This window comes from Kiloniella sp., from assembly GCF_048270245.1.
In the GTDB taxonomy this organism is placed as follows: domain Bacteria; phylum Pseudomonadota; class Alphaproteobacteria; order Kiloniellales; family Kiloniellaceae; genus Kiloniella.
On record NZ_JBLWTH010000003.1, the window covers coordinates 288357 to 346027 of the forward strand.

Sequence of the window (57671 nt, forward strand, 5' to 3'; positions counted from 1 at the left end):
CGGCGGGTATAGTCGTGCAATTGCCCAACAAGCCGATTGTAAAGTCTTCGGCATAGATCGGGATCCTACGGCGCACGAAAATGCGAAAAAGCTTCCCGAAGTGATTGCCGGCAAAGTTTCAACACTTGCGGGCTGTTTTGGCGACATGCAACCCTTATTAAAACAGGCCGGTATCAACAAAGTTGATGGCATAGCACTGGATCTCGGTGTTTCTTCCATGCAGTTGGATCAAGCAGAGCGCGGCTTTTCTTTTCAGGAAGACGGTCCGCTTGATATGCGCATGGACGGCCCTAACTCTGATCGACGTCCGCCTGCGTCTCATATCGTAAACACATACGACGAAAAAGAGATCGCGGACATTCTGTATAAATACGGCGAAGAGAAAAAATCACGCCTGATTGCACGGGCAATTGTGACAGATCGAGTTGAGAAACCTTTTGAAACGACACTACAGCTCGCAGACCTCATTCGTCGCATCATCAGACAAAAACCCAGAAAAGATGGCAAAAACATCCATCCCGCAACCCGCTCTTTTCAAGCCTTGCGCATTTTTGTTAATGACGAATTGGGTGAACTGGAACGTGGGCTAGAAGCCGCAGAACAGCTACTAAATCCCGGCGGCCGATTGGCAATCGTATCTTTTCATTCTCTCGAAGATCGTATCGTAAAAAAATTTTTACGCGAACGCAGTGGGGGGACGCCGCAGGGCTCCCGTCATTCTCCGACGGTTGAGCCCGCGGCGCTGCGTAAGGCCCCCTTCACCCTGCCGACAAAAAAAGCCATCGCACCCAGCGATAAAGAATGTAACGAAAACCCTCGTTCTCGTTCAGCCAAACTCCGCGTAGCAATTCGTACGGATGCCCCTTGCACACAAGGAGAAGCCGCATGAAAAACCTCGGCCTTACAATCTGGATTGTCGTTGGTACTGCCTGTGCAATCGTGCTTTTTCAAATCAAAGAAGAAGTAAATGCCCTTGAAGGACAATTGGCACAGGTAGAATCCCAGATCGAAAGAGATAAAGAAGCTATTCGTATTCTGCAGGCAGAGTGGAGCTATTTGAACCGTCCAGAGCGATTGGCCCGTCTGTCTTCTCAATATCTAGAACTCAAACCGCTTGATCCGGCGCAGATCGTTACATTGTCCGATATTCCTTATAAAGATCAGGAAGAGACACCTGGTACCAGCATCAAATTACCAAGCTCAGCAACCCCCGCCAGTGCAGAGGTGACAGAATGAGCGATTGGCGAGAAGATAACAAACAAGGTCGCCTGACCAATCTGAACAATCCCAAAACGCCCAAGGCAGTTATTACACTGGATGGTCGTTTACGTCAGGCCCTTGAAACCGGACGTACCAGATTGATTGTTGCTGGCGCCTTGATGGCGATGGCCTTTATGGTCATCTCTATCCGATTAGTCGATTTGACCCTTTTACAAGGCACAAAAACGAACACTAAAACAGCACAGGAAATTGACGAAGCACCCCCTGTTCAAACGACCCGCGCAGATATTGTTGATCGTAACGGCATTGTTTTGGCAACAACGCTTCCAACGGCATCACTGTATGCTGAGCCAAGAAAAATTCCAAACCCGGAAGCCGCGACAAGAGTTCTTGCAGATATACTCCCAGAACTTTCCCAAGATAAACTGCTGAAAAAACTATCATCAAATCGTGGCTTTATCTGGATCAAACGAAATCTCACGCCACGTCAACAATATGCCATTAACAACCTTGGCATTCCCGGACTAGAGTTCGAACAGGAACAACGCCGTTTTTATCCCCATGGCAGCCTTGGCGCTCATGTTATTGGCTTTACTAATGTCGACAACAAAGGCCTCGCTGGCATCGAACGCTCATTTGACCGAGTGTTACGCGAACACCCAGAGCCAATTCAGTTGAGCCTGGATCTACGCGTTCAACATATACTGCGCGAAGAAATGGCCCGCTCTATGAAAGAGTTCAGTGCCATTGGTGCCGCGGGCATTGTCATGGATGCAAACACTGGGGAAATAGTTTCTTCTGTATCACTCCCCAGCTTTGACCCCAGTAATCCGGGAACGGCGTCAGATGACGCACGTTTTAACCGCGCCACTTTGGGTATCTATGAAATGGGGTCAACGTTTAAACTACTGACCTCTGCAATGGCTCTGGATGAAGGCGTTGCCTCTGTCTATGACGGCTATGACGTTAGCAAACCCATCCGCGTATCTCGTTTTACCATTAACGATTACAAGCCCTTGAAACGTTGGTTGTCGGTACCCGAAATTCTTATCTATTCCAGTAACATCGGCACAGTCCAAATGGCGATGGAAGTTGGAACAGAGGGACAACGTAAATATCTGTCGAACTTTGGCCTTTTGCGTCCAGCATCCGTCGAAATCAGCGAAGTTGGTACACCATTGGTTCCGTCACCTTGGCGTGAAATCAACACCATGACTATCTCTTATGGGCACGGCATTGCTGTAAGCCCACTACAACTAAGCTCAGCAATTTCCAGTCTGGTAAATGGTGGCACATTAAAGCCCGCAACCTTCATCAAGCGCGCCAAGGATGATGCTCCCCTCGGGCGTCGTATCCTGAGTGAAAAAACGTCAGATTATATGCGTGATTTAATGCGGCTTGTTGTTTTACATGGTTCAGGTAAAAACGCCAACGCCAAGGGATACCTTGTCGGCGGAAAAACAGGTACCGCAGACAAACTAAGAGGTGGGCGTTACGTAAAAAATTCACGTGTATCCTCTTTTGTTGCAGCATTCCCGATGAACAATCCCCGCTATGTTGTTTATGTCATGGTGGATGAGCCCAAAGGCACAAAAAAAACATATGGATTTGCAACGGGTGGCTGGGTCGCAGCACCTGTTGTTAAACGCGTTATTGAAAGAATGGCTCCCCTTATGGGTATAGAGCCAGCGTATATTGAAGACGCAGATAACGTAGGTAATACAATTTTGAAAAAGGCCAAGGCCCGCATGGAAGGACGTAAGATTGCGGCTAGATGAACTGTTGTCGAAAATACCGGAAGAATTTCGTCCCTCATGCAGTGATGACAACAGGGAAATAACAGGACTTTGTCTCGATAGTCGAAAAATAAAAGAGAGTTCTCTTTTTGCAGCTCTTCCTTCTTCTGTAGAGAACGGCCCCGACGGTTTTGATTTCATCCCTCAGGCTATAGCGTCTGGGGCAACAGCAATTCTTGTTTCTGTTGAAAAAGATACTGCTGCTTATGAAACAAAAATAGCCGTACTGAAAAGCAAAAATCCACGACAAGCAATTTCATTGTTGGCCGCTGCATTTAGTGAAAAACAGCCTGAAACCCTGGTTGCAATTACCGGCACCAATGGCAAGACATCCATTGCCACTTTTACTCGCCAGATTTGGGAAGCACTTGACAAAAAGGCAGCCAGCCTTGGCACCCTTGGTATTTACCCCCCTATTCCAAACGCGCCAGCAGCCTTAACAACACCTGACTCTATTGGTCTTTTCAATAGCCTCAAAGATCTTTGCGATCTTGGCTACAACCATCTGGCTTTGGAAGCATCCAGCCACGGCTTGGACCAATACCGTCTTGATGGTCTGCGTTTGAAGGCAGCAGCTTTTAGCAACCTCTCACAGGATCATCTGGATTATCATCCCAACATGGCCAGCTATCTGGATGCAAAACTAAGGCTGTTCAGCGATCTATTGCCGAACGGGGCAACTGCTGTTCTCAACAAAGACATGCCGGAATACGAACGTATTGCAAAAGTTTGTGCCGCCAGAAATCATACGATTATCAGCTATGGACATAAAGCTAGTGACCTGCAAGTCGTAAAACAAAGCCCAACAGCAGACGGTCAGGATCTAACCCTGTCTCTCTTTGGTGAAATTCACCAGATCACCTTGCCTTTAACGGGTAGCTTTCAGGCAGCTAACATCATGGCCGCGGTTGGCCTAACCCTTGCCTGTGGCGCGGACCTGCAACAGGTACTGAAAATCTTACCAAATCTAAAGGGTGTTCCCGGCCGCGCGGAAAAAATTGGCAAAACAGCCAAGGGCGGAACGGTTTATGTGGATTTTGCCCACACACCAGATGCTGTTGCAACTATCATTCAAGCACTGCGCCCACACACAACTGGCAAGCTTTCCATAATTGTTGGCTGTGGCGGTGATCGCGATCCCGGAAAACGTCCCCTTATGGGCGGGATTGCAGATAAGCTAGCTGATCAAGCTTACATTACAGACGACAACCCTAGAACAGAAGATCCCGCAACCATTCGTGCACAAGCAATGGCTGCGGCCCCCAATGCCATTGAAGTAGATGATCGCAAAAAAGCCATTTTCAAGGCTGTTTCAGCTCTTAATAACGGCGATCTCCTTATTATTGCCGGAAAGGGTCATGAAAGCGGCCAAATTATCGGCGATAAAGTTCTTCCCTTTGATGATCGCATTGTTGCTAAAGAAGCAATAAATCATACGTTAGAAACCCGGAATACAGGAGGTCCTGATTATGCGTGAAGTATTGTGGACAGCCGCAGATGCAGCAAGTGCAACGGGTGGAGAAAACTCACATGACTGGCAGGCAACAGGTTTATCCCTAAACACCAGAAGTCTGGAAAAAGGCGATCTGTTTTTTGCCCTGCAAGGTCCGAACTTTGACGGACATGATTATGTCGCCAAGGCTTTTGAAGAAGGTGCTTCTGCCGCGGTTGTACAGCGCCGTCCCGAACGCCTGTCAGATAATGCACCTCTTTTAATCGTTGACGATACGCTTGGCGCCCTCAATAGATTTGGGGCTGCGGCTCGGGCAAACAGCACTGCTAAATTCATTGGCGTCACAGGATCGGTTGGTAAAACTACCATCAAAGAAATCCTGCGACATTGCCTAAGCCAACAAGCAGAAACCGCCGCCAGCGCCGCAAGCTTCAACAATCATTGGGGCGTACCGCTCAGCTTGGCCAGGATGCAGCGAAATGCAGTCTATGCAGTCAACGAAATGGGCATGAACAGCACAGGTGAAATTCGGGAATTAACCAAATTGGTTCGCCCCGATGTTGCGATTATCAGTACAATCGAAGCTGCACACTTTGAGTTCTTTAAATCTCTCGAAGAAATTGCTGAAGCAAAGTGCGAAATATTCGAAGCAATGACTTCTGATGGTGTTGCAATACTAAACCGTGACCATGCGCTTTTTGATCTTATGGCCGAACGAGCACAGGCAAACGGCATCACAAATATTATCAGTTTCGGCGAACACCCCAAAGCACAGGCAAGATTGATCGGATATGAACTATTCGCTGAATACAGTCGGGTTCAAGCAGATATTTGCGGTACTATTATCGACTATACAATTTCCAATCCCGGCTTTCACTGGATACTAAACAGCTTGGCAGCCCTAGCCGCAATTGACGCTGTTGGTGCCGATGTTCAGAAAGCAGCTGCCGATCTAAGCACGGTTCATGGGTTGCCCGGAAGAGGCGAAAAGTCTGTACAGCAACTTGCAAACGGCAAACATTTCGAACTTATCGACGACAGCTATAACGCCAACCCAGCATCAGTAAGAGCCAGCTTAAATGTTCTTGCAAATGCCGCTCCTGATAAGAAGGGGCGGAGGGTCGCTGTTCTCGGTGATATGTTGGAACTTGGTAAAAATGCAAAGAAAATACACGCGGACCTGGCAGGACCCATTAATGATTCAGGTATAGATCTCGTATTTACTTGCGGAGAGTACATGAAAGCCTTACACGAGGCCCTGCCCTCGGAATTACGCGGTGCTCACACAAAAAATTCACAAGAATTAGCCGTCGTTCTGGCCACGGAACTTCAGGCCGATGACGTTGTATCAGTCAAAGGATCATTGGGAAGTAAGATGTCCGTGATTATAGAAGCTCTGAAGTCTTTATCTAAGCAAAACGATGGAGGTGAAGAGTAATGTTGTATGAAATATTCCTGCCATTGGCTGACGACTATTCATTATTTAATGTTTTTCGCTACATTACCTTCAGAAGTGGCGGGGCTGTTCTGACTGCCCTTCTTATTTCTTTTATCTTTGGTCCCAAAATCATTCGTTGGCTTAAAGTCAAACAAGGTGAAGGCCAACCTATCAGGGATGATGGGCCTGAAAGCCATCTGTTGACAAAAAAGGGAACCCCGACAATGGGGGGCGCACTCATACTGCTGGCGCTATCTGTTTCTACCCTGCTTTGGGCAAACCTAAGTAATCCGTTTATTTGGATCATTCTGCTCGTGACCATCGGCTTCGGTCTTATTGGCTTTGGTGATGACTACCTTAAACTAACCAAACGCAATACCAAAGGACTTCCCGGTAAAGCCAAATTACTTGCACAAGTCCTGATCTCTGTGCTTGCAGCAACAGGTACCATGGCTGTCAGTCCGCCGGAGATGGGAACCCATCTTGCGATCCCGTTTTTCAAAGAACTGATGGTAAACCTTGGCCTTTTCTATGTTCCTTTTGCTGTTTTTGTCATGGTCGGCGCATCGAATGCAGTGAACCTCACCGATGGCCTTGATGGTTTGGCAACTGTGCCAGTGATGATCGCAGGGGCCTGTTTTGGTCTGATATCGTACCTTGTCGGCAATACTATTTTTGCTGAATACCTACAGATTTCCTATGTGCCCGGCACAGGCGAATTGACCGTTTTCTGTGGGGCGCTAGTTGGTGCATGTCTTGGCTTCCTCTGGTTTAATGCGCCCCCAGCTATGGTCTTTATGGGCGATACCGGCTCTCTAAGTATGGGCGGCGCACTGGGAACCATTGCTGTTATCACCAAACACGAAATCGTTCTGTCCATTATTGGCGGCCTTTTTGTCTTGGAAACCATTTCAGTGATTGTCCAAGTCGCTTCGTACAAAACGACGGGTAAACGTGTTTTTCGAATGGCGCCCCTGCACCATCACTTTGAAAAGAAGGGCTGGGCGGAACCAACCGTGGTTATCCGTTTCTGGATTATCTCTATGATCCTTGCCCTCATCGGCCTAGCCACATTGAAACTTAGATAAGAAAAGATGATCGACCTAAGCACATATATCAGTTCAACCAATGGAAAAGCCTTTGCCGTTTTAGGTCTAGGGCGTTCCGGGTTGACTGCCGCATGTGCTCTTGCGCAATCGGGCGCTAAAGTCTGGGCATGGGATGATAATCCCGCGGGTAGAGAGAAAGCTGAAGAAGCAGGCCTAAAGCTTGTCGATCTAAATAACTGTGATTGGGAAGCTGTGCAAACCTTGGTGATGTCACCAGGCATTCCCCTGACACACCCAACACCGCACCCTGTTGCTACAGATGCAAAAAAGAATGGCATTGAAATCATCTGCGAAGTCGAGCTTCTTTACCGAGCAGCACCTGAAGCGATTTTCATTGGCATTACTGGCACCAACGGGAAATCAACAACAACAAGCCTTATCGCACACATTTTGACATCCGCCGGGCGTAATGTTGCCGTCGGGGGAAATCTTGGCACCCCGGCGTTAGAATTACCACAACTTGACGCTACGGGTGTTTACGTTCTGGAAATGTCGTCCTATCAGCTTGATCTGTTATCCCAGCTCGCTTTTAATATTGCGCTTTTCATGAATATCAGCCCCGACCATTTGGATCGCCATGGCGATATAGATGGCTATATCAAAGCAAAAAAACATATTTTTGAGCGCCAGACAAAAAACGATACAGCCATCATTGGCATGGACGATGACTATTCTCGCGCGGTGTTTGACAAGATAAACCAAACCGGAACAGTTAAAACGATTCCGATTTCCGGATCGACCCGACTGGCTGAGGGTGTTTTTGTCGTTGCAGGCCAATTGATTGACGATGCCTTTGCCGCCGAAAACGAGATTGCAGATTTAAACGCTATCGAACGTTTACCGGGCAATCATAATCATCAAAATGCTGCAGCCGCCTTTACTGCCTGCCGATCTGTCGGGCTGATGGATGACGAAATTATCGTCGGAATGAAGTCATTTCCTGGCTTGGCACACCGCCAAGAACTTGTAACAACAGACAACCATATTCGTTATATCAACGATTCAAAGGCGACAAACGCAGACGCTGCCGCACGTGCACTTGGCAGTTATGACAACATTTATTGGATCGCAGGCGGCCGGGCAAAAGAAGGTGGCATAGAAAGTCTGTCTTCTTATTATCCTCGTATTCGCAAAGCTTATCTGATTGGCGAAAGCGCGGATGCCTTTGCAAAACAAATTGGTAGCTCTCTGCCCTATGAAATGTGCGGGACACTAGATGTCGCCGTCACAAAAGCGGCGAATGATGCCACCCATTCAAACGAAAAAAATTCCGTCGTGCTCCTGTCCCCGGCTTGCGCTTCTTGGGACCAATACCGCAGCTTTGAGCTAAGGGGCGATCACTTTAAAGAGTGTGTGAGCCAGATTAAACGTCAGCCTGTAAAGGAAATTGCCTCATGAGCACATTTTCTCGTACAGACACATCTGTTCTAGGTCGTTGGTGGTGGACGGTAGATCGTTGGAATCTTGCTGCATTATTGGCCCTTATGGGCTTTGGGGCTCTACTGGTTCTTGCCGCCTCTCCCGCCGCTGCTGATCGGATCAGTGGCGTTGGTACATTCCAGCTCGCAAAACGCCATTTCCTGTTACTCCCTGCTGCTGCTGCTTTCATGATCGGCATTTCCCTAATGCCTGTAAAAAAAGTGCGCCGTTTTGCTGTTATCGGCATGGGACTGACGGTTCTTGCATTATTAGCAACACTCCTATTAGGGGTTGAAATTAAAGGCGCGACCCGCTGGATCAACATCCTAGGCTTCTCTCTACAACCGTCTGAATTTGTAAAACCTTTTTTTGCCGTCACTGTCGCCTGGATGCTTGCCAGCGCAAAAAGTGACGAAGGCATACCCGGTACATGGATAGCGATCGGTATCTGGCTTGTGGTTATCAGCCTCTTGTTAATGCAGCCTGATTTAGGGCAAACCGTTGTTGTAACAGCCATCGGTGGCGTTCAGTTGTTTTTAGCAGGACTTCCGATGATTTTGGTCGGTGGCCTTATTCTTTTTGCGGCCCTAGGCTTGATTACCGCCTATTTCACTTTGCCTCATGTCACCGCACGTATCGACGGTTTCCTCGACCCTGCCGCAGGAAGTCGTTATCAAGTCAACCGTTCTATGGAAGCCTTCAAGAATGGTGGGCTTCTTGGACAGGGGCCTGGCGAAGGTACTGTAAAGTCACAGTTGCCTGACGCGCATTCCGATTTTATCTTTTCAGTCGCAGGTGAAGAACTTGGACTGATTGCTTGCCTGATTATTGTTAGCCTATTCGCGTTCGTTGTTTTGCGTGGTTTTAGCCGTCTATTACAAGAAAACAACCTGTTTGTCCTGTTGGCTTGCACTGGTTTGCTCGTTCAATTTGGCCTTCAGGCCATTATTAACATGGCATCCGCCATTCATCTCATCCCGACAAAAGGTATGACCCTCCCCTTTATTAGCTATGGCGGCTCTTCTTTACTCGCCCTAGCTGTCGGCATGGGTATGGTACTGGCCTTTACCAGACGCCGCCCCCATGGCGATTATGACGGGGGTATATAATGATGGCGAAGAAACCAATGCACATAGTACTGACAGCGGGCGGAACCGGCGGGCATATGTTCCCGGCACGTGCCCTTGCCGAAGAATTACTCGCACGTGGCAATAAAGTCAGCCTTGTGACAGATCTTAGAGGGGCTGGTTTTGGCGAAGACCTGAAAGACGTTACAGTTTATCGTGTCTCTGCTGGTGGCGTTGCGGGCGGTGGCATCGTACGTAAAGTCCTTAGTCTCGGTAAAATCTTCATCGGCACCCTGAAAGCCAGAAAACTTCTAAAATCTATCAAAGCCGATGTTGTGGTCGCTTTTGGCGGCTATGCCTCTGTTCCTGCCGGATTAGCTGCGGGACAATTTGGAATACCTCTTTACCTGCACGAACAAAACGCAGTCCTTGGTCGTGCCAACCGTTTGATGGCAGGCAAAGCCCGTGGCATTTGCACTTCTTTCAAAAACGTTAGCCATATACCACAAGGCCTAGAGAAAAAAGTCACCCTGACAGGAAACCCGGTACGCCCTGAAATTTTAGCCCTGCGGGAAGTGGATTATCAAACACCAACTGATCAATCTGCATTGAACATTCTTGTCACGGGTGGCAGCCAAGGCGCAACAGTATTTAATACTGTCGTTCCAGAAGCCCTAGCCCTTTTACCCGAAGAGATTCGGACACGTCTTCATGTTTCGCAACAGGTACGTGGCGAAGGAGCAGAGGCAATCGAGGCTCTGTATAATGCCAAAGGCATCAAAGCGGACCTCAGAGCCTTTTTTGATGACATGCCCGCGAGGCTTGCAGCCGCACATATCGCTATTTGTCGTTCAGGTGCTTCAACAGTAACAGAACTGGCCGCAGCCGGACGCCCTGCCATTCTTGTTCCCTACCCCCATGCGACGGACGACCACCAGACTGAAAATGCTAGTGATTTCACAGACGCAGGGGCTGGATGGCTTATGGCGCAAGGCTGTCTAGAGCCGCAAAAACTGGCTGATAGATTAATTTCACTTTTTTCACACACACAACTGCTGGAAAGATCAGCATCTTGTGCCCGCAACAGTGCCATTACTGGCGCCGCGAGTAATCTCGCAGATGTTGTGTGCGGCATAAAAGAAAGTAACGGAGACGAAAAATTAATAAGCGAGAACGTTTCAACGGGTGCGGTAGCATGAAAGGCATGCCGCTAGACATAGGTCCTCTGCATTTTGTCGGCATTGGCGGTATCGGGATGAGCGGCATTGCCGAAATCCTCCACAATCTTGGGTATCAAATTCAAGGTAGTGATATCGCTGAATCAGCCAACGTTCTCCGTCTGCGCGACATGGGTATCAAAGTTATGATCGGCCATAAGGCCGAGAATGTGAAAGACGCCCGTGTTGTTGTGGTATCATCTGCGATCAAACTTGATAACCCAGAGATAGAAGAAGCACGCAATAATCTGACCCCGATTGTTCGACGTGCCGAAATGCTTGCTGAGCTGATGCGTTTCAAATCCTGCGTTGCTGTAGGCGGTACCCATGGTAAAACAACAACAACTTCTATGATTGCGGCACTTCTTGATGGCGGACGGTTTGATCCGACAGTTATCAATGGCGGCATTATCAATGCCTATGGCACCAACGCACGCTTGGGCGATGGTGACTGGATGGTTGTTGAAGCCGACGAAAGTGACGGCACCTTTATCAAGCTACCCGCGACAATCTCGGTCATTACAAATATTGACCCGGAACACATGGAGTTTTACGGCTCAATAGAAGCACTCCACGATGCTTTCGCGACCTTTGTGAAAAACATTCCCTTCTATGGATTTTCCGTTCTCTGTATTGATCACCCCGTCGTTCAATCACTGATTGGCCGTATCGAAGATCGCAGAATTGTCACATATGGCTTTAGCCCACAGGCAAAATTCCGTGCCGTTAATGTGCGCACTGAAATAACGGGTAATGTTTTTGATGTGGTTATTTCTAAAAGAAACGAAGCAGACAGCAGAACGATTACTGACTGCCGTTTACCAATGCTGGGGAACCACAACATCCTCAACGCACTTGCGGCGATTTCTGTCGCCAGTGAACTGGGCATGAATGACGACGAAATCCGGGCATCACTTTTAGATTTCAAGGGCGTAAAACGTCGCTTCACGAAAACAGGCGAAGTCAATGGCATAACCATTATCGATGACTACGGCCACCATCCAGTCGAAATTGCTGCCGTTTTACAAGCAGCCAGACAGGCCATCGACGAAAGCTCCAAAGTGATTGCCGTCGTACAACCCCATCGCTATTCCCGCCTTTCAGATCACTTCGAAGGCTTCTGTTCCTGCTTTAACGATGCGGATCAAGTTATCGTTTCCGACGTCTACACCGCTGGGGAAGAACCGATAGAAGGCGCAGACCGTGATAGCCTCGTAAAAGGGCTTATTACCCGTGGGCACAGAAATGCGGTTGCTCTATCAGGACCTGAAAACCTAGCTGAATTAATCGCAAAAACGGCAAACACAGGTGACGTTGTGGTTTGCCTTGGGGCCGGATCTATTTCAGCCTGGGCCCACGCCTTACCAGATCAGCTAGAAACAGCACTTTCCGGAGGCCGTAAATAAGCATGTCTCAACAAGCCCCCTCAGAAAACCATCTTATACATAGTCTGCCCCAAGTCAGGGGCAGCTATAAGACTGATGCGCAATTAGCAAAGGTCACCTGGTTTAAGGTCGGGGGGCCAACAGATGTGCTCTATACACCAGCAGATCAGGACGATCTGATTCACTTTCTAAAGAACAAACCCGCAGAAACACCAGTACTTGTCATCGGGGTCGGGTCGAATCTATTGATCCGCGACGGCGGCATTCCCGGTGTTGTTATTCGTCTAGGACCAGCTTTTGCCAAGGTAGAAACATCAGACGAAACAGAAAATAAGATTATTGCAGGTGCCGCAGCCTTAGACGTAAAGGTCGCAAAAACAGCAATGAAAGCTGCCATTACCGGACTGGAGTTTCTCTGTGGCGTTCCCGGCACAATTGGCGGTGCGTTACGCATGAATGCCGGGGCTTATGGCCGTGAGACCAAAGACATTCTGGTTTGGGCCGAAGCAATCGACCTTTCAGGAAACTTAAAACGCTTTACCCCCGATCAACTGGACTATGCGTACCGTCATTGCGGCTTGGGACAAGAATGGATTTTTGTTCGCGCTTGTTTTGCTGGAACAGCAGGCAATCAAGATGAGGTTGCCGCCAGAATGAAGGAAATTCAGGATGCACGGGGCAGCACGCAACCCATCAAGTCTCGCACAGGTGGAAGTACGTTTAAAAATCCTGATGACAACAAAGCATGGCAGTTAATCGACAAAGCAGGATGCCGAGGCCTTATGATTGGTGATGCTCAGGTATCCGAACAGCATTGTAATTTTCTAATTAACAATGACAAAGCATCCGCGAGTGATCTTGAAAATCTCGGCGAAGAAGTCAGAAAACGAGTTAAGGAAACTTCTGGTATTGAACTGCACTGGGAAATTAAGCGCCTTGGGCACAAAGCACCAAATAATAAAACTGGCAAACACTAAAAAGATATAAAGGAAGAAACATTTATGACGTGTCATGTCGCATTACTAAAAGGTGGTTTTTCAGCTGAGCGAGACGTATCTCTTGCCAGTGGTGCTGCCTGTGCTGAGGCATTACGCGCGGCTGGCTACACAGTAACCGAGATAGATGTTTCCCAAGACATCCCGGCATTGATCGCCCAACTACAAGAAAGCAACGCGGCTGTCGTTTTCAACGCACTCCACGGGCAATGGGGCGAAGACGGCTGTGTTCAGGGCCTTCTGGAGCTTTTATCTATTCCCTATACTCATTCCAAAGTTTTAAGTTCTGCCCTTGCCATGCATAAAGAACGCGCTAAGGCTATGGTCGAACAAGTTGGCGTGCGCGTCCCCGAGAGCAAAAGCATTCAAGCAAAAGATCTGGTAACGGGCGATCCTCTGCCTCGTCCCTATGTGATCAAACCTTTGAGCGAAGGCTCGTCCGTCGGTGTTCACATTGTCTTTGAAGGCGACAATCATATTGCAACAACGCGCGAAGATCTCGGGTTTTCCGGCGACATAATGGTTGAACGTTATATTCCCGGACGCGAATTGACTGTTGCTGTAATGGGTAACAAGCCCCTTGCAGTTACAGAGCTTTCCCCCAAAGAAGGCTTTTATGATTACGAAGCCAAATATACCGAGGGAAAAACGGATCATATAGTTCCCGCACCTATTCCCGAGACAATTTATCAAGAAGCAATGGATGCTGCACTCAAATCGCACCAAATTCTTGGCTGTGCCGGAGTAAGCCGGAGTGATTTCCGCTACGACGACACGGCCAATGGTGATGGCAAACTCTATTATCTGGAAACCAACACTCAGCCCGGAATGACAGATCTCAGTCTGGTTCCTGAACAGGCCAAACATATCGGTATTTCTTTCTCTGAACTCTGTTCCTGGATGGTCCAAGAAGCCTTGGGGAACAAGGAGGAGCTATGAGTAGTAATAAAAAAACCACCCGCAGACGTAAAAGACCTCAAAAAAGGAGTAAAATTCCTTTTCGTGATACCAACTGGCGTAAAGTATTTTGGGGTACTGCAGCCGGAAGCATTGTCGCAACCATTGGCCTCGTCACGGTTCTGTGGACCAATGGATGGATACCGGAAAAGATTACCCAAGGTGTTGAAGATTTTCACGGCATGACAGCAGACGCCGGGTTATCTGTTGAAGATGTCCTCGTCGAAGGTCGCAAAAGAAGCAACGCTGCGGCTATTCTCAGTAAGCTGGACGTCGAGCGCGGCACCCCTATTTTATCCTTTTCTCCCGAACAGGCAAAAGCGGATCTTGAGGAATTACCTTGGGTGAAGAGGGCTATCGTTGAACGTCGCCTTCCCGATGTTATTTACGTTAGCCTAGAGGAAAGAGAACCTCTTGCACTATGGCAAGAAGAAGGTGTTCTTCACGTCATCGATCAAAGTGGCGAAGTGATCACATCTGCCAAGGCCAATAAATTTGCAAAGCTCCCCCTTATCGTTGGACCGGACGCACCTGATCACGCCCGCGAAGTTCTCGCCCTCATAGAAAGTGAGCCCGAACTCGGCAACCGTGTGAAAGCTGCCGTTCGTGTTAGCGGGCGCCGTTGGAACATCCGCCTTAACAATGGTGTTGATGTCCAACTTCCCGAAGAAGACGCAAGTGACGCCTGGTCATTCTTTGCCCGCATCGAACGGGACGAAGGCGTTTTGGAACGCGACGTTATCGTCGTTGATTTACGCCTGAGAGACCGTCTGATCGTCAGAACATCTGGCGGGTCAGAGAAAAACAAAACCAAGAAAGTAAAAGGAAAGAAAACTTAATGGCACTGTCCCCTCGTTTTCGGACAAACATAACGACGACGCCTTCTATCCAAGGAAACCGCCAATCATGAAGCGGAACCCCGGGGCCATCAAACATGGAACAATTGCGGCCATTGATGTTGGCAGTAGCAAGATATGCTGCTTCATAGCCCAAATGGATGGCGATAATCCGCCAAAGGTAATCGGTATAGGGCAACAGGCCAGCCATGGCATGAAAAGCGGCAACATTGTTGATATGGAAGCTTTGGAAGATTCCATACTCAATGCAGTACATTCTGCTGAACAAATGGCAAGTGAAACGGTCAATACTGTACTCGTAAATCTTTCTGGCGGGTCGCCAACATCCCACAACATCAATCTGGAAGTTGCTATTAATGGTCATGAAGTTACCGAGACAGATTTAAAGCAGGCCCTTGACCATGCCAGTAAAATTCAAGGCCCGGAAGGTAACCCGGAACAAGGACGTCAGCTCATTCATTCCCTGCCAACAGGCTTTACCCTCGACGGGAACCGAGGTGTCAAAGACCCACGGGGAATGCACGGCGAGATGCTGGGCGTGACAATGCACCTTATTACGGCAGCGGCAAATTCTTTGCGAAACCTGACCACCTGTGTCAAACGCTGTCACCTTGACCCCTTGAGTTTTGTGCTCACGCCTTATGCTTCTGGTCTCGCCTGTCTGGTTGACGATGAAATGGAACTCGGCGTCACCTTGGTTGATATGGGGGGCACCACAACATCCATCGCTGTCTTCAGCGAAGGAAAGCTGGTCTTCAGCGATGTTATTCCAGTTGGCGGTCACCATGTAACAAATGATGTTGCACGCGGGCTTTCCACACCTGTTGCCGAAGCTGAACGCATGAAGACCTTGTACGGTCATGCTGTTGCGACAGTGACAGACGAACGAGAAATGATTGATGTTCCACAGGTTGGTGAAGAAGCTGGTAGCCAACCACAGCAAGTACCAAGATCTCTTCTGGTCGGCATCATACAGCCAAGACTAGAAGAAACCTTTGAAATCGTCCGCTCAAAACTTGAGATGAGTGGTTTTGACAAAATCGGCGGACGACGTGTTGTTTTAACCGGGGGCGCCAGCCAGCTTCCAGGCCTTCCAGATCTCGCCAGCTTAATTCTCGACAAACAGGTTCGGATCGGCAGACCAATACGCATAAACGGTTTGGCCGACGCTACTGGCGGCCCAAGCTTCTCTACCTGCGCAGGTCTTTTAACCTACGCAACCATTGCCCACAATGATGTTCAGACCGAGAAAACCCCCGAGGAGACTCAGCCTCAGAACTTCATAAACAAGTTTGGGAAGTGGTTTAGTGAAAATTTTTAATAAAAAGTTAGGAATTAGCTCGACTGATTCCACTACTTTATAGTACAACTTGACAAACGAATGCGCCGAGTCGGCGTGCAACGGAGGTTAGTGATGGCTTTAAATTTAGATGTACCACCAGTTGATTCCGAACTGACCCCTCAGATTACGGTTATAGGGGTCGGTGGTGCAGGCGGTAATGCTGTAAACAACATGATCCAGAGTAATCTGGAGGGTGTCGAGTTTTTGATAGCAAATACCGACGCGCAAGCAATCGCGCAGTCATCATGTGAGCGCACGATCCAGCTCGGCAGAAACATTACCCAGGGCCTTGGCGCCGGGTCACGTCCGGACATCGGGCAAGCTGCAGCAGAGGAAGCCATGGATGAAATCCTTGGTCACCTCGAAGGCTCGAACATGGTCTTCATCACCGCTGGTATGGGCGGCGGCACCGGAACAGGTGCAGCACCAGTAATTGCAAAATCAGCCCGTGATGCGGGTATTTTAACAGTCGGCGTTGTGACCAAGCCTTTCCATTTCGAAGGCGTACACCGCATGCGTCTTGCAGAAAAAGGCATCGAAGAACTGGCGCAATATGTTGATACGCTGATCATCATTCCAAACCAGAACCTGTTTAGAATTGCCAACGAAAAAACGACTTTCGCTGATGCCTTTAAAATGGCGGATGATGTTTTGCGCTCTGGCGTAAGTGGCGTCACCGACCTTATGGTTATGCCAGGCTTGATCAACCTCGACTTTGCTGATATTCGCGCTGTGATGACCGAAATGGGCAAAGCCATGATGGGAACGGGTGAAGCCGATGGCGAAAGCCGTGCAATGGATGCTGCAGAAGCTGCTATTTCCAACCCCCTTCTCGACGAAGTGTCCATGAAAGGCGCACGTGGCGTTCTGATCAACATCACTGGTGGACCCGACCTCACATTGTTTGAGGTGGATGAAGCTGCAAATCGTATCCGTGACGAAGTTGATCCAGAAGCCAACATCATCTTTGGCTCTACCTACGATCCGAATATGGAAGGCACGATGCGGGTATCCGTCGTTGCAACAGGTATTGATGCTGAATCAATGAAAAACATTCGCCCTGCTGCAACGAAAGAATTCAAAGCACCGCCCGCGCCATTGGATGTAACACCAGAAGCACCCGCAGAGCCACAACAAGAACAAGCTGTAGCTGCTGTTACTGAAACACCTCAGCCTGCCGCACCTTTGGCGACACCCGCAGTTGCGGCAAGCGTAGAACCAGCGGCTCAGCCTGTTATTGAAACAGGCCCGTCACAGACAAGTATCGAATCAGCGATCACACGTAGTGAAGCAAATACTCAGCCTGTTTCCGCAACAGCACCACAAGCTGAAATCAAGAACGACACCTTTGTTGCCCCGACACCAGCCACTGTTGCAAACCAAAAACCGGCCGCCCCACAGGTGACAGGTCAGAAAGCTGATCCTTTTGCAGCGGCTGCCCTAGCTAACGGGACTGACAAACACGAAGACGCGTCCAAAAAAGGTCGAGGCTTGTTTGGACGCATCACTGGCGGTGCGGCCCGTGCTCTTCAAGCTGCTACACAGTCAGAAGAACAAGAAGAACTTCAGATGGGGAAAGCAACTGTAAACGCACAAACAGCGACAGCTGTGGCACCAGCGGCAGCACCATCCGAATCGCCTGCACCTAGCAACGCCCAAAAGCCAAGCCAGCAACCAAGACTGACTGGCCTAGACCCTCAGGACCGACTTCAGACACCTTCGGCCGAAGAAGACCTTCTGGATATCCCAGCATTTCTGCGGCGTCAGGCGAATTAAGGGTAAATATTTCAGAGTACGTTACATTTCGTAACATATTGAAACAAACAGTGATTTGTTAGAAACAGGGGGACGAGCTATCGTTCCCTTGTTGCATTTTATCGGATGAACAGTTCGGCTGCTCCGGGGGGATTAACTAACAAACGAAGCGTACTCATGAAAACCAACACATCTGCTAATCGTGTACTAAAACAAAAGACACTAAAAAGCGCAATTAATTGCTCTGGTGTCGGGCTACACTCTGGCGACAACGTTGTCATGACGCTTCATCCTGCTGAACCCGGTAGTGGCATTGTTTTCCACCGCACCGACGTAGCCGGAAAAGGCGCTATCATCCCCGCGACTTGGGAATACGCCATTGAATCTCCACTTTGCACAACTCTCGTAAAAGACGATGTAAAAATTGGCACCATCGAACACCTTATGTCAGCACTTGCAGGCTTTGGTATCGATAACTGTCGCATTGACATCAACGCCTGTGAAGTGCCCGTTATGGACGGCAGTTCATCCCCGTTTGTATTCCTCATCGAATGCGCGGGTGTCGTTGAACAAAATGCACCAAAGCGTGCCATACGCATTCTTAAAGAAGTACGTGACGACGAAGAAACACGCTCCGGTATCCTCAGCCCAGCCGAAGGTTTCTCGGTCAGTTTCGAAATTGACTTTGATACACAAGCAATCGGTCACCAAGAACTCTTTATGGAAGTTCGTCCTGATCATTACAAACAGGAGGTTAGCCGTGCACGCACTTTTGGCTTCCTGCATGAAGCAGATCAACTTCGTAAAATGGGCCTTGCCCGTGGCGGTTCACTAGACAATGCTATTGTTATTGATGGCGACACGATTATGAACGAAGGCGGCCTTCGGTATGGCAACGAGTTTGTTCGTCATAAAATTCTGGATTCTATCGGCGATCTGTTCCTTGCTGGCGCACCGATTATCGGTCACTACCACGGCATCAAAAGTGGGCATGCCCAGACATATCGCTTGGTAAAACAACTTCTTTCTGACAACAGCGCTTGGGAATGGGCAACTTTGCCGACCAACGAAAGTAACATTCCTGTAAATTCCAGCTATGTTGCACCAGAACGTGCCGTCGCTGCTTCTGTTTAATTCGTCTTTTACAGCACTACCCTTAAAGCCCAGAAATTCTGGGCTTTTTTCATTTCTAACACCCTTAAAATAATTTTTTTCACGACTTTGCTATCAAGTTATCTTTAGGATGCTTGAGGACAAGAGTTTGAAGCCTTATAGTGCTGTGATTATACCCCTACCATTGGCATGATTTACCGTGTAGTTTGTCAGTGGGTTAAGCCCGAATGAGTAATTTGGGAATGCGTAATTTGGTTTTGGATAAAGAGTTACCTAAAATGAATTTCCGTCTCTTCGGACAACAGATTGATAAATCCTGTAAACAAGTTTTTCTAGCCGCATCCCTAGTGGCCTCGTTAGCTGCCTGTAGCTCGGACGAAAAGCCAGTCTATGAGGAGCGTCCAGTTGAAGAGCTATATAATAGCGCCAACAATGCCCTGAAAGCGGGTGAAAATGAAGATGCCGCCAGACTGTTTGACGAAGTGGAACGCCAACATCCCTATTCAGTCTGGGCATCCAAAGCACAACTTATGGCCGCTTTTGCTCTCTATTCTGAAAATAAATACGACGACGCGATCAGTGCACTGGACCGATTTATTGATCTGCATCCGGGAAACCGCGATACACCCTACGCCTATTACCTGAAAGCTCTTTGTTATTACGAGCAAATCTCAGATGTTGGCCGCGACCAAAAGATGACTCGCGATGCCCTCACCTCTCTAAGAGATGTTGTCCGCAGGTTCCCTGATAGTAAATATGCGCGCGATGCCCAGTTAAAAGTTGATCTGGCAAACGATCACTTGGCCGGGAAGCAAATGACCATTGGTCGTTTTTATCTCAACCGTAAAGAATACCTCGCTGCGATTAACCGTTTCAGAATGGTGATTGGTCAATATCAGACAACCACGCATGTACCAGAGGCATTACACCGTCTTGTGGAAGCCTACCTTGCGCTTGGTATTATTGATGAGGCACAAGCGACCGCTTCGGTCCTGGGGCATAACTTCCCCGGCGAACGCTGGTACCAAGACAGCTACGCGCTCTTGACAGGGCAAGATCTGGAACCAGAAGAAAAAGATGGTTCTTGGATTTCTGAAGTTTGGGATTCCATTCTCTAGGGGTAGATGCTCCATGCTGCTGAATCTTTCTATCAGCAATGTCGTCTTGATTGACCGCCTTGAACTCTCCTTTGAAAATGGTCTTTGTGTCCTGACAGGCGAGACCGGGGCCGGTAAATCAATTTTACTAGATTCACTTGGTCTCGCACTTGGCGCCCGAGCAGAATCACGACTGGTCCGTCAAGGAACAGACAAAGCAACCGTATCTGCAGTTTTTGATCCGGCCCAAACACACCCCGTTTTTGATTTTCTCAAGGAAAAAGATGTCTCCGTAGAGGATGACCTACTTGTTTTTAGACGGGTCCTAAACGCTGATGGCAGAAGCCGTGCCTACATTAATGATACACCTGTTTCAGCCAATCTTCTCAGGCAAGCAGGCGATTTACTGATCGAAATACAGGGCCAGTTTGAACAACGTGGCCTTTTAGATCAAAGCAACCACAGAAACCTACTCGATGCCGCAAGTGACAACGATCACCTAGCTTCTGAAACAGCAGCACTTTGGCAAAAGTGGCAACGCTTTGTAAAAGAGCGATCTGAAGCTGATGAAAAGCTGGCTCAGGCCCAACGGGAAGAAACATTCCTTCGTCACTCCCTGGAAGAGCTTGATACACTCTCTCCCGTAGAGGGCGAATTAGCCTCGCTATCATCACAAAGACAGCTACTGATCCACAGTGAAAAACTTATAGAGGCTATGAATGCCTGCACCTTGGAACTTAGCGGCGACAATGGCATCGGTGGCGCTGAAAATTCTCTTGCCGAAGCTCAGCGGTACCTGACAACAACGCCAGAAAATGTAGGCGAAAAGCTGCAACCTGTTATAGAAGCGCTGGACCGTGCAACATTTGAAGTACAGGATGCTCTCGGTTCACTGCAAGATATCTCAAACGATTTAGATCTTGATCCAACACGCCTTCAAGAAACAGAAGAACGTTACTTTCTCTATCAAGATCTCGCGCGCAAACACCGCGTAGAACCCGAAGAACTGACCGCCGTAAGAGATACCATCGCAGAGCAGTTAAAGCTGATCGACACTGGCAATGAACATTTACAGGAACTTGATCGCTTGTGTGAAGAAGCCAGAAGTAAGTACGTCAAAGCAGCTGAAAATTTAAGTAAATCCCGACATAAAAAAGCGACCGAGCTTGATTTAGCAATCAACAATGAATTACCTCCATTAAAGCTAGAACGTGCTGTTTTTCAGACATCACTCATTATCCAGCCAGAAGAAAACTGGGGCCAATACGGATGGGACCAGGTTGCTTTCTTGGTTGCCACGAACTCTGGCTCGATACCCGGCCCCTTGGGGAAAATAGCATCCGGCGGTGAACTCGCGCGGTTCCTGCTTGCCTTGAAAGTGGTTATGGCAAAGGTCAGCCCGGTTGACTGTCTTGTCTTTGACGAAGTTGATGCTGGGATCGGTGGCGCCACAGCCCACGCAGTTGGAGAACGTTTATCCCGTCTGGCTGATGAGCGACAGATCCTGGTTATTACACACAGTCCCCAAGTCGCGGCAAAAGGTGTGCAGCACCTCAAAGTCGCGAAGTCATCAAAAGCGGATCAGACCACCACTACCGTTTACCACTTAAGCAACGAAGAACGTCGTGAAGAAGTCGCCCGCATGCTCTCTGGCGCTGAAATAACCAACGAAGCACGTTCCGCAGCCGATAGCCTTTTAGGATAGATACCTTGACTAAAGACACCTCTACATTCTCTCTCTTTGATCCAGAGACGGAAAGGTTAAGCGCTGAAGAAGCCACGAAAGAGTTGGCGTATCTAGCCAAGGAAATAGCACGTCACGATGCGCTTTATTATCAAAATGATGAGCCTGAACTAACAGACGCCGAATACGACATTCTAAGGCGTCGGAACGAGGCCATTGAAAAAGCATTTCCAAATCTTGTCCGCGAAGACAGCCCAACGCACAAAGTAGGTTCTGCACCCTCTTCCGGTTTTGGAAAGATAAAACACAGCGTTCCCATGCTATCACTTGGCAATGCTTTTGCAGACGAAGATGTTTCTGAGTTTCTCGCACGCATCAGACGCTTCCTGGGTCTCAACAAAGACGAGGTTGTAAATATATTTGCGGAACCCAAGATCGATGGGCTTTCATGTTCTATCCGCTATGAAAAGGGTGTCCTTGTACAGGCTGCAACCCGTGGTGATGGTGCTGTTGGTGAAAATATCACAGAGAACGTCAAAACCATTGCCTGTATCCCGCACAAACTTTCAGGTTCCTCTTTCCCTGATGTTGTTGAAGTTCGCGGTGAAGTTTATATGCGTCGGGACCGGTTTATAGAACTTAATGCAAATCAGGCATCAACTGGTGGAAAGACTTTTGCCAATCCACGCAATGCCGCAGCCGGATCACTCAGGCAGCTTAATCCCGCAATTACAGCCGCAAGACCACTTGACTTCTATGCTTACGCTTGGGGGGAAACCTCTGAACCCTTAGGTGAAAATCTCACTGATGTTCGGGCGAAGATAGAAGCCTGGGGACTGCCCGTTAATCCCGGTCAGATCTGTTCTTCATTAGAAGACGTTCTAGATTATTACCGCCAAATTATGACCGACCGCCCCGATCTCAATCATGAAATTGATGGTATCGTCTACAAAGTTAACCGCCTTGATTGGCAAGACCGCCTGGGCTTTGTCAGTCGCGCACCACGGTGGGCAATTGCCCACAAGTTTCCGGCTGAACGGGCCATTACCCGGCTAAACGAAATTACCATCCAAGTTGGCCGCACAGGCGCTCTGACCCCTGTTGCAAACCTCGAACCAATTACTGTTGGGGGTGTTGTTGTCTCTCGTGCAACACTACACAACCGAGACGAAATAGAGCGTAAAGATGTGCGAGAGGGCGATAGCATCGTCATCCAACGCGCTGGTGATGTTATTCCACAGGTCGTTGAAGTTATACTTGATAAACGCCCCGCTGACTCAGTCCCCTACCCCTTTCCTGATCACTGTCCGGAATGCGGATCACAGGCCACACAGGAAGAAGGCGAGGTTGTCACCCGTTGCACAGGCGGGTTGATATGCCCCGCACAGGCTGTCGAACGGCTGAAACATTTTGTCAGCAGAAATGCCTTTGATATCGAAGGTCTTGGCGACAAACAGATCAAGTTTTTCTTTGAACAAGGTACCATCAAGTCACCAGCAGACCTGTTCCAACTAGCCGAAAATGATCGAAGAAGCCTGACACCCCTACGTAATCAACCAGGCTGGGGGCGTCAATCAGTTGAAAAGCTGTATAACGCCATAGAGAGCAAAAGAACCATTGGCCTTGATCGTTTTATCTTTGCCCTTGGCATCCCACAAATCGGACAGGCCACCGCCAAATTACTAGCAAAAACCTATGGTACCTTGGAACGAATAGAAGAAATCACACGACTTTCCCATGATCCGGAAAGTGATGCTCTACAAGAATTACTGTCTATTGACGGCATCGGCGCGTCCATGGCTGGCGACCTGATTGCCTTCTTTAATGAGCCCCATAATCAGGAAGTCATTACAGATCTGAAAGCACAAATAAGCGTTGAAGAATTTATCCTCGAAATCAGCTCTGATTCACCTGTAACAGGCAAAACAGTTGTTTTCACAGGCAAGCTTCAAACAATGTCCCGAGACGAAGCCAAAGCAAAGGCAGAAAGCCTTGGCGCAAAAGTGTCAGGATCTGTATCGAAAAAAACTGATTTCGTTGTAGCTGGTGCAGACGCAGGTTCCAAACTGAAAAAAGCCGCTGATTTGGGTGTCAAAACACTGACTGAGCAAGAGTGGCACACCCTTGTAAGTTAAAAATCTCATTGCTTTGATAACCCACAAGTCACAGTTGTTGCCGTAATATCGCCACCACATTATTTGGTACAAAGGTAAGGTTTCGGCTTGCGCCTATGATCAATTTAAAATGGTAAGGTATTAATTCATTAGATCTTTTTTTTCATCAAGAGAACGACTTCTAATGATATCCAGTGCCTGTTGCCATTTTTCAACAACTTCTATTGGCGTACTGTTTGAAAAAGCAAGATAGAGATCAAACTCGCCGATATCCGCAACCCTTCGAATACGCGATAGCGGAATATTTTCAGCTTCTAATATAAACTTTAAATAATTGCCATCAAGAGCCAACAACTCGTATCGATAGTCGATCAATCTCAGAATAGCTTTGCGCGTCGTTGCGGAATGGTACAAATTTTTGAAACCCATCGACATAAGGATTTTCTCCGCGGCGCCTCCTCGCTGCACCCCGACACTAACAGCCTCCTTGGCCTGCTCTAGTCGTTCTTCATTTTCTCCAAAGTATTCATTATCGTTAAGTTCAGAGGTATATATCCCCATATTTACAGTCTCAATAGGACCAACCCATTGAAAGTCAGCTTCTCTTGGGGGAACACGGACAATAGAGAAAATACCGGTATTCGCCCTCTCTTTTGCATATTTATAGGCTCTTGACCAAGGCAAGAAGGTGATGGCAGGCTCAGCACCTATTTCACGGGCCATTTGTTGGATAATTTTACTGGATAATCCCGATAATTTCCCATCAACCTGATAGTTATAAGGTGGAAAATTTTCTGTATATATATTTTGCGCCTGTGCAGGAACAAAGAGCAAGCTTAACAGCAGGTAAAATACAGCCCCATATCTACACACTCTCATAGACACCAACCAAGCCCATAGTAATCGCACACTTTGATTACAGGTCACGAAACAATCAAATCTCACCTTTGCTCTTTAACAATATGATCAACGAAAATAACATATATTATACGAAATTGTTTTAACTTGTGATTAAGAAGACGATCTGAATCATTAACACCTCGTCCAGAACATCTTTGTTAAAGTAGCACAAAAAAGAGTATACGCCGCTTTGAACAACATAGCTTGGCTTTGCTGTTCACCCTGATAAAATATAGCGATGAGAGCAAACCATCGAACCTATACAAGTGATTTTAAAAGTCATAGCCACAGTGCTTTTCACCAGCTGATCATTCCACATAAAGGAGAGCTGGAACTAGAGGCTGAACAATCTTCGGGAGTGGCAAGAATAGATCAAGTCGCGATAGTCACGGCCAATGACACTCATGCATTTCGGGGGGTAAATCCCAATAGCTTCACCGTTGTTGACTTTGACTTCAACGACGCCAATTACATGCCCGAACTGAATTCACTCTGGGATCGCGCCCACAATCAAATTCTCTTTCCCTTGGATGACGGGCTTTTAAACCTTAGTAAATTTACAGCGACTGAATTCAAGGACCAAACCCTGAGTACCATCGGCGAACAGAGCATAAAACTATTTTTGCTAGCCTTGGCTGACCGCAATAATTCAGCTCAGGACAAGTTACCGCAAAAGCTACAAACGGCCTTAAAATTTATAAAGCAGAACCACACCAGAAAACTTTCATCAAAAGATATCGCCAACAAAGCCTGCCTTTCCGTCAGTCATCTTCATGCTCTTTTCAGTAATTACCTGGGCTATTCACCGCAGAAATTTCAAACCAATCTGAAACTGGAACACGCCCGGCAGCTTGTTCTCAATACACGGCTTCCCCTTGTGCAGATCGCCCAAGAAGTTGGCTATTCAGATCAAAGTAGCTTTAGTCGATCTTACCGAAACAACTTTGGTATAACACCCGGAAATGACCGCGCCCACCATAACACGGTATGAATCAGACTTTCTGTCTAAACAAACAGAATCTGGAACAAGACATTTCCGTAAACATCGTTACATTCTTAGCCTTACCTTTGACCCATCGTTTTGGAACAGGCAGAAATGACAACCACACCAAGTCCCCCTCTACGCGCCACTATTATTGGCACAATTGCAATTCTTTTGTGGGCTCTTCTCGCGCTTTTCACCACATGGGCAAAAGGTATTCCTCCCTTCCAGCTCTTAACCCTTACATTCTTCATTGCTTTTGTGTCCGGATTTATACTTTTGGCCTGCAAAGGAAAGAGTTCTTTTAAAAGTTTAAAGCAAAAACCCATTGTATGGATTGTTTCTGTCGGTGGCCTCTTTGGCTATCACCTGTTTTACTTCATCGCCTTGCACAATGCCCCGGCCGTTGAAGCAAGTTTGATCGCCTACCTTTGGCCCCTACTCATCGTATTTTTTTCTGCCTTGTTACCAGGCGAGAAGCTTTACTGGTTTCACATTGCAGGCACAATAACGGGGCTGACCGGTGCCATACTGATCGTCACCAAGGGACAAAGCCTTTCGTGGAATGCAGATCACTACATGGGATATCTGGCAGCTATAGCATGTGCGCTGACTTGGTCAGGCTATTCTGTTCTTAATCGTAAATTCAAAGAAGTTCCAAGTGATGCTGTCACGGGGTTTTGCGGTGCGACGGCTTTGCTAGGTCTTGTTTTCCACCTAGGCACGGAAACTTGGGTACCGCCAACAGAAACACAATGGCTCGCAATCCTTGCCCTTGGCCTTGGCCCCGTTGGGCTTGCTTTTTTTGTCTGGGATTACGGCACAAAGCATGGTGACATTCAGGTTCTGGGCGCCCTATCTTATGGTGCTCCACTTCTCAGCACATTACTATTGGTTGCTGTCGGCTTGGCCCAAGCAAGCTGGACCATCGCCATTGCTTGCCTGCTAATTGTCGGGGGCGCACTATTGGCATCTGCAAAGATGCTGAGACCTACTGACGTCCCCAAAAGATCGGCCAGCGCCAGTAAATGAATATCGCCGTATCTCCACAGCTCTCCCTAAATTACCCAAGCATCGCAGCTACAATTGCTTCGGGACGATCTTCCTGTACGAGATGCCCGGCACTAGCCACAACAGAAATCCTGCCCTTGTTAAGAATTGTGGATAGCTTTCTTCCCTGTGACAAAGGTATCCACCTGTCTTCATCACCCCAGATAATATCAAGAGGACATTCCATATCAGCATAACAAACGGATACTTCATCAGTATAACATTGATCCATCTGAACTATCTGTCGGTAAAAAGCAGCCTTGCCGATATCACCCTGCCAAGGTTTCATATACAAAGATAACGCTTTTTCATCCAACGGATTAAAAGCGGCCCCCTGTATATAGGCCCGCAAAATCGCATCGTGGATATAGTCCGGATTACTAACAAAGGCTGCTTCATGCTTCCTTACATGCTGAACAAACGGAGAGCCCCAAGGCGCCAAGGCCACGGGATCAACCAACGTTAACTGCGAATACATCAGCTCATTTAGGTAATACGCCCGCAAAGCTGTCGCCCCACCAAAATCATGGGCAAGAACCGCTGGGGCCTTCAATTTCCAATAACCAAACAGAGCAGCCAGAAGTTCATTTTGAACCGCCAAGGAAACATCTTGCCCCTCTCTTTTCTCTGATTCGCCATACCCCAGCAGATCGAAATAAAAAACACGCCATTTACCCGCAAGTGCAGGCGCAATCCGCCGCCAAACCTGTGAAGAGAATGGGGTGCCATGTATAAGAACAAGTGGTTCCCCATCACCAATCACACCCCATGCGACCGACTGACCATGAAAATCAAATCGGTGATCTAAACTCAACATACTGTTCCCCACCCGATACCAAGAAAACTATCCGCCCTTAATGACAAGGGCATTCAGAAGAAACGCCAAACAACTTCAAAAGACCGCCTGATTTGAACTTCCAGTTCACCTTTTTCTGCGCTCTTAGCTTCTCTGCTTTAAAGTTTACCTTTGCCAGCCCAGAGCTTTTGCTTTCATAACGCACGCTACGATTTTCTAACCGCGCAGCTAAAATGTAAGTTTTTCCTAAAACATTTATCATTGATCCATTCCTATCAGATAACTATTCTCATAAATATCAGGCGAAACGAGTTCAAATTCAAATCAGGAAAAATATCATTATGTTAGTTTTTATTACATTTTATGCGTGATTTTCCATCCCTTTCCAGCCTTCGCGCTTTCGAAGCTGTTGTGCGACATCATAATCTTAGTCACGCCGCCAAAGAACTGAACGTGACTCATGCGGCCGTCGCTCAACAAATAAAACGGCTGGAAGAATGGTTTGGGACAACCTTAACCCAACGTGAAGGGCGGGGTGTTATGCCGACAGAGGCAGGGTTTCGTCTTGGTACAGAGCTTAGTAAAAGCTTTGATATTATCGATGATGCGGTCAATGACCTCAAAGACAGTCTAACCGACCGTCCTCTCCGCATCACAATGACACCAACCTTTGTAAACTTTTGGCTAATGCCAAGACTCGGAGACTTTCGCAAACGGCATCCCGATGTCGAGATATTGCTAAATGCTAACAGTGATGTTGTAGATCTCCGACGGGATGATTATGACCTTGCCATACGGTATGGCACAGGAAATTGGCCAAGCTTTCAAGTGGAAAAGCTGATGCCCAGTTACACCAGCATCGTTGTATCACCTGAACTCATAGAGAATGTTCAAATAAAATCGCCCAAGGATCTAACCAAATTACCTTGGGTTTGCGACATAGATGATCGCCATTCAGAATGGCATTTTTGGCTAAAACAGCATGAAATTGATTTCCACGCACACCATGCAAAAATTCATCTATCAGGATATCTGACAAAAGATGCCATTCGCGACGGGCAAGGATTGGGTGTACTTCCGTCAAATTGGGTACAGGATGACATCAAAAGTGGGCAGCTCGTAGAATTATTCTCGCTGACAAGTAACGAAAACACCGGATACCATCTTGTTTACAAACAGGGGGTAATTCCATCGCACTTAAAAAAATTCCTGACATGGATACGCAAACAGAATAAAGCCACCCCAATATAACAATTTACATAAGAACAACGATGGTGAAATTCCGTCAACAGTGCCCGTCCTCTTGCTAATACAAATTAGAGAACGGGCATCATTTACATACTTTTAAATCGCCTTCGTCGCCGTCTCTAGCCACGCAACGTGCTCAGCATCCAACAAAGGTGTCAGCTCTTTACGGACCCAGGCATGATAGTCATTCAACCATTTGATATCACCCGCACTCATTAAGGCTGGCTCTATCAAACGTAAATCAATCGGACACAACGTTACTGTCTCAAAATCATACAACGGAATGTCTAAACCAACCATTTTTCCGGCATCGCGAACAATAATAAGGTTTTCGATACGAATACCGTACTCACCTGCTTTGTAATAGCCTGGCTCGTTTGACAAGAACATACCCGGCTCTAAAGCGACTGGCGATGAAGCCTTGGCAATACGTTGCGGCCCCTCGTGTACACCAAGGAAACACCCCACGCCATGCCCCGTACCATGATCATAATCGAGCCCCGCATCCCAAAGCGGACGTCTGGCGAGACTATCCAGCTGAATACCGTTTGTTCCCTTGGGGAATTTCGCAGTAGATAGCGCAATGTGCCCCATAAGAACGCGCGTGAAACGGTCTTTCATTTCTGCGTTCGGCGTGCCGATAATAACCGTACGGGTAATATCAGTTGTTCCATCCAGATATTGCCCGCCTGAATCAATCAGAAAAATTTCATCCCTTTTAAGCGGCAAAGAGCTTTCATCACTCACCTTATAATGACAGAGGGCACCGTTTGGTCCCGCACCGGAAATAGTATCAAACGAAGAGTCTTTGAACAGCGGCACTTCTTCCCTGAAAGACAGAAGCTTATAAACAGCCTCCATTTCCGTCACTGGATTGTCGGTATCTGCACGTTCCGTTGCACTTTCAGTTACCCACTTTAAAAAGCGCACCATCGCAGCACCATCGCGGATGTGGGCTGCCCGTATACCATCTAATTCGGACGTATTCTTTCTGGCCTTTGGCAAGCTCACCGGGTCCATAGCGCGCACAAGATTTGCACCACTTTTTTCTAGCAATGCTGTAATACGTTCCGGACAAGTAGCAGGATCAACCAGAACTCTTTTACCCTCGCGCGCAAAAGCTTCAAGACGCGCTTCCAAAGTTCCCGGCTCGGCAACTTCAACCTGATTGTCCAATGCCGTAAGGGTTTCACTCGTTACTTTTTGAGAATCCACAAACCACTGCACATTTCCATCGGCATGAACAACAGCAAAAGAAAGCACCAATGGCGTATGGTCCACATCTTCACCGCGCACGTTCAAGAGCCACGCAACGGAATCTGGCAGACTGAGAACGGCACAATCGGCTTCTGACTTATTAAGAAGTTCGCCAATTTCTTTCCGTTTATCCTGCGAAGACTGCCCCGCATACTTCAAATCATAAGGCATGGATTTTGTACAAGGACGGGCGGGTTGATCCAACCAAACCTTATCAAGAGGATTGTCAGAAAGAGGAACAAGCTCTCCCCCCGCTTTTTCAACACCTTTTCGCAAGGCCTTGATCTGATTTTCACTTTGCAACCAAGGGTCATAGGCAATACGCATACCTGCGGATACATTCTCTTCCAGCCATTGATGGGCGGGCTCTTCAACCAAATGCTGATAGGCAAAAAGGTGTTCACTAACTTCTTGGCGCACCTGAATTGTATAACGACCATCCACAAAGATCGCCGCCTTATCCATAAGAACGGTCGCCAGCCCTGCCGATCCTGTAAACCCACTTAACCATCCAAGTCTCTGAGCTTGGGGTGGAACGTACTCCCCCTGATGTTCGTCAGTTCTCGGAACGATAAAGCCGTCCACACCTTCATTAGCCAACTGGATACGCAAAGCTTTAAGACGAGATTCATGATCAAGAGTAGCCGTTTCAGGCATTTTTTAATCCTTATACAATATACAATTTGATTTTCAGCAGATTAACCGAGCAACAGAAGCATAACAACACCTGCTTTTGCATAACTTAAAATAATTTAATTTCAACAACTTAAATCGAAAAAAACTAAATTATGCTCAAAATGCATGGCTGTGGTGCAGAATAACCGCTACCGAAAAAAAATTTATGAGCTAGATATACTGCAACAACACAGCGGCAATAGAAAGACATAGTCGGCCGCATTAACTGATCTAGGAGAAATGATCATGAGAGAAGATAAATTCGTATTCGCGGCCAACGAAATTGCTAACCAGCCTGTATTCGTAACTGTAGCGCCACACCGTTATACAAAAACATACCGCATCTATGCTGCGATATCTGGACTTGTTCAGGGCTTCAAAAACTACATGGAACGCCGTGCAACTGTCAGCCAGCTTTGGGATCTAACTGATCGCGAACTAAAAGACATCGGCCTAAGCCGTGGTAACATCGAAGCAACTGTAAACAGCCTTTATGCAGAAGCAGCAGAAAAAGAAACTAAAACTTTTGAGCCAGGTTTCTCTTTCCTTTCTTCTTCTGATTTTGTTTCAACACAGGAAACAAAAGCTGAAAACAACAGCAAAGTAGGTCGCGCAGCATAATCCCCCTTTTGCTTGCAGCTCTACTTGTTGAAACGCGCCGGAATCTCCGGCGCGTTTTTTAATACCCGGAAAAATTTAATGCCCATAAAAGGAAAGGCCGATGTTAGATTAACATCGGCCTTTCCTTTTATTTTGGGTTATTACATCAAGGATTACCTTGATAAAACCAATGTCGCCCATTCACCCAAGTGAAGCTCTCGGATAACCTTCAGCCCCAAAGCCTCATGCGCTTTCACAACTTTTTCCTGTTGCGTAATAAGTAATCCAGAGAGCACGGCAACACCGCCCTCTGCCAAGTTCTTTTCCAATAAAGGCGCCATCTGACAGAGCGGCTCCGCAAGAATATTCGCCGCAATCAAGTCATAAGGACCACGCGCAGAAACGTCCGGTGCATTGTACCCGTCACCGCAGACGCCTGTGATATCGGAAACATTATTCAGTTCAGCATTCTCCAATGCCACGCGCACAGAATCAGCATCAATATCCACGCCGAGTACGGGACAGTTCCAAAGGATTTTAATCCCCATGGATAGAATTCCAGACCCGCATCCCATATCCAGCGCGTTGACGACTTTTTTATCTTCGGCCAAATCAGTAAGCGCAACCAGACACCCCTTGGTGGTGTCGTGTTGCCCAGTACCAAACGCAACATTAGCCTCAATCAATAAAGGAACAGAACCTTCCGGTGGCTGCTCTGTTACATGAGATCCGTGCACAAAAAACTTGCCAGCCACAATTGGCGGCAAAGCCTTTTGACTTTCTGCAACCCAGTCGACATCAGGAAGTTGCTCAATAGTAGCAGTCGGGGCATCACCACCAATAATTTCGGCCGTGCTGTTCAAGATGCTGTTAACCTGTTCATCAGACGGCTTGCCATCGACATATACTTTAACGGAAACAACCCCAGATTCATTCGGGTTTGTTGTAACGATTGCACCATCAAGAGGCTCCAGAGCAAGCTCATAGATAGGTAAGTTGACCTCTTTTATATCAAGGGCAACAACCCAAACTGCGGAATTATCTTCTCTCATTACATACCTGCCTGTTCGGCGGGAACCACAAAGTTGCTCAGAACTTTTTTGCTTCCAGCCTTCTCAAAAGAAATTGTTAGACGTTCACCTTCAACCGAAGTGACCATCCCATAGCCGAATTTTTGGTGGAAAACCCGTTCTCCGCGTCCAAAACCGCTTTTACTTTCCGAAATTTTCTGCGCTGCTTGTCGGACAAGCTTTGATTCGCCCCCTGAATAGCTTCGCGCGCGTTGCATCCCTGGACTTGTGCGATCATTATCCTGCCACCCTTTGTTTCCGGAACCAAAACCACCATAAGATGGCTCTAACGGCGCAGAGTAAATACCGCGATCACTTTCCCGCTCAACATGTTCATGGGGCAGCTCATCCACGAAACGAGACGGGATTGCCGAGGCCCAAGACCCATGCATACGCCTGTTCGCTGCAAATGAAATAATGGCGCGTTCTCTGGCACGGGTTAACCCGACATAGGCAAGACGCCTTTCTTCTTCCAGCCCCTTAAGGCCTTGTTCGTCCATGGCGCGTTGGTTCGGAAATAGCCCCTCTTCCCAGCCCGGGAGGAAAACTGTTTCGAACTCAAGTCCCTTAGCCCCATGCAAGGTCATGATTGAAACCATTTCCTGATTTTGCTTACTATTGGTATCCATCACAAGACTGACGTGTTCGAGAAAATCAGGAAGACTTTCGAATTCCCCCAAAGCATTTACTAGCTCGCGTAAATTCTCAACACGCCCTTTGGCTTCAACTGATTTATCATTCTGCCAGAATTCCAGATAGCCGCTTTCTTCCAGTATTAGATCAGCCAACTCTGGATGCGGCATATCACCTTTCAAGCTCTGCCAGCGGTCGACCTGCGCAACAAACCCGGCCATGGACTTACGCGCAGCCGGACGTAGCTCGTCCGTTTCAACAATTTCCTGCGCTGCTTTAAACATCGACGTCTCAATCTGGCGGGCCAGTTGATGAACCACACTGACCGCTGCCGGACCAAGTCCTCTTTTCGGTGTGTTAATAACTCGTTCGAAAGCCAGACTGTCATCCGCTGAATTCACAAGACGCAAATACGCCAAGGCATCACGGATCTCCATACGTTCGTAGAAACGCGCGCCACCGATAACCCGATAGGGAATGCCTAGGGTCAAAAAGCGTTCTTCAAATTCGCGGGTCATTGCACCTGTGCGCACAAGAACCGCTATCTGATCCAGCGACTGTCCTTGGCGTTGTAAGCTTTCTGTCTCTTCACCGACAAACCGGGCTTCGGCTTCACCATCCCAAAGTCCCCGGACGCGAAGCATTTCTCCTTCGTCATCATCCGTCCAAAGCGTCTTGCCTAGACGTCCTTCATTATGACTAATGACAGAGGAAGCCGCGGCAAGTATCCGTCCAGTCGAACGATAATTCCGTTCCAAGCGAACAACCTTTGCACCGGGAAAATCTTTTTCAAAGCGAAGGATGTTACCAACCTCGGCACCACGCCACCCATAGATGGATTGATCATCGTCGCCAACACAACACACATTTTGATGTCCCTGCGCCAAAAGACGCAACCAAAGATACTGTGCCACGTTGGTATCCTGATACTCATCGACCAGAATATAATGAAAACGTCGATGATAATCCGCCAAGACATCCGGATAGGTCTGAAAGATAACCAGTGTATGCAACAGCAGATCCCCAAAATCACAGGCGTTGAGCTCTTTCATACGCTGCTGATAGCTCTGGTAAATTTTATGAATGCGCCCGCCCGCAAACTCTTTGGCATCACTTGCTGAAACATGATCCGGCGTTTGCCCTCGATCTTTCCAGCGCTGAATAACGCCGAGAACCGATTTCGGTGGCCACTTTTTATCGTCGAGGTTGCTCTCTTTCAGAAGCTGCTTCACCAAACGCAGTTGATCATCCGTATCGATAATCGCAAAATCAGATCCAAGCCCAACCTTTTCTGCATGGGCCCGCAACATACGAACCGCAATGGCATGGAAGGTTCCCAACCACCATCGCTCTACTGTTGGCTCATTCAGAATCGAAGCAACACGCTCTTTCATCTCTTGTGCTGCTTTATTGGTAAAGGTCACAGCAAGAACCTGACCGGGGAAAGCTTTTCCCGTCGCCAGAATATGAGCAAGGCGTGTCGTTAGAACCCGCGTCTTCCCCGTTCCGGCCCCGGCCAGAACAAGAACAGGTCCATCCGTGGTCTGAACGGCATCCATCTGCGATTCATTGAGACCGGTAAGATAGGGCGGCAGCCCTTCGTTTTGCATTTGCGATTCGTCTATCATGATTGGTTTATAGCGCAGCTTCTCAACAAGCTCATCCACTTTTAGCTCTTGACCTAAAGTTCAAACAACTCTTTATGTTATGCAAAAGTCTGGATCACAAGAATATACAGGAAAAAACATGACCCGTATTACAGAGCGCCACGCGCTACTTTCTGAAACACCAAGCACACAACGGGTCGTAACCATGCATCGCTACGGCGCAGGCACAAATGGTAAAATTGCCTATGTACAGGCCTGTCTGCACGCGGACGAAACCCCGGCTATGGCTTGCACACATCACCTTCTGCAACGCTTGGAAGAAGCGGACCAACAAGGATTACTAACAGGTGAAATTGTCGTCGTTCCCTTTGCCAACCCGATCGGGTTGGATCAATTTGAAGACGATATTCTTTTGGGGCGCGTTCACCGTGGTGGCGATGGTAATTTTAACCGGGGGTGGTACGATCTGACAGCAATGATGAAAGATCGCCTTGCAGGTAAACTCGGCAATGATGAAAACGATAATGTAAAACTTATTCGCGCGACAATGCAGGACGTTCTGGACGAAGTTACACCGACGAGCGAATTCGCTAGCCTTCGCAAAATACTGACGAAAGAAGCCGCTCGCGCTGATTATGTCTTTGACCTGCACTGTGACGACGAATCTCTTCCCTATCTTTATATTTCTGACCTCAACTGGCCAGACTGTCAGGATTTTGCCGCTGATTTTGGCGCAACAGCCGTCATGATGGCTGAAAATTCCGGCGGCGGTAGCTTTGACGAAGTATATACCCGTCCGTGGGCTGAACTCTCACGCCTTTTCCCGGATGCAGCAATTCCGCAAGCAACTATGTCAATGACTGTTGAGCATCGCGGACGCCCAGATGTATCAGACGAGATCGGGGCAAAAGATGCTGAAGCTCTCTTTAAGTTTTTCATTCGCCGCGGCCTGATCGAAGGCGATGCAGGTCCGATACCTACCCCTTTGTGTGAAGCAACGGGTACAGACGCATGCGAGATTATTCCCTCACCGGGGGCTGGCTTTGTTACCTACTGTCGCGAATTGGGTGACATTGTGAAAAAGGGTGATCAAATTGCAACCTTAATCGACCCAGCAGCAGAAGATCCAACCAAATCGCGTACTCCAATATATGCAGGAACCGACGGTATATTCTTTACGCGCCGCCAGCATAAAGCCGTGAAACCCGGTCTTGTGGTCGGGAAAGTTGCCGGCAAAGAACCTCTCAAAGCAGGATATCTTTTGGAAGACTAATTTCCGGGGGCATTCAGATAAATAGATAAGGGCTGAGACGACATACCGTTCTCAGCCCTTATTTGTAGCAAAATCATTTTTAAGCAGAATCAATTACATGTCACCACGCTCTTCTGCGCGCGCCTGTTCCATCGCTTTTTTATAAGCAAGCGCAACGTCGTGTTCGTGCAGAACGCCCTTGAGAATACCCTCTTCATCAATGACAGGAATATAGACTTCACCGCTTGCGCCATGAGCCTGGAGTGCCTGTTCAATGTTCGAATTCTCTTCCAGCTGCACAGCCTTGGTTCTCGCAATATCCAATGCCGTTAGAGCAACGCCCTTTTCCTCTTGAAGATCCAGACCGTCCGCCAATTCAATAAAGCTAATCGACCCTTTGAAGTGCTCATCTTCATCCACGACAAATACCTGCCCAAGCCTTGTTTTCCTAATTTTTTCCCTGACATGATTCAAATTGGCAGTCGTTTCGACGGTTGAAACTTCGTTATGCACCATATGCGATATGGTAATGGAACGCATCAGGCTTGCTTCTCGTCCTCCGCGAATCTCAACCCCTCTTCTTTCAAGCTGCCACATAAAAAATGACCGTCCATGAACTTGTTGCGTAATCACACTCGCAAGAGAAGTCGCGATCATCACCGCAATAGTTAAGGCATAGTCATTTGTCAGTTCAAATATCATCAAAATAGTCGAAACCGGCGCACCAAGAACCGCCCCGGCAACAGCCCCCATTCCAATAACGGTATAAGCCCCGGTTCCGGACGAGAGTTCCGGGAAAATACTGGTGGCAATGATTCCATATGCGCCACCGACCATAGCCCCCAGAAAAATTGATGGCGAAAAGACCCCACCAGAAAACCCAGATCCCAGCGAGATAGCTGTGGCTATCGTTTTAACCACAATCAAGGCCAACAACAGCCACAAGGGATAAAGCTCGGACAAAGCTGCATCTGTCGCCTCGTAACCAACCCCAAGGACTTGAGGGAAGACAAGCGCCATAACACCCAAAGCCAGTCCCCCGACCATTGGCCTTACCCAAACAGGAACATTTAACTTTTTAAATGTGTCTTCCGCAAAAATAATTGCCCACATAAAAGCGATCGCTGCTAACGCCGAAATAATCCCCAAAAGAGCAAAGGCAGGGAATTCCCAAAACGACGACAATGACATTGCCTTGGGCAAGATGAAGGCAGGAAAATCACCGTAATAAATACGACTGATGATCGTACCCACAACAGACGCGATCACAATTGGTGCAAAAGCGGAAAGCGCATAGTGACCAACGACAACTTCGAGAGCAAAAAACACCCCCGCAATAGGCGCATTAAAGGACGTCGCGATAGCAGCCGCAACTCCACATCCCAAAAGTGTACGGAAAAGGGAATAACCAAGATGTAATCTTTTCGAAAGCCAAGCACCAATTGATGCCCCTAGATGAACAACAGGTCCTTCACGTCCCACTGATGCACCAACACCGATTGAAAAGGCAGATGCAATCGCAGCTCGAATACCTATGCTCAAGGACATACGTCCGCCCTTAAGCGCGGTTGCTTCGATTACATGGGGAACACTTTGCGGCTTACCATCTGGTAGAAAATACCGTATGAACAACCCAACAATTCCTCCTCCAACAACAGGAACAAGAACAATCTGCCACCACGGCAACCCTGCGATTCCAGCGGATACCTTTTCGCCTTGAAAGCCGTAAAAAAACATCTGAACAAGATCAATAAAATGACGAAACGCCATTGCTGCGAGCCCGGCAGCCACACCAATAATGACAGCCAAAGACGATAGAATGACCTGTTCATTTTGTATGAATTGCTTGATCTGTTGTATCGGAGACAATCGGGGGGCTTTATCTTTGGACATACTTGCCCCGTTTCGCGAGAGAGCCAAAGATAGCATTTGGACACAAACCGATTATACAGATTATGCCGTTACCCATCCCCAGAGGTAAAAAAGAAGTGCAAATTAAGTTAAGCAGGACCGCCATCCATAGCTAAAGTATTTAGTCGTTCTAATAACCGTTATAACGCTATGGAAATTATAGTTCCACCAGAACAATGTATTTTTTATAAAATCACTTAAAAGAGCACATGAAATATTTTTATTAAAACTAGCTAGCATAAAAAATGAGCGGCATTAAAACAGACTGGCTAAATGTATTCACAAGAATACTATTTACAGCGTCCTATTGATCCCTCAGCACAAATTCTTTTACCATCGATCCAAGTCGCACCAGACAAATCAGCCTTTGTTAAATCGGCCCCCTCTATTTTTGCCTTGGTCAGATTGGCACCTCTTAAATTTGTTTTAAAAAGTCGGGCACGTTTCAAATTTGCTTTGGTAAAATTAGCAGATTGTAAATTTGCTTTGGTAAAGTCAGCCTCGGGCAACGAAGCTTTTGAAAAGTCGGCCTCAACCAATGAAGCACTGACAAACTTGACCCTAAAGGCAGAAATATTATTAAGATCAGCCTGATCAAGAGAGCCACGCAAAAAGCTCGCGCCTCGTAAATGAGAACCGGAAAGGTCGACATCATCCAAGTTCAAGCCGTCCATATTACACCGTTGCCAATCCACATCAGCCCCTGCCGGATCTGTACAAGCTGCGAGAACAACAGAGGAAGATTGAAAATAGGTAAAAACGAGAATCGCGAGACAAAGACTTTTTTTCATAACCTTAATGTTAGAAATCAAAGGCCTAACTTCAAGTAAATTCAATTTCACTTGCTACCCTTTCGCAATTTAGACGCAAGATACAGATTAGGATAAACGGATCAGGATTTATTATCCCATGACATTATTGATCGCCCGATATTAACAGGCAAGGGCATGTCCTTTTGAGCTTCGTATATCTCTCTCAGGTTACAAACCAATGTATCCGACATTTCACATGAGGCTCGTTTTTCCAGATCCACATGAAGAGAGATCCATTCAGACGTCGCGGCTAAATATCCCGCATCAACATTATAAAGTGAATGGTGGTAGCTCATCTTTTTACGATCAAACCCCAGCAACCTGGTTTCAACTCTCATATTCGAACCATAGTGTAGTTCTTTTACATAGTTCACATGATTTTCAACCACGAAGGTCGAACATCTCTTTTCTTGTCGATAGTCTTCCGTCACGCCGAAAAATTCTAGAAAAGCATCCGTCGCATTACAGAAAACGTGCATATAATAAGCAACATTCATATGCCCGTTATAATCAAGCCATTCGGACGGGACGCGCCCTTCAAAAGTAATCAGGGGCATTACCTCGTTCGAATTAATCACGCCTATATTCCTCTATCCGATAAATAAGAAAACAACACAATGCGTCACGAATCCATTAAAAACCACATTGCGAAAAAAGATTAATAAAACATTACGCTAACAAAGATTCGCAAGCCTTGTTTTGCTAAAGTTTAAAACAAATCAAAGGATGATGATGCAAAAATGCAACAGTACGTTTCTTCTACCGCATTTTCTTACTCTTATGACTGGTTTTGCTATCAAGCCTGTGATAATCAACCATACTAAGTTTTGTACTCTTTAAAAGAACGTATTGTTTTTTACCTTTTAAGAGCATTAAGTATTTTTGTTTTGTTCATATACATTTGCTTTGAGATACCAACGTATATCGAGCAAGTGTCAGGGGGGTCTCTGGTGGACAAGTGTTATGACCGTAGAAACAAATGATAGGCGAAATGTCGTGGGGTTAGGTATTTTGTCCGAGATTAATTCTCGACTAATTAAACGTTTGGTGGCTTTTACAGCTGTTGCTATTTTTGTGACAGGCTGTGCAAGCAAGCCAAATTCAACGCTGCAGGATGAAGCGAATGCTACCACTGATGATCAGTGGGCGCAGACTGAAAGCTCTGCTGCAGTTGAAGAAGGTGACAACGATCCAATTGAAACCGTTAACCGCTTTATTTTTGCGTTTAACGATGCAGCAGATACGCTGATCTTCCGCCCAGTTGCAGAAGGCTACCGTTTCATTGTCCCATCACCTATTCGTGATTCTGTTCGAAACTTCATCAGAAACACATACTCACCTGTCATCCTTGCGAATGATCTTCTTCAAGGTGATATCCAGAAGGCAGAAAATACTTTTGCACGATTCTTGGTGAATACGATTGCTGGTGCCGGTGGCTTGGCAGACGTTGCGGGTCAAACTGGTCTAGAATATCATTCTGAAGATTTTGGTCAGACCATGGGCACTTGGGGTGTTCCCGAAGGTCCCTATCTGGTTCTTCCAATTCTTGGTCCATCCAACGTTCGTGATGGTGTTGGCCTGATCGGTGACGCGCTTCTTGATCCATTGACTTATGTTGCAAAAACAGAAGTTCTGATTGCACGTAAGGTGACAGACGGTATCGACAAAAGATCACGTAACATTGAAACACTTGATGAGCTAGAGCGTGATTCAGTTGATTTCTATGCCCGAGTTCGTTCGCTGTACCATCAGAAACGCGAAAACGAAATTAATGACGGTGACGTAGAACCAACATTGGCGCCAGGATTAACAGACATCTTCCCTGAAGATGATGATCAAGTTTCTCTTGTGGAATAAGCCATGAAGCACATTACTTGCTTTATAAAAAACATAGCAGCTCTCCTTGTGGGGGCTGCTTTCTGTTTGACCGCCTTTAATGGCACGGTACATGCAGACGATGACGCAGGTCTCTTCCTAAAGGCCCTGCAAGAAAAAGCCATTACCCAACTATCAAACGAAGACGTTTCCTTAGAAGATCGTGAAAAACAATTCCGCACTCTTCTAAAGGAAAATTTCGATGTTGAAGGTATCGCACGCTTTGTGATTGGTAAGTATTGGCGCAAAGCTGAAACAGGACATCGTGATGAATTCACGGTAATATTTGAAGATGTCATGGTTCAACGCTTCCTGCCAACTTTCAACCAATATGCAAGCTCAGATTTTGAAATAACAAAAGTTGTTCCAAAAAAATCTTTTTTTATCGTCTTCAGCACAATTAAAGCTGAAAACGGAGAGCCTGCACAGATACTGTGGCGTGTTGAAAAGAAAGAAGGCTCATCTTCTTATATCATTACAGATATTGCTGCCGAAGGTATTAGCCTGCGATCCACTTACAGATCTGATTATACATCAGCCTTAAAAAGCCTCGGTGGAGACCTTTCTGCGCTTAACAGCAAGCTACGCGAAAAAGTCCAATCGGGTGATTTTGCTCCTAAAGAAAACAGCTAGGACAAGCCGCACGACAAAAATATTTAAAAGCCTCGGATTTTAAAATCCGAGGCTTTTTTTGTATGTGCAAAAAGAAATGTGATTATTGGGAAGCTATTATAGGTAAGTAATGTCCCGTTCCATTTAACAAAAAAGGTGTCGAAACAATACGTTCCAACACCTTTTATAATCAGCCCTAAAGAAGTAGAGACCCTCTCTACCGTTTCAAAGGTTTGTATTTAATACGATGTGGTTGATCAGCCTCTGCACCCAAGCGACGCTTGCGATCAGCTTCATAATCTTCGTAATTTCCTTCGAACCATACGACCTGACTGTCGCCCTCAAAGGCAAGTATATGGGTTGCGATACGATCCAGGAACCAGCGATCGTGCGATGTCACCAAGACACAACCGCTATAATCAAGAATTGATTCTTCGAGAGAACGCAGTGTATCCACGTCCAAATCATTTGTCGGCTCATCAAGAAGAATAACGTTCGCGCTTTTGCGTAACATCTTTGCAAGATGCACACGATTTCGCTCACCACCGGAAAGCTGACCAACTTTCTTTTGCTGATCACCACCTTTGAAGTTAAACGCGCCCACATAAGAACGGGACTGATAGGTGTGCTTACCAATCTCAATGACATCAAGCCCGTCCGAGATTTCCTCCCAAACATTCTTTTCAGCAGAAAGCGCATCACGGCTTTGATCGACATATCCGATTTCGACAGTCTCACCAACATTCATAGAACCTTCGCTTGGCTCTTCTTGACCAGTGATCATTCTGAACAACGTCGTTTTACCAGCCCCGTTAGGACCGATAATACCAACAATGGCACCTTTTGGAATTTTGAAGTTCAGATTTTCGATCAAAAGCTTATCACCAAAAGCTTTTGAAAGGTTATTCGCTTCAATAACAAGATCTCCCAAACGTGGGGCCGGCGGGATAACAATACGACCCGGGTCCGGCGCACGAGAGCTTTCTTCTTGTACCAATGTTTCATAAGCCTGTAGACGTGCTTTAGATTTTGTCTGACGCGCTTTCGCCCCCTGACGTACCCATTGCAATTCGTCTTTAAGGAATTTCTGCTTCGCGCTTTCCTGCTTCTCTTCAATCGAAAGACGCTTCTGCTTTTGCTCCAGCCAGCTTGAATAGTTTCCTTCGTAGGGAATACCTTCTCCGCGGTCTAGTTCCAAAATCCAGCCCGCAACATTATCCAGGAAGTATCTATCGTGCGTCACACACACAACAGTCCCTTTATAGTCTTCCAAGAAGCGCTCTAGCCATGATACTGATTCAGCATCAAGGTGGTTGGTAGGCTCATCGAGAAGTAGCATATCAGGCGTGGATAGAAGCAACTGGCACAAAGCAACGCGGCGGCGCTCACCACCTGACAGCTTTGTCACATCGGCATCACCGGGTGGGCAGCGCAGGGCATCCATAGCAATTTCAACCTGACGATCAAGGTCCCAAGCATCTAGGGCATCAATCTTTTCCTGTAGCTCGCCTTGTTGCGTGATCAAATCATCCATTTCGTCCGGATCAACTTCGGCAAACTTGGCACTTAATGCTTCGAAATTTTCCAACAGCGCTTTTGTTTCTGCTACGCCTTCGAAAACATTTCCCGCAACATCCTTTTCAGGATCAAGCTGCGGCTCCTGAGGCAGGTAACCAACTTTCACACCGTCGGCAGCACGTGCCTCGCCGTTGATTTCGTTATCCAGACCCGCCATGACTTTCATCAGGGTCGACTTACCTGAACCATTCAGCCCCAAAACGCCAATTTTTGCGCCAGGAAGAAAGTTCAAATGAATGTTCTTTAGAACCTGTTTTCCACCGGGAAAGGTTTTAGAAACCCCATCCATTTGATAGATGTACTGATATGATGCCATTCGGCGCTCCAATTAATGGTATGTGTAATTTTGCAGCAAGCCTGCGTTGATGCGGTTTTACCCTATTGAACAGCTTGACGCAATCATCACCAACCCAAAGATTAATCTGTAACGAACTATCGTTCTATTGCCCAGCCTTAGCGATTACCTGTGCTGCAGGCAAAGGTAAAAAGACCCCAAAAACAGATCCCTTACTCCCCGTTTGAACCAGCTCCAGACGTCCCCCGAAATATTCAACAATCTGACGAGAAATGCTTAGGCCCAATCCAGTTCCATGGGGTTTATCTGCAAGGCCTTCCCGGGATTGATGGAATTTCTCAAAAATATACTCCCGAGCTTGCCACGGAACGCCTCGCCCATTATCTGAAACTGTGATTGCCATTTCTTGTCCCTGTCGAAAAACCGATACCTTGACCCATCCTTGATCTTCGTCACAAAATTTCACAGCATTGGAAAGTAGGTTCACAAAGACCTGCATTAGCCGATCTCTATCGCCCCTGATCTCTGGCAATCCTGGTTCAAAATCAACATCAAGCGCAATATCTTTTTCGCTTAGGGTTGCAGACATCGTATCCATTGCGTTTTCAACAACCTGTGGAATGTCTAAATCTTCCAGAATCCATTCCATTTGCCCAGCTTCAATTTTTGCCAGATCAAGCACCTGATTAATAAGACGGGTTAACCGAACGCTTTCCTTTACAATAATCCCCAGGAACCTGCTTTTTTCTTCCTCTTCCAAATCAGGATGATCACTCAGAATCTCACTAAATGAGCGAATAGAGGTAAGGGGTGTTCTCAATTCATGACTAACAGTAGATAGAAATTCATCTTTCAGACGATCAAGTTCCTGGAGTCGCTCATTAGCCGCACGCAACTGAGATGTGGTGCTCTCTAGCTCCTTGGATTTTTGCTCCAAATTTTGGCTGTATTCAATGACTTGCGACGTTTCATCCAAAATAGTCATCACCTCTTCCAGCCGAACAACTTCTCCTTTCACTACAGAAGATATCATCACACGGGCCGAAGCTGCACCAATAGCACCAGAAAGTAATCGCTCTGTCAGATGAACGAGATCCGCATCCGCCGCAATGATACGTCTGCGCTCTTGTCCTCTGTCCCTGAAATATCCGCTAAAGGCTCTATCTGCCCTTGCCCGTCCCAAAAAACGGACCAGAAGATTAAACAGGTCTTCAACTGATGCAGACCCTTGCCACAATTGAGACCGTGACCCCTGATCGGCGTAGCGGTAAACATCTACGAACAAGGCCCCTTGCACCCTCTCAATAGCAGAATGCCGCGTATAGAGTGAGACAAAAACATACCCCCCGACATTAAAAACCGTTGTCCAGAAAAGAGAATGAGTTAGGTGATCAATCCCTTGCAAACCAAACAGTTCATAGGGTCTGAGCAACTCGACCCCCCAAGGGCCAGCCGCAATAAAAGTAATTGGCAACACCCCAGACTTGGCAAAAGAAGGTAAAAGAAGCGTATAAGCCCACACAATAATCCCGCAAGAAAGTCCTACCAAAGCCCCTTTGCGATTCCCACCTTTCCAGAACATGCCACCGATCATAGCCGGTGCGAATTGGAAAACAGCAGCGAATGAAATCAGGCCAATGGTAACCAACGCATCGCTTTCACCCAAAAAGCGGAAATAGGCATACCCGAACAAAAGAATCAGGATAATACTGCTACGTCTGACAAAAAGCAGAACCCCAGTAAAATCACTCTTCTGCTTTAGCCCCAGCCAATTCCAGCGCAAAAGTATCGGCATAACCAAATCGTTACACACCATCGTACTTAAAGCTATCGTTGCAACAATCACCATCGATGTCGCTGCGGACAACCCGCCCAAAAAAACCAAAAGAGCCAACATCTCCTGCCCATGGGCCATAGGAAGCGTGAGAATAAAAGTATCCGCATTCATCCCCCCCTTGGGAAACTGAAGCATCCCCCCCAAAGCAATCGGCAATACAAACACATTAATTGCCAACAGATAGAGCGGAAAAAGCCAAACACCTTTCCGAAGCCCGGGTTCATTAACATTCTCTACTGCAATAACCTGAAACTGTCTGGGCAAACAAACTGCGGCAACCATCGACAATGTGGTTAACGTGACCCAAGTAACATAAGCCCCTTCTTTTTCAAATGTCATTAATTGAACAAGTTCCGGTACCCGGGATGCCTGCTCAAATAGGTCTCCAAATCCATCATAAAGCCCAAAGGTCACAAAAATACCTACCGCGAGAAAAGCCAGTAGCTTCACAACCGATTCAAAGGCAATAGCAACCACAACACCATCGTGATGTTCACTATTATCAATATTCCTGGTACCAAATAAAATCGCAAAAATTGCCAGAACCAATGCAACCCAGAATGCAGTATCAGCAACAGTGGCAATCGGTGGCGAATTAAGCGGCGCGACGACTTCGGGGTATTGCTTTAAAACATTAAAGCTAATTGCAACAGCTTTGAGCTGAAGAGATATATAGGGGACAATACCCACAACCGCGATAATCGTAACCAATGCACTCAAAGGCGTACTTTTACCGTAACGTGATGATATAAAATCAGCAATTGAGGTTATTCTGTGAGCTTTCGTAATCCTGATGATCTTTTTAACAACCAACCACCAAAGTACAAAAACAAGTGTTGGCCCTAAGTAAATTGGTAAAAAATTCAATCCACTAGATGCAGCAAGGCCAACAGACCCATAGAACGTCCAGGATGTACAATACACCCCAAGAGAAAGTGCATAAACATAGGGATGAGACGTTATGCCCACCCCTCTTTCAGCACGTTTATCTGCCACATAAGCAATCGCAAAAAGAACGAGCAGGTAAGCAATAGAAGAAAGGATAATGATCCAGTCAACCAACATGGTCATGATCCTTTGACAACTGCTCTTTCTCTTGCTGCTTTTCCAGTTCTTTATCCGGCAGATTTCTAGTCTCGGCCCCCAGCGTATCAATTACCGGAGAAGAATAGGGATCAAGAGCGCCCGTCGAATCATCAGCGTCTTTTGATGCAGACCACGCAACGGCCAGAATAATTCCACCCCATACTGTAAAAAGATACAAAAACAAAGGCGGAAAGCCCCATATTAGCTTTTCACTACTGAAAATGGATAGAAAAAGGGGGCTAAAAAGTAGTAATGCCAATAAAAAAAGCGCAATACTACGATCGCCTTTATCACCTGGACGCCTCACTCATACTCCTTCTGGGGAATGCGAACTCATGTCACAAAATCAGCGTTTTATTCTATAAGATCTACGCCAACTTATCTTCAACACCCAAATGCTGCTTGACCAGTCGAACAACATCCTTTGTTGAAAAAGGCTTCGTCACAAAGTCATCAGCGCCGAGTTCCATCCCCTTCAATCGATCAACATCACGTCCCTTTGCCGTAAGCAAAATAACACGTATTTCTTTCCACGCATCATTAGAACGTACAGATTTCAAGACTTCAAAACCGTCTTTTCTTGGTAACATGATATCAAGCAGCATCAGATCTGGTGGACGGCTTTTCACCATCCGCAATGCTGCATCGCCATCACGCGCAATAAAGACTTCAAAGCCAGCTTTCTTCATCAAAAAGCTTAATGAGTCGACAATATGAGGCTCGTCCTCGACCACTAGAACCGTTTGAGGCATTTTCTGCCTTTCTCCGCGTTATCCGGTTATCTCTTTTTTATTCCCTGTAGGTCTTACATTACAGTCTGGCCGGGTGTTTTGCCAAGCTGTGTTTTTCAGTCCCCTTTGCTGTAGGAGTTAGCTCCCCATTAGAACACTATCCGGATGGGAAAAGTCAACGCCATCAGCATAAACCACATGGCGGGCAAATGACGCTTCACACCCCAGACTAATGGCATAGGTATTCCCCGCCTGCCCCACCATAACCCCAGGCTTCGTCACTGTCTTTGAAATGGAAAAGTAGATACTTTGATCTTCATCGCGTAAAGAATGAAGGTTAATACGCCCAGGTTTAAGAAATGCATCCTGAACACCCCAATCTGGAGACAAAACACCATACCGCGGGATACGTAGGCCTGACGCACTAAACCGTTTTGATATCTGCCCAGCAAGATCAACACGAATAAAGTGAAAAGGAACACCTTCTTCTTCAGGTTTTTGCAGGGTTGTCAACCGATGACAGACCTGCTCAAAACCAGCGCGAAAACGCCGACGGAGCAGGTCAATATCATGACGAAGATCATAAGCTGCGATCCGAAATACGCTGTACGGCATCATCACAGCGCCAGCAAAATAACTACCTAAAGCCTTTAAACATAAGCTTTGGGCTTCATCACTACCAAGAGGCACATCAGCAAGAACCTTTTCCAGCACATCAGCATAAGCAACTTCTGCAATTATGCGTGCCATTCTAAAGTTTAAAGAACTGGTCGCCAGTGTTTCCATAAGCCTGAGCGTCCCACCGTCTTCACCTTCTAATTCCCACATACCACGCTGCAGAGTACCCTGTGAAGATACAGGGACAATCTCGACCTTTATGCCGAGTTGCTGATCTAGATAGTTAGCCAAAGCATCAAACAATCCATAGGGCTTGGGTTCTCCCAATCTACTTCTAAGCTCTTCGGCTGCGGATTCAAGAACAGGAAAGTAGTGATCGTTGGCCGAAAGCATATCCACCACTTCATCAGTAGGCGTCTCGCTCAACAAAGTGCCCTTTTTGGATTCACCATTAATAAAATCAAACAGCTCTCCAACCATTGAGGTCAATTTCTGACTTTCATCGACCAAAACATTGGTAAAGCGTTCGCGCTGATGCTCTGAAAGATCATCATTGTCCTGCAAAATCTCGGCAAACGACCGAATAGATGTTAGCTGCGTCAAAAGTTGATGGCTTGTTTCCGTGAAATAGGGATCAGCGGAAATTGACTCCCGTGCTTTGAGGGTATCTTCGCGTGCATTTCGAAACGCACGGTAAAGCTTTAACAGGGCACGGCTGATTTCAGGGTGCATGGCGACAAAATCACCAAGTACTGTGCTATTAAGCCTGGACCGTTCAAACAGAGGATCCGAAAAAAGCTCATTCATCGCGGAAAGTAATCTTGCTTCTTCTCCCCCGGTGAGTTCACCTTCCTTAACATTAAAAGCCACTTCCAGTTTTTTTTGTAGCTTCCGTGACAAAGGGCGTTGATTGTGTTCAACAAGATTTAAATAGGCAGCCGAAATATCAATTTTCTTTGCCATCGCAATTTGTGTAAGGCCAATCTGGCTTCTTAAATGGCGAATTTTCCGCCCTGCAAAGACTTGTCTTGCCATAACATTTACAGCTTTCACAAAATTTTGAAAATCTCCCTAAATAATTTTACAAAATTTTCAAAACAACACAACGTTTTATTGCCAGATCTCGCTGTGAATTCTATTTTAATTTTCACAAACAAGTCAGTCCCTGTGCTTGATTTTGTTAGTTGTGGCTTTTGTGCATGAGCCATCATGCTTCTGCCCTGCAATGCCCTTCATTCCTTAATGGAATATAGGCCTCCGCAGATTAAGGCAGAGATTTAATCTCTGAGGTTGATTCAGGCGTTTTGTGTTTTCGCCCGGATCTAATAAAGACTTTAGAGATATAGGCAAGCTGATTACCGCCAACTTTGTAATCAGTGAAGCTCTATCGACCTTACTGAGCGAGAGAGGCAATGCCCCTCTCGTCTTTTTTGCTCAAAAGATGATACCTTTTATCTGATTACCACGTGTATCAGGTTATGGGGTATCAGGTCATGACTTGGCTAATTCCCATATAGGCCACAATAGCAACGGTCAAAACAGCCAGTACACCATTTACAAACAAGCGCTTTTGCCGACTCTGGATCGCAGATATTATTTTGGCACCGCCCCAGGACCACATACAGTTTGTCGGGAAACCACCAATTATAAAAACAACACACATCACCGCCCACTGCTCCCAAGCTGGACTAGATTGATTTGTAAACTGCGCGAACACCGTTGTTGCCATCAACCACGCCTTTGGGTTCATAGGGTGCACAATCAAGCCGTTTAAATACCCCACGGCATCTACATTGCGTTCTCCAGATAGGCTTCCCAGATCCGAACGCGCTATTTTCCAAGCCAAATACAGTAAATAACCACTACTAACCACGGTTATAACTGGCGCCAGCCCAGGCACCCCTTTCATAAGGGTTGTCACGCCAAAAGCTGCAACAGCAAGAACCAAGAAGAAGCCACTCTGTACACCCAATGTAAAAGGAAAAGCACCACGAAAGCCTAGATTTGCACCCGTCGCCATCAATATCATATTTGCTGGCCCCGGTGTGCCAGACATAACCGCAGCAAAAATCAAGGCAGGTATAATATTTTCAATCGGCATCGCAAATGCCCCTTTCTCTCAATCTCAGACAAAATGTCTGGTCACATTTTCCATACCCCAAATATTCATATTGAAATGTTCACTGAACAATTACTATATTGTTCCTATGACAATTTTAACACTCATAGCAGAGAATCAACCCAACACAGGGCAGAAATACGTCCATTTGGAACAGCTGTTCAAAGCTGCCATCCGGGATGGCATCCTGAAACCAGGTGAGAAATTACCCCCTTTACGTACCGCCGCGTGGGAAGCCAAGTGTAGCCTTGGAACGATGTCACGCGTCTATGGCTCCCTAGAACGCAAGGGATTGGTAAATGCTAGGGTTGGTCAAGGAACTTTTGTACAAGAGGCAGCAAACATTGGGGCAGATATTATTCTGCCCAAACCCCATCAAGGGAAGGAAGAACAATCCTTAACCACTGACCAAGTAATTGACTTAGGAATGAATGCTATTGCGAACGACTGGGGGGAAGAAATAATTCGTTGGGCGCTACAACGTACTGCAACAAAAGCATCCAGCTATAACCTTATGACCTATAGAGACGGCTTTGGTGATACAAAGCAAAAATTGGCATTACGCGCTTTTCTGCCTCCCTTATTACAGGATGTATCCGAAGACAGAATACTTATAAATCATGGCGTCCAAAACGGTGTATATACGGCCCTTGGGCGTCTGACATCCCCTGGGGATACAATATGTCTTGAACCCCTGAGTTATCCGGGTGTCGGTGCTGCGATATCCCAATTGGGGCTATCCAGCATAACCGTGGAGACAGATGAACGGGGCATCTGTCCAATTTCTTTTGAGCAGCAATGCAAAAAAGGTCGCATTCGTATTCTCGTAACAACAGCCACAGGTCACAACCCAACTTGCATCACAACACCTCTTTCTCGGCGTAAAGAGATCGGATTCATCGCGCAAAAATATGATGTCCTCATCATTGAAGACGATATCTATGGCTTTCTGTATCCCGATGCCCCACCTCCCTACGCGCACCTTTTTCCCTCTCAAACAGTTTACCTCAGTGGCTTGGCAAAAAGAATTTCACCCTCGTTGAGGATAGGTTTTGCAGTTGCACCACCCCATATCACAATGCTTATGGCACAGGGCATCACAGCACAAACGTGGATGGTCTCTCCTATTCTCATCAACACAGCCATAGAAATCGTAGGACGCGGGGACGATCTAGATTCTTTTACAAGCCAAATAAGATCAGAAGCAAAAAAACGCCATGAGCTCACAACGCGTTTTCTTTCGCCCTACGCAACCGACTTAAAAGCCTGTCAATCACATGTATGGATAGGTTTTCCCAAAGACATCCCAGTTCCCCAACTCGTGCGGCGTGCTGCCGAAGCTGGAGTCCACATTCTTGACGGCAGTCGCTTCGCCAACAATACAACAGCCGGAAAACATAATGTCAGACTCTCGATCATGGCACCCGATACGACTCACAAGCTAGAAAAAGCGTTAATAAAACTCAAAGCAGTCTTATCAAACCCCAATGAAAACTCATGCGATTTTTTTTAGAACAATATAGAAAAACAAAACTAAAATATAAAATAAATCTATACTTTATATTAAACACCAATAATAAAAATACCTTACAAAACACGAAAAAAAATAAATTACGCGCCACCTCAGTACTTGAAACAAGAAAAATAAACTCAAAAACAACCCCAGAGGTAATTAATAATCATTATCATAAAACAAATTTTCTGATAAAGTACTTGAATTTTCCAGCAAACAATTTACATTATTGGAAAGATTCTAAAGTAGATTACAAGCCGCAGTAAGATAAGAAATTTCAATACGAACGAATTAAGAGCGAGGATATCATGAAAGGCGACAAAAAAGTCATCGAACACCTGAACACTGCTTTAACGCATGAATTAACAGCGATTAACCAGTACTATCTTCACTACAAGCTTTTGCAAGACTGGGGCGTTGAAGGCCTAGCTAAACACGAATACAAAGAATCCATCGAAGAAATGCAGCATGCCGACAAACTTATGGATCGCATTTTGCTTCTAGATGGTTTCCCAAATCTTCAAAACCTGAATAAACTTAAAATCGGCGAAGATGTAGAAGAAATTTTAAAATGTGATCTGGCCGGAGAGCTGGAAGCTGTTGAAGTTTACAAAGAAGGCATCGCCTATTGTGAGTCTGTCAAAGACTATGGTAGCCGCGAACTTCTTCGTGAAATTCTCGTCGACGAAGAAGAGCACGTAGACCATCTGGAATCACAGTTTGAACTGATCAAACGTGTTGGTATCCAGAACTACATTCAATCTCAGAGCAAAGTCGAAGGCGACTAAGTTTCTTTGATTAGTCAGGCTCTCAAAGCCTATTCCAAAAAGCCAGTGATTTTCACTGGCTTTTTTCATGCTCATCTAAATTACCCGCAAAATTTACTATAATACCTTTGCACTCATCACACTTAACACAAGAGCTTTCCACAGAAATCCGACTTTTTCAGTAACGTATTTTCATCAAAAAAGAACAATTTCGAAATTGCAACTCATTCTCAAACGTGTTAATTACTTGCGACTAATACTCATATGCTTTTGATTTCACCAAAAGTAACACGTTTTATCGCTTGGCTATTAAAATCAGAAATAGCCAAAACTGAATTGGCCGAAACAAAAATTGGAATGAAAATGAGTCACGCTCTCAAAAAAGCTGCGCGTGTAGCAAGCACAGTAACTGTTTTAACCGTTCTCAATGCAGGCGCTGTCTTTGCAGACACTGTTGACGCCGAAAGCGTCCTGAACAACTACGCAAATATTGCCCAAGCAGGCTTCGAAGATTCTCTGACATCTGCGAAAGCTTTGGACAGTGCAATTGATAAACTTATTGCCTCTCCAACTTCTGCCTCTTTGAATGCTGCCCGTGCAGCGTGGGTTTCAGCGCGTGCCCCTTATCAACAGACCGAAGTTTACCGTTTTGGTAACGCCATCGTTGATGATTGGGAAGGCCGCGTAAACGCTTGGCCTCTTGACGAAGGCCTTATCGATTATGTCGATACATCATACGGTGATGAATCAGACGAAAATGCGCTTTACACCGTAAACGTTATTGCCAACGCCAAGCTATCTGTGAACGGCAAAGAAGTTGATGCTTCAGAAATCACACCTGAACTGATTTCAGCAACACTTCACGAAGCAGAAGAAGTTGAATCAAATGTTGCCACTGGTTACCACGCGATTGAGTTCCTTCTTTGGGGACAGGATCTAAACGGTAACGGTGCAGGTGCCGGAAGCCGCCCAGCGTCTGATTTTGATGTGAAAAATTGCACAGGCGGCAACTGTGATCGTCGCGCTCAATACCTAAAATCTGCTTCAACTCTTCTGATTGCTGACCTAGCAGAAATGAAAGCAAACTGGGATGAAAAGGGTGACGCAAGAACGAACCTTCTCAAAGACACCTCAACAGGTTTAACCACAATCCTGACGGGCATGGGATCACTTTCTTATGGCGAGCTTGCTGGTGAGCGTATGAAACTGGGTCTTCTTTTAAATGATCCAGAAGAAGAGCACGACTGCTTCTCCGACAACACCCATAACTCTCACTATTTTGATCAGATCGGCATTCGCAATGTGTACACCGGTCATTATCGTCGCCTTGACGGCTCTGTCGTAAGCGGTCCTTCTATTTCAGATCTTGTGAAAGCAAAAGATGCTGCCATTGATAGCGAGCTTACTGAAAAACTAGATGCAACTGTAACATCAATGGCCGTCATGAAGGCCCGTGCAGAAAGCATCGAAGCTTATGACCAGATGATTGGTGAAGGCAATGTTGTCGGTAATGCTGTTGTGCAAAAAGCAATCGACGGTTTGATCAATCAAACCCGTTCAATCGAACGTGCAGTGGTGGCGCTTGGCCTTTCAGCTATTGAAGTTGAAGGCTCAGATAGTCTCGATAATCCAAATGCCGTTTTCAACTAAGAACAGACATAATATTAGACACATGATCACTGCGACCACGTGTCTATTTATTCAAAATACTTAGTTATGCTAGCTTGTGGGCAGTTCTGAATTCAGAACTGCCCATTTCATTTATCTCAACATTGATTAAAACAAAAAATGCCCACGTCATTTGGAAAACGCCTGCCTTATTATTGCGCCCTTCTCTTTGGAATGTCGCTTGCTTCTACGGTAATAGCGGCACCACTGCCCCGTGATGACCTTACCCCAGAGGACTTTTTGCGTGTTGAAAAAATTACTCAAGCAACAAGTGATTTCACCAAAGCAGAACCTTATGAAAATAAGTCTGCAGGGGCACCGACATCTAAAAAATCAGTCACATCAAAATCATTCTCCCATTTTTCGGCAAATTTATCCTTCAAGGGAGAGCGTGACTTCAAACTAGGCAACAGTCTCTTTAAAAAAATCTGGGTTTCGTCCCCGTCATCGACCAAGGCTTCTGACGGGTTAGGGCCTCTATTCAATGCCCGTTCCTGCCAACGCTGCCATTTACAAGACGGCCGAGGGCACCCACCAGAAAGCAACGACGACTTGGCAACCTCTATGTTTTTACGCCTCTCTGTTCCCCCCAGGACAGATGTAGAAAAACAGGCAATCAACACAGGCACCCAACTTCGTATTCCAGAACCAACTTATGGCGGACAATTACAAGACCAAGCTGTCACGGGCCTGCTAGCCGAAGGTAAGATGCATATTTCTTATGAAGAAGAAGTTATAGCCTTGAACGGAGGCGAGAGTGTCTCGCTACGCAAACCAAGTTACAGCGTTACCCAACTCGCCTATGGAGACATGGATCCCGACGTCATGCTTTCTCCACGAGTAGCACCGCCAATGATCGGCCTAGGACTTTTGGAAGAAATTCACGAGCAGGACCTTCTTGATCTCGCTGATCCAGAAGACAGCGACGGTGATGGCATATCGGGAAAAGCCAGCATGGTTCTCAACCCTGAAACAGGACAAAAAGAGATTGGTCGTTTCGGGTGGAAGGCATCGAACAGAACCGTTCACACCCAATCGGTAAATGCCTTTGCAGGGGACATCGGTTTATCAACACCAGATATAGCGGCACATTGGGGCGATTGTACAAGCAATCAACCAAAGTGCCTTTCCCAACCTCACGGATCACAGAATAATCTTGGCGAGGGAGAGGCCCCGAAAAAAGTTTTAGACCTTGTTGTTTTTTATTCGAAAAATCTGGCTGTTCCAGCACGCCGTAACGTCAACGATCCAAAGGTCTTAAAAGGCAAAGAGCTCTTCTACACCAATGGATGTATTTCCTGTCATAAACCAAAATTTGTTACTCGTAGAAATGCCGCACAAAAAGAATTAGCCTTTCAGTTGATATGGCCCTACAGCGATCTTCTTCTTCACGATATGGGCGAAGGCTTGTCTGATAACCGCCCGGTTGGAAATGCATCTGGGCGTGAATGGCGTACACCGCCATTATGGGGGATTGGACTTACAGAAAAAGTGAATGGACACACCTACTTTCTACATGATGGGCGGGCACGTAATTTGTTAGAAGCTATTATCTGGCACGGTGGTGAAGCGACACAAGCCCGAGACAATGTTGTCGCAATGACACCTGAAGAACGAAAATCTCTGATTACTTTTCTGGAATCTCTGTAATGATAACTTTCCCTTTCAAATCCAAGCCGAATACAAGACGTCATATATCCAGGATAATTAGTCCTGTGCTCGCCGGAATTGTAATCGTAGGGGCAGCCGTAAACGCATGGGGACAAACCCCGGAAATAGACTTCAAACCAATCATCAAACAGACTATCGAGAAGGCGATTCTGCCTGGGTATAAAAATTTAACTGCTGCCGCCAAGGAGCAGGAAAACGATTTGACCAAGTTATGTGAACAACCAAATAAGGAAAACTTGGCGAAAGCTCAACAGGCTTTTCGACCTCTTGTTGCCGCGTGGTCTGGCGTCGAGATGTATCGCATTGGTCCTGCCATAAAAAATAATCGACAAGAAAAGCTGTTCTTTTGGCCCGACCGCAAATCTATCGGACTACGCCAAGTCCGGAAATTAATTGATACCCAAGACGAAACAGCCCTCGCAATAGAAACTCTACAAAAGAAAAGCGTTGCTGTTCAGGGAATGCTTGCACTTGAATATGTTCTATTTGGAAAAAATGCAGAAGCACTCGCGACAGCCAAACCCCAATCTTACCGTTGTGATTATGGGGTAAATATCGCCAGAGCAATTCAGACGACAGGGCAAGAAATTATTGACGATTGGGCATCCCCTTCCGGCTATGCGACGATGATGCTTGATACAGGCCCCACGAACCCGATATACCGATCAGATACAGAAGTCATGCAGGATCTTTTGCGAATCAGCAGTGAAATGATTCAAAGCACAAAGGACCTCAAGATACTGAACACAATCAAGGAAAGCCCTGAGAAATCAAAACCAAAGCGTGCCCCTTTTTGGCGATCCAACCAGACCCTCCACGCGTATCAAAGCAATCTCAACGCTGTTGAGACACTTTTCACGCAGGGGGGGCTTGGAAATCTCACCTCACGTTACACGAAATCCCTTTCTTTCGAACTAGGGCAAATAAACACGTTCTTGATGAAACTTGAAAAAGAGAACATCGCTTGGGAAAAGCAGGTAAAACAAACAAAATCCCATGAAACTTTGTCCTTCACCCTTATTCCGTTAGAAGGTGCACACTACATTGTTAACGACCTCATCCCTGAAAAACTTGGCCTAAGTCTCGGCTTTAATTCTTTGGATGGCGATTAGTAATGGCTTTATCCCGGAGAAAATTCTTAAGCCGAATTGCCGCAAGCGGCGTTCTGGCGACAGGACAACTCCCTTTTGCTTCGTTTGCACAGGCCGAAGCTTCCTCGTTGCAAGCGGCCTATGTTTCAACGCTGAGAAAAGCAGACGGCCAATATGCCGCCGCTGTTATTGATCGTTCTGGTAATTTAATTTTCCAAGAGCATCTTGATGACCGGGGACATGCAACAGCTATCGCACCCAATAAAAAGTTCGCAGTTGTATTTGCCAGACGTCCGGGGCGCTTTGCATTAGTCTTGGACCTATTTAATAACCAACGCCATTTAGCCTTTTCCCCTCCTCTAGATCATCACTTTTATGGGCATGGTTTTTTTTCTCCTGACGGGAAATTACTCTATGCAACAGAAAATGATTACGAAAATGAACGTGGTATTATCGGCATATACGATACGACGAATTCTTTTGCGCGCATCGGTCAACATGAAAGTTACGGCATAGGCCCGCACGAGGCTATCTTGCTTTCTGATGGGATTACTATAGCGATTTCGAATGGTGGCATTATCACCCACCCGGATTACCCTAGACAGAAATTGAATCTTTCCTCTATGGAACCACAGATAAGCTATGTAGATCGACGCGATGGAAAGCTTATTGCGCAAAGCAAGCTCCCCGCAGAATACAGCCAGCTTTCCCTTAGACACATGACTGCTGCCCGAGGGAAAATATGGATCGGCGGTCAATACGAAGGCGATCCGAGCAATAGCGTCAGCCTTGTCGCCACACACCGAATTGGTGAAGAAATTAAACCTGTATCTGGCGGGCAAACCTACCTAGGGATGAAACAATATATCGGGTCTGTCAGCGTAAATATTAACGGCGATCTTGTGGCTACCACCGCCCCAAAAGGCAATAAAGTAGCCATATGGAACAGCGAGACACGGGAACTTGTAAAAACATTATCACACATAGATGCAGGCGGCGTTGCCCCTAATGGTCATGGCTTCACAATCTCCGACGGCCAAGGAAATCTTTGGCAAGATAACAAGGCCATCTATCATGACCCAGAAATTGCCTGGGATAACCATATAAGCTCTGCAATTTAATCCTATTAAGCTGGCATAATTGTAACAGGTTTCGATTATCGCTTATTAACAATCATAATGTTATTCTTCAGCTGCCCCTTTTCGTCTCTTCAGGAATAAATGATAAAAATGTTGCTGACTATCCCAGGTATTTTAGATCAATCCGGACTCGCGAGAATAAACGAGCTTCTTGATCGAGGACAATTCAAGGACGGAAAGCTTACGGCTGGATGGCATGCAAAACTTGTCAAAAACAATACACAACTTACCGGGCGTGATACCACCGCAAAACAGGCAA

Annotated in this window: 48 protein-coding genes (2 of these 48 cut by a window edge); 33 read left to right on the forward strand and 15 right to left on the reverse strand. The window is 46.6% G+C overall.

Features of this window, described 5'->3' with window-relative positions; genetic code table 11:
• The 19 genes from rsmH to ligA form a co-directional block, all read left to right on the forward strand.
• A protein-coding gene (rsmH, locus tag ACN0W5_RS09085; RefSeq protein ID WP_417453823.1) for a 16S rRNA (cytosine(1402)-N(4))-methyltransferase RsmH crosses the window boundary here: on the forward strand, window positions 1-889 show its 3' portion. The gene continues 182 nt to the left of window position 1, outside the view; 889 of the gene's 1071 nt are visible here — the last part of the coding sequence; the start codon falls outside the window, past its left edge; it ends in the stop codon at window positions 887-889.
• Window positions 886-1236 (forward strand): cell division protein FtsL, encoded by a 351-nt coding sequence (gene ftsL, locus ACN0W5_RS09090; RefSeq protein ID WP_299376683.1) that lies wholly within the window; start codon window positions 886-888, stop codon window positions 1234-1236. Before rsmH ends, ftsL begins: the two co-directional genes overlap by 4 nt.
• Window positions 1233-2999: a peptidoglycan D,D-transpeptidase FtsI family protein gene (locus ACN0W5_RS09095; protein WP_299376686.1), complete on the forward strand. Its 1767-nt coding sequence runs from the start codon at window positions 1233-1235 to the stop codon at window positions 2997-2999. The genes ftsL and ACN0W5_RS09095 overlap by 4 nt, the downstream gene beginning before the upstream one ends.
• Window positions 2986-4494 carry a UDP-N-acetylmuramoyl-L-alanyl-D-glutamate--2,6-diaminopimelate ligase gene (locus ACN0W5_RS09100; protein ID WP_417453824.1) on the forward strand — a complete coding sequence of 503 codons (1509 nt, stop codon included), beginning with the start codon at window positions 2986-2988 and terminating at the stop codon, window positions 4492-4494. The genes ACN0W5_RS09095 and ACN0W5_RS09100 overlap by 14 nt, the downstream gene beginning before the upstream one ends.
• A complete protein-coding gene (locus ACN0W5_RS09105; protein ID WP_417453825.1) occupies window positions 4487-5908 on the forward strand; it encodes a UDP-N-acetylmuramoyl-tripeptide--D-alanyl-D-alanine ligase in 1422 nt (473 codons plus the stop codon). Before ACN0W5_RS09100 ends, ACN0W5_RS09105 begins: the two co-directional genes overlap by 8 nt.
• Window positions 5908-6996: a phospho-N-acetylmuramoyl-pentapeptide-transferase gene (gene mraY, locus ACN0W5_RS09110; protein ID WP_417453826.1), complete on the forward strand. Its 1089-nt coding sequence runs from the start codon at window positions 5908-5910 to the stop codon at window positions 6994-6996. The genes ACN0W5_RS09105 and mraY overlap by 1 nt, the downstream gene beginning before the upstream one ends.
• Before the next feature lie 6 nt (window positions 6997-7002).
• Window positions 7003-8415 (forward strand): UDP-N-acetylmuramoyl-L-alanine--D-glutamate ligase, encoded by a 1413-nt coding sequence (gene murD, locus ACN0W5_RS09115; protein ID WP_417453827.1) that lies wholly within the window; start codon window positions 7003-7005, stop codon window positions 8413-8415.
• Window positions 8412-9545 (forward strand): FtsW/RodA/SpoVE family cell cycle protein, encoded by a 1134-nt coding sequence (locus tag ACN0W5_RS09120; protein WP_299381503.1) that lies wholly within the window; start codon window positions 8412-8414, stop codon window positions 9543-9545. Before murD ends, ACN0W5_RS09120 begins: the two co-directional genes overlap by 4 nt.
• Window positions 9545-10702: an undecaprenyldiphospho-muramoylpentapeptide beta-N-acetylglucosaminyltransferase gene (gene murG, locus ACN0W5_RS09125; RefSeq protein WP_417453828.1), complete on the forward strand. Its 1158-nt coding sequence runs from the start codon at window positions 9545-9547 to the stop codon at window positions 10700-10702. Before ACN0W5_RS09120 ends, murG begins: the two co-directional genes overlap by 1 nt.
• Window positions 10699-12126: a UDP-N-acetylmuramate--L-alanine ligase gene (murC, locus tag ACN0W5_RS09130; protein ID WP_417453829.1), complete on the forward strand. Its 1428-nt coding sequence runs from the start codon at window positions 10699-10701 to the stop codon at window positions 12124-12126. The genes murG and murC overlap by 4 nt, the downstream gene beginning before the upstream one ends.
• Window positions 12127-12128: 2 nt before the next feature.
• On the forward strand, window positions 12129-13082 hold the full coding sequence (gene murB / locus ACN0W5_RS09135) for a UDP-N-acetylmuramate dehydrogenase (RefSeq protein ID WP_417453830.1): 954 nt from the start codon (window positions 12129-12131) through the stop codon (window positions 13080-13082).
• 24 nt (window positions 13083-13106) lie between these two features.
• A complete protein-coding gene (locus ACN0W5_RS09140) occupies window positions 13107-14039 on the forward strand; it encodes a D-alanine--D-alanine ligase (RefSeq protein WP_417453831.1) in 933 nt (310 codons plus the stop codon).
• Window positions 14036-14896, forward strand: a complete 861-nt coding sequence (locus tag ACN0W5_RS09145) for a cell division protein FtsQ/DivIB (RefSeq protein ID WP_417453832.1) — start codon at window positions 14036-14038, stop codon at window positions 14894-14896. Before ACN0W5_RS09140 ends, ACN0W5_RS09145 begins: the two co-directional genes overlap by 4 nt.
• Window positions 14897-14963: 67 nt before the next feature.
• Window positions 14964-16235: a cell division protein FtsA gene (gene ftsA / locus ACN0W5_RS09150; protein WP_417453833.1), complete on the forward strand. Its 1272-nt coding sequence runs from the start codon at window positions 14964-14966 to the stop codon at window positions 16233-16235.
• Between the two features lie 93 nt (window positions 16236-16328).
• Window positions 16329-18032, forward strand: a complete 1704-nt coding sequence (gene ftsZ / locus ACN0W5_RS09155) for a cell division protein FtsZ (protein ID WP_417453834.1) — start codon at window positions 16329-16331, stop codon at window positions 18030-18032.
• 156 nt (window positions 18033-18188) lie between these two features.
• On the forward strand, window positions 18189-19145 hold the full coding sequence (lpxC, locus tag ACN0W5_RS09160; protein WP_417453835.1) for a UDP-3-O-acyl-N-acetylglucosamine deacetylase: 957 nt from the start codon (window positions 18189-18191) through the stop codon (window positions 19143-19145).
• A gap of 257 nt (window positions 19146-19402) precedes the next feature.
• Entirely contained in the window at window positions 19403-20242 is an 840-nt protein-coding gene (locus ACN0W5_RS09165; RefSeq protein WP_417432767.1) for an outer membrane protein assembly factor BamD, read from the forward strand.
• Between the two features lie 13 nt (window positions 20243-20255).
• Window positions 20256-21926: a DNA repair protein RecN gene (gene recN, locus ACN0W5_RS09170; RefSeq protein ID WP_417453836.1), complete on the forward strand. Its 1671-nt coding sequence runs from the start codon at window positions 20256-20258 to the stop codon at window positions 21924-21926.
• Window positions 21927-21931: 5 nt separating this feature from the next.
• Window positions 21932-24040, forward strand: coding sequence for an NAD-dependent DNA ligase LigA (ligA, locus tag ACN0W5_RS09175; protein ID WP_417453837.1), 2109 nt, complete (start codon window positions 21932-21934; stop codon window positions 24038-24040).
• 120 nt (window positions 24041-24160) lie between these two features.
• Here ligA and ACN0W5_RS09180 read toward each other — a convergent pair whose 3' ends face one another.
• Window positions 24161-24898: a substrate-binding periplasmic protein gene (locus tag ACN0W5_RS09180; protein ID WP_417453838.1), complete on the reverse strand. Its 738-nt coding sequence runs from the start codon at window positions 24896-24898 to the stop codon at window positions 24161-24163.
• A 259-nt stretch (window positions 24899-25157) separates the two neighbouring features.
• On the opposite strand from ACN0W5_RS09180, the gene ACN0W5_RS09185 reads away from it, so the two are divergent.
• A complete protein-coding gene (locus ACN0W5_RS09185; protein ID WP_417453839.1) occupies window positions 25158-25910 on the forward strand; it encodes an AraC family transcriptional regulator in 753 nt (250 codons plus the stop codon).
• A 105-nt stretch (window positions 25911-26015) separates the two neighbouring features.
• Window positions 26016-26933 carry a DMT family transporter gene (locus ACN0W5_RS09190; protein ID WP_417453840.1) on the forward strand — a complete coding sequence of 306 codons (918 nt, stop codon included), beginning with the start codon at window positions 26016-26018 and terminating at the stop codon, window positions 26931-26933.
• A gap of 31 nt (window positions 26934-26964) precedes the next feature.
• Here the strand turns inward: ACN0W5_RS09190 and ACN0W5_RS09195 are convergent, their stop codons facing one another.
• Together ACN0W5_RS09195 and ACN0W5_RS09200 are read right to left on the reverse strand one after the other, a co-directional pair.
• The gene (locus ACN0W5_RS09195) at window positions 26965-27768 is read right to left on the reverse strand and encodes an alpha/beta fold hydrolase (protein ID WP_417453841.1); all 804 of its coding nucleotides are present in this window, start codon (window positions 27766-27768) and stop codon (window positions 26965-26967) included.
• A 37-nt stretch (window positions 27769-27805) separates the two neighbouring features.
• On the reverse strand, window positions 27806-28009 hold the full coding sequence (locus ACN0W5_RS09200) for a hypothetical protein (protein ID WP_417453842.1): 204 nt from the start codon (window positions 28007-28009) through the stop codon (window positions 27806-27808).
• A 101-nt stretch (window positions 28010-28110) separates the two neighbouring features.
• On the opposite strand from ACN0W5_RS09200, the gene ACN0W5_RS09205 reads away from it, so the two are divergent.
• Window positions 28111-28998: a LysR substrate-binding domain-containing protein gene (locus ACN0W5_RS09205; RefSeq protein ID WP_417453843.1), complete on the forward strand. Its 888-nt coding sequence runs from the start codon at window positions 28111-28113 to the stop codon at window positions 28996-28998.
• Between the two features lie 93 nt (window positions 28999-29091).
• On the opposite strand, the gene ACN0W5_RS09210 is transcribed toward ACN0W5_RS09205, so the two are convergent.
• Complete coding sequence (locus ACN0W5_RS09210; protein ID WP_417453844.1) at window positions 29092-30909, reverse strand: aminopeptidase P family protein; 1818 nt, start codon at window positions 30907-30909, stop codon at window positions 29092-29094.
• 264 nt (window positions 30910-31173) lie between these two features.
• On the opposite strand from ACN0W5_RS09210, the gene ACN0W5_RS09215 reads away from it, so the two are divergent.
• On the forward strand, window positions 31174-31548 hold the full coding sequence (locus ACN0W5_RS09215) for a DUF1127 domain-containing protein (protein WP_417453845.1): 375 nt from the start codon (window positions 31174-31176) through the stop codon (window positions 31546-31548).
• A 152-nt stretch (window positions 31549-31700) separates the two neighbouring features.
• Here the strand turns inward: ACN0W5_RS09215 and ACN0W5_RS09220 are convergent, their stop codons facing one another.
• Entirely contained in the window at window positions 31701-32579 is an 879-nt protein-coding gene (locus ACN0W5_RS09220; protein WP_417453846.1) for a 50S ribosomal protein L11 methyltransferase, read from the reverse strand.
• Window positions 32579-34858: an ATP-dependent helicase gene (locus tag ACN0W5_RS09225; protein WP_417454031.1), complete on the reverse strand. Its 2280-nt coding sequence runs from the start codon at window positions 34856-34858 to the stop codon at window positions 32579-32581. The genes ACN0W5_RS09220 and ACN0W5_RS09225 overlap by 1 nt, the downstream gene beginning before the upstream one ends.
• 118 nt (window positions 34859-34976) lie before the next feature.
• Here ACN0W5_RS09225 and ACN0W5_RS09230 point away from each other — a divergent pair, with 118 nt between their 5' ends.
• Window positions 34977-36110 (forward strand): succinylglutamate desuccinylase/aspartoacylase family protein, encoded by a 1134-nt coding sequence (locus ACN0W5_RS09230; protein WP_417453847.1) that lies wholly within the window; start codon window positions 34977-34979, stop codon window positions 36108-36110.
• 93 nt (window positions 36111-36203) lie between these two features.
• Here the strand turns inward: ACN0W5_RS09230 and ACN0W5_RS09235 are convergent, their stop codons facing one another.
• From ACN0W5_RS09235 to ACN0W5_RS09245, 3 genes are all read right to left on the reverse strand, one after another.
• On the reverse strand, window positions 36204-37982 hold the full coding sequence (locus ACN0W5_RS09235; protein WP_417453848.1) for a chloride channel protein: 1779 nt from the start codon (window positions 37980-37982) through the stop codon (window positions 36204-36206).
• 308 nt (window positions 37983-38290) lie between these two features.
• Entirely contained in the window at window positions 38291-38842 is a 552-nt protein-coding gene (locus tag ACN0W5_RS09240) for a pentapeptide repeat-containing protein (protein WP_417453849.1), read from the reverse strand.
• Window positions 38843-38892: 50 nt separating this feature from the next.
• A complete protein-coding gene (locus ACN0W5_RS09245) occupies window positions 38893-39390 on the reverse strand; it encodes a thioesterase family protein (RefSeq protein ID WP_417453850.1) in 498 nt (165 codons plus the stop codon).
• Window positions 39391-39775: 385 nt separating this feature from the next.
• Here ACN0W5_RS09245 and ACN0W5_RS09250 point away from each other — a divergent pair, with 385 nt between their 5' ends.
• Window positions 39776-40669 carry a VacJ family lipoprotein gene (locus ACN0W5_RS09250; RefSeq protein WP_417453851.1) on the forward strand — a complete coding sequence of 298 codons (894 nt, stop codon included), beginning with the start codon at window positions 39776-39778 and terminating at the stop codon, window positions 40667-40669.
• Window positions 40670-40672: 3 nt separating this feature from the next.
• Window positions 40673-41320, forward strand: coding sequence for an MlaC/ttg2D family ABC transporter substrate-binding protein (locus tag ACN0W5_RS09255; protein WP_417453852.1), 648 nt, complete (start codon window positions 40673-40675; stop codon window positions 41318-41320).
• Between the two features lie 196 nt (window positions 41321-41516).
• Here ACN0W5_RS09255 and ettA read toward each other — a convergent pair whose 3' ends face one another.
• From ettA to ACN0W5_RS09285, 6 genes are all read right to left on the reverse strand, one after another.
• Window positions 41517-43193, reverse strand: a complete 1677-nt coding sequence (ettA, locus tag ACN0W5_RS09260; RefSeq protein ID WP_417453853.1) for an energy-dependent translational throttle protein EttA — start codon at window positions 43191-43193, stop codon at window positions 41517-41519.
• A gap of 124 nt (window positions 43194-43317) precedes the next feature.
• Entirely contained in the window at window positions 43318-46074 is a 2757-nt protein-coding gene (locus tag ACN0W5_RS09265; RefSeq protein WP_417453854.1) for an ATP-binding protein, read from the reverse strand.
• Window positions 46064-46402: a hypothetical protein gene (locus ACN0W5_RS09270; RefSeq protein ID WP_417453855.1), complete on the reverse strand. Its 339-nt coding sequence runs from the start codon at window positions 46400-46402 to the stop codon at window positions 46064-46066. The genes ACN0W5_RS09265 and ACN0W5_RS09270 overlap by 11 nt, the downstream gene beginning before the upstream one ends.
• 61 nt (window positions 46403-46463) lie before the next feature.
• Entirely contained in the window at window positions 46464-46847 is a 384-nt protein-coding gene (locus ACN0W5_RS09275) for a response regulator (RefSeq protein ID WP_299380821.1), read from the reverse strand.
• Window positions 46848-46964: 117 nt separating this feature from the next.
• Complete coding sequence (locus ACN0W5_RS09280) at window positions 46965-48497, reverse strand: helix-turn-helix domain-containing protein (protein ID WP_299380820.1); 1533 nt, start codon at window positions 48495-48497, stop codon at window positions 46965-46967.
• A 433-nt stretch (window positions 48498-48930) separates the two neighbouring features.
• Window positions 48931-49545: a LysE family translocator gene (locus ACN0W5_RS09285; RefSeq protein WP_417453856.1), complete on the reverse strand. Its 615-nt coding sequence runs from the start codon at window positions 49543-49545 to the stop codon at window positions 48931-48933.
• Between the two features lie 106 nt (window positions 49546-49651).
• Between ACN0W5_RS09285 and ACN0W5_RS09290 the strand changes: the two genes are divergently transcribed.
• The 7 genes from ACN0W5_RS09290 to ACN0W5_RS09320 all read left to right on the forward strand — a co-directional run.
• Complete coding sequence (locus ACN0W5_RS09290) at window positions 49652-51076, forward strand: PLP-dependent aminotransferase family protein (protein WP_417453857.1); 1425 nt, start codon at window positions 49652-49654, stop codon at window positions 51074-51076.
• A 308-nt stretch (window positions 51077-51384) separates the two neighbouring features.
• Window positions 51385-51864 (forward strand): bacterioferritin, encoded by a 480-nt coding sequence (gene bfr, locus ACN0W5_RS09295; protein ID WP_417453858.1) that lies wholly within the window; start codon window positions 51385-51387, stop codon window positions 51862-51864.
• Between the two features lie 342 nt (window positions 51865-52206).
• Window positions 52207-53493: an imelysin family protein gene (locus ACN0W5_RS09300; protein WP_417453859.1), complete on the forward strand. Its 1287-nt coding sequence runs from the start codon at window positions 52207-52209 to the stop codon at window positions 53491-53493.
• Between the two features lie 138 nt (window positions 53494-53631).
• The gene (locus ACN0W5_RS09305; protein ID WP_417453860.1) at window positions 53632-55161 is read left to right on the forward strand and encodes a di-heme oxidoredictase family protein; all 1530 of its coding nucleotides are present in this window, start codon (window positions 53632-53634) and stop codon (window positions 55159-55161) included.
• A 65-nt stretch (window positions 55162-55226) separates the two neighbouring features.
• Complete coding sequence (locus tag ACN0W5_RS09310; RefSeq protein WP_417453861.1) at window positions 55227-56294, forward strand: imelysin family protein; 1068 nt, start codon at window positions 55227-55229, stop codon at window positions 56292-56294.
• 2 nt (window positions 56295-56296) lie between these two features.
• Window positions 56297-57394, forward strand: coding sequence for a DUF1513 domain-containing protein (locus ACN0W5_RS09315; RefSeq protein ID WP_417453862.1), 1098 nt, complete (start codon window positions 56297-56299; stop codon window positions 57392-57394).
• A gap of 108 nt (window positions 57395-57502) precedes the next feature.
• Window positions 57503-57671, forward strand: partial view of a Fe2+-dependent dioxygenase gene (locus ACN0W5_RS09320; RefSeq protein WP_417453863.1) — the beginning only. The gene runs 503 nt beyond the window's last position; the window shows 169 of its 672 coding nt (coding positions 1-169); the start codon lies at window positions 57503-57505; its stop codon lies off the right edge, out of view.

Bases quoted from the DNA above. Each gene is read 5' to 3' on its own strand.
- ftsL (WP_299376683.1), top strand. From the start codon at position 886: ATGAAAAACCTCGGCCTTACAATCTGGATTGTCGTTGGTACTGCCTGT.
- ACN0W5_RS09095 (WP_299376686.1), top strand. From the start codon at position 1,233: ATGAGCGATTGGCGAGAAGATAACAAACAAGGTCGCCTGACCAATCTG.
- ACN0W5_RS09105 (WP_417453825.1), top strand. From the start codon at position 4,487: ATGCGTGAAGTATTGTGGACAGCCGCAGATGCAGCAAGTGCAACGGGT.
- mraY (WP_417453826.1), top strand. From the start codon at position 5,908: ATGTTGTATGAAATATTCCTGCCATTGGCTGACGACTATTCATTATTT.
- murD (WP_417453827.1), top strand. From the start codon at position 7,003: ATGATCGACCTAAGCACATATATCAGTTCAACCAATGGAAAAGCCTTT.
- ACN0W5_RS09120 (WP_299381503.1), top strand. From the start codon at position 8,412: ATGAGCACATTTTCTCGTACAGACACATCTGTTCTAGGTCGTTGGTGG.
- murG (WP_417453828.1), top strand. From the start codon at position 9,545: ATGATGGCGAAGAAACCAATGCACATAGTACTGACAGCGGGCGGAACC.
- murC (WP_417453829.1), top strand. From the start codon at position 10,699: ATGAAAGGCATGCCGCTAGACATAGGTCCTCTGCATTTTGTCGGCATT.
- murB (WP_417453830.1), top strand. From the start codon at position 12,129: ATGTCTCAACAAGCCCCCTCAGAAAACCATCTTATACATAGTCTGCCC.
- ACN0W5_RS09140 (WP_417453831.1), top strand. From the start codon at position 13,107: ATGACGTGTCATGTCGCATTACTAAAAGGTGGTTTTTCAGCTGAGCGA.
- ACN0W5_RS09145 (WP_417453832.1), top strand. From the start codon at position 14,036: ATGAGTAGTAATAAAAAAACCACCCGCAGACGTAAAAGACCTCAAAAA.
- ftsA (WP_417453833.1), top strand. From the start codon at position 14,964: ATGAAGCGGAACCCCGGGGCCATCAAACATGGAACAATTGCGGCCATT.
- ftsZ (WP_417453834.1), top strand. From the start codon at position 16,329: ATGGCTTTAAATTTAGATGTACCACCAGTTGATTCCGAACTGACCCCT.
- lpxC (WP_417453835.1), top strand. From the start codon at position 18,189: ATGAAAACCAACACATCTGCTAATCGTGTACTAAAACAAAAGACACTA.
- ACN0W5_RS09165 (WP_417432767.1), top strand. From the start codon at position 19,403: ATGAATTTCCGTCTCTTCGGACAACAGATTGATAAATCCTGTAAACAA.
- recN (WP_417453836.1), top strand. From the start codon at position 20,256: ATGCTGCTGAATCTTTCTATCAGCAATGTCGTCTTGATTGACCGCCTT.
- ACN0W5_RS09180 (WP_417453838.1), bottom strand. From the start codon at position 24,898: ATGAGAGTGTGTAGATATGGGGCTGTATTTTACCTGCTGTTAAGCTTG.
- ACN0W5_RS09185 (WP_417453839.1), top strand. From the start codon at position 25,158: ATGAGAGCAAACCATCGAACCTATACAAGTGATTTTAAAAGTCATAGC.
- ACN0W5_RS09190 (WP_417453840.1), top strand. From the start codon at position 26,016: ATGACAACCACACCAAGTCCCCCTCTACGCGCCACTATTATTGGCACA.
- ACN0W5_RS09195 (WP_417453841.1), bottom strand. From the start codon at position 27,768: ATGTTGAGTTTAGATCACCGATTTGATTTTCATGGTCAGTCGGTCGCA.
- ACN0W5_RS09200 (WP_417453842.1), bottom strand. From the start codon at position 28,009: ATGATAAATGTTTTAGGAAAAACTTACATTTTAGCTGCGCGGTTAGAA.
- ACN0W5_RS09205 (WP_417453843.1), top strand. From the start codon at position 28,111: ATGCGTGATTTTCCATCCCTTTCCAGCCTTCGCGCTTTCGAAGCTGTT.
- ACN0W5_RS09210 (WP_417453844.1), bottom strand. From the start codon at position 30,909: ATGCCTGAAACGGCTACTCTTGATCATGAATCTCGTCTTAAAGCTTTG.
- ACN0W5_RS09215 (WP_417453845.1), top strand. From the start codon at position 31,174: ATGAGAGAAGATAAATTCGTATTCGCGGCCAACGAAATTGCTAACCAG.
- ACN0W5_RS09220 (WP_417453846.1), bottom strand. From the start codon at position 32,579: ATGAGAGAAGATAATTCCGCAGTTTGGGTTGTTGCCCTTGATATAAAA.
- ACN0W5_RS09225 (WP_417454031.1), bottom strand. From the start codon at position 34,858: ATGATAGACGAATCGCAAATGCAAAACGAAGGGCTGCCGCCCTATCTT.
- ACN0W5_RS09230 (WP_417453847.1), top strand. From the start codon at position 34,977: ATGACCCGTATTACAGAGCGCCACGCGCTACTTTCTGAAACACCAAGC.
- ACN0W5_RS09235 (WP_417453848.1), bottom strand. From the start codon at position 37,982: ATGTCCAAAGATAAAGCCCCCCGATTGTCTCCGATACAACAGATCAAG.
- ACN0W5_RS09250 (WP_417453851.1), top strand. From the start codon at position 39,776: ATGACCGTAGAAACAAATGATAGGCGAAATGTCGTGGGGTTAGGTATT.
- ACN0W5_RS09255 (WP_417453852.1), top strand. From the start codon at position 40,673: ATGAAGCACATTACTTGCTTTATAAAAAACATAGCAGCTCTCCTTGTG.
- ettA (WP_417453853.1), bottom strand. From the start codon at position 43,193: ATGGCATCATATCAGTACATCTATCAAATGGATGGGGTTTCTAAAACC.
- ACN0W5_RS09265 (WP_417453854.1), bottom strand. From the start codon at position 46,074: ATGTTGGTTGACTGGATCATTATCCTTTCTTCTATTGCTTACCTGCTC.
- ACN0W5_RS09275 (WP_299380821.1), bottom strand. From the start codon at position 46,847: ATGCCTCAAACGGTTCTAGTGGTCGAGGACGAGCCTCATATTGTCGAC.
- ACN0W5_RS09285 (WP_417453856.1), bottom strand. From the start codon at position 49,545: ATGCCGATTGAAAATATTATACCTGCCTTGATTTTTGCTGCGGTTATG.
- ACN0W5_RS09290 (WP_417453857.1), top strand. From the start codon at position 49,652: ATGACAATTTTAACACTCATAGCAGAGAATCAACCCAACACAGGGCAG.
- bfr (WP_417453858.1), top strand. From the start codon at position 51,385: ATGAAAGGCGACAAAAAAGTCATCGAACACCTGAACACTGCTTTAACG.
- ACN0W5_RS09300 (WP_417453859.1), top strand. From the start codon at position 52,207: ATGAGTCACGCTCTCAAAAAAGCTGCGCGTGTAGCAAGCACAGTAACT.
- ACN0W5_RS09305 (WP_417453860.1), top strand. From the start codon at position 53,632: ATGCCCACGTCATTTGGAAAACGCCTGCCTTATTATTGCGCCCTTCTC.
- ACN0W5_RS09315 (WP_417453862.1), top strand. From the start codon at position 56,297: ATGGCTTTATCCCGGAGAAAATTCTTAAGCCGAATTGCCGCAAGCGGC.